Origin of the sequence: Pseudomonas sp. SCB32, assembly GCF_009189165.1 — a bacterium.
Lineage (GTDB): Bacteria > Pseudomonadota > Gammaproteobacteria > Pseudomonadales > Pseudomonadaceae > Pseudomonas.
Map to the genome: position 1 here is coordinate 1232192 of NZ_CP045118.1, position 56695 is coordinate 1288886.

Sequence of the window (56695 nt, forward strand, 5' to 3'; positions counted from 1 at the left end):
GCAGATTTCCGCCGATGCTCGTCCGGCGATTCGCCATCAGGCCGGTCGTCAGCACGACCAGGTCACTGCGGAGCGTTATCGCAGCGCCGGTGTCGAAGCCGACGTCGCTCCGTTCATTGCCGACATGGCGGCCGCCTATGCCTGGGCTGATCTGGTGATCTGCCGCGCCGGTGCGCTGACCGTCAGTGAACTGACCGCCGCCGGCCTGCCGTCCTTCCTGGTGCCGCTGCCCCACGCGATCGACGACCACCAGACCAAGAACGCCGAATTCCTGGTGCGGGAGGGCGCCGCCCACCTGCTGCCACAGAAATCTACCAGCGCCGCTGATCTGGCCGCGCAGTTGTCCGAGGTATTGATGCATCCCGATTCCCTGACCCGCATGGCCGGCCGCGCTCGCAGCCTGGCCAAGCCCGAGGCTACCCGTACGGTAGTCGATGCCTGCCTGGAGGTGGCCCGTGGTTAAAGAACCCACCGGCGTTACCCGCACCATGCGGCGTATCCGTCGTATCCACTTCGTCGGGATCGGCGGCGTGGGCATGTGCGGCATCGCGGAAGTACTGCTCAACCTCGGTTACGAAGTGTCCGGCTCCGATCTCAAGGCCTCGCCTGTGACCGAGCGCCTGGAGAATTTCGGCGCCGAGATCTTCATCGGCCACCGTGCGGAAAACTCCGACGGCGCCGATGTGCTGGTGGTGTCCAGCGCAGTGAACAAGGCCAACCCGGAAGTCGCTGCCGCGCTGGAGCGCCGCGTGCCGGTGGTACCGCGGGCCGAGATGCTCGCCGAGCTGATGCGCTACCGCCACGGCATTGCGGTGGCCGGCACCCACGGCAAGACCACCACCACCAGCTTGATCGCCTCGGTGTTCGCCGCGGGCGGCCTGGACCCGACCTTCGTCATCGGTGGCCGCCTGAACGCCGCCGGCACCAACGCGCAGCTGGGCACCAGCCGCTATCTGGTAGCTGAGGCCGATGAGAGCGACGCCAGCTTCCTGCACTTGCAGCCGATGGTCTCGGTGGTCACTAACATCGACGCCGACCACATGAGCACCTACGGCGGCGACTTCAACAAACTCAAGCGCACCTTCGTCGACTTCCTGCACAACCTGCCGTTCTACGGGCTGGCCGTGGTCTGCGTGGACGACCCGGTGGTACGCGAGATCCTGCCGCAGGTCGCCCGCCCGACCGTGACCTACGGCCTGAGCGAGGACGCCGACGTTCGCGCTATCAACATCCGCCAGGAAGGCATGCGCACCTACTTCACCGTGCTGCGCCCCGAGCGCGAGCCGCTGGATGTCTCGGTAAACATGCCTGGCCTGCACAACGTGTTGAACTCGCTGGCGACCATCGTGATCGCCACCGATGAAGGCATCTCCGACGAAGCCATCGTCCAGGGGCTGTCCGGCTTCCAGGGCGTAGGCCGGCGCTTCCAGGTCTACGGCGACCTGCAGGTCGAAGGCGGCAGCGTGATGCTGGTCGACGACTACGGCCACCATCCGCGCGAAGTCGCGGCGGTGATCAAGGCCGTGCGCGGCGGCTGGCCGGAGCGTCGTCTGGTGATGGTTTACCAGCCGCACCGTTTCACCCGCACCCGCGATCTGTACGACGACTTCGTGCAGGTGCTGGGCGAGGCCAATGTGCTGATGCTGATGGAGGTCTACCCGGCCGGCGAAGAGCCGATCCCCGGCGCGGACAGCCGCCACCTGTGCCACAGCATTCGCCAGCGCGGCCAGCTCGATCCGATCTATCTGGAGCGCGGCGGTGACCTTGCTTCGCTGCTGGGTCCGCTGCTGCGCCCTGGCGACATCCTGCTCTGCCAGGGCGCCGGTGATATCGGCGGTCTGGCGCCGCAACTGATCAAGAATCCGATGTTCGGCGCCGCCGATGCTGGCGCCGAGGGGAAGAAGCCATGAGTGACGTCCTCAAATCCACCCTCGACCCCCGCGCCTTTGGCCGCGTCGCCGTGCTGTACGGCGGCAAGAGTGCCGAGCGCGAAGTATCGCTGAAGTCCGGCGCCATGGTTCTGCAAGCGCTGCAGGCCGCAGGCGTGGATGCCTTCGGCATCGACGTGGGCGACGACCTGCTTCAGCGTCTGATCAGCGAGAAGATCGACCGCGCCTTCATCATCCTCCACGGCCGTGGCGGTGAAGACGGCAGCATGCAGGGCCTGCTGGAAGTCGCTGGCATTCCCTATACCGGTAGCGGCGTTCTGGCGTCCGCGCTGGCGATGGACAAGCTGCGCACCAAGCGCGTGTGGCTGAGCCTCGGCTTGCCGACGCCGAACTATGCCGTGCTGAGCAGCGAGGCCGATTGCCGTGCCGCCGCTGCGGAACTGGGCTTCCCGCTGATCGTCAAGCCGGCCCATGAAGGTTCCAGCATCGGCATGGCCAAGGTGGGCAGCGTGGAAGAGCTGATCACCGCCTGGCAGGGCGCTGCCCAGTACGATTCGCAGGTGCTGGTCGAGCAGTGGATCAGCGGTCCGGAATTCACCATCGCCGTCCTGCGTGGCCAGGTGCTGCCGCCCATTCGCCTGGGCACCCCGCACACCTTCTACGACTACGACGCCAAGTACCTCGCCAGCGATACCCAATACCAGATTCCTTGCGGCCTCGACGCCGCGAAGGAAGATGAACTGAAGGACCTGACCGCACGTGCCTGCGATGCCCTCGGCATCCAGGGCTGGGGTCGGGCCGACGTGATGCAGGACGCCGAAGGGCGTTTCTGGCTGCTGGAAGTGAACACCGCACCGGGCATGACCGACCACAGCCTGGTGCCCATGGCCGCACGCGCGGCCGGCCTGGATTTCCAGCAACTGGTGCTGGCCATTCTCGCCGACAGCGTCGAGGCAAGGGGGTAAGTCATGAACGGCGCGCAGCTTCGTCATCAGCAACCCGGTATCGGCCGTGTACCCGCACGCAAGCCGGCGGCCCGTGGCGCCAGTCGCCTGGTGGCCAAGGAGCCGCTGAGTGCGCGCATGCCCAAGCCGAGCTTCGGCTTCCTCAAGGTACTGCTGTGGCCGCTGGTGCTGGGTGTGCTCGGTGTCGGCACCTATTACGGCGCACAGTACGCGCTGCCCTATGCCGATCGTCCGATCGCCAAGGTCAGCGTGGAAGGTGACCTGAGCTACATCAGCCAGCAGGCGGTGCAGCAGCGGATCAGTTCCTACGTCTCCGCGAGCTTCTTCACCATCGACCTGGCCGGCATGCGCCAGGAACTGGAGCAGATGCCCTGGATCGCCCATGCGGAAGTCCGTCGCGTGTGGCCCGACCAGGTTGTGATTCGCCTGGACGAGCAACTGCCGATCGCCCGCTGGGGCAATGAAGCACTGCTGAATAACCAGGGCCAGGCCTTCGCCCCGCGCGAAGTGGCCAACTACGAGCACCTGCCGCGCCTGTCCGGCCCGCAGCGGGCTCAGCAACAAGTGATGCAGCAGTACCAGATTCTCAGCCAGATGCTCCGTCCACTGGGCTTCACCATTTCCAGCCTGGACATGAGTTCGCGTGGCGCCTGGACCCTGGGCACCGCGCAAGGCGTGGAGATCATGCTGGGCCGCGATCACGCGGTAGAACAGATTCGCCGGTTCGTGACCATCTACGACAAGGCGCTGAAAGATCAGATTTCGAAAATTGCGCGCATCGACATGCGCTACCCCAACGGCCTGGCCGTGGCGTGGCGCGACCCGATGCCGGAAACGACGGTGGCGCAGACCACCGCCGTGCGTTGAGTTGAGGAGACTTCGATAAACATGGCAAGCGTGCAGAGCGGCAAAATGGTCGTCGGCCTGGACATCGGCACCTCCAAGGTGGTGGCGTTGGTGGGCGAGGTAGCGGCCGACGGCAAGCTGGAAATCGTTGGCATCGGGACGCATCCGTCGCGTGGCCTGAAGAAGGGCGTGGTGGTGAACATCGAGTCCACCGTCCAATCGATCCAGCGCGCCATCGATGAGGCCCAGCAAATGGCGGGCTGCCGTATCCACTCGGCCTTCGTCGGCATCGCCGGCAACCATATCCGCAGCCTGAATTCCCACGGCATCGTGGCGATCCGCGACCGCGAAGTCAGCGGCGCGGACATCGAGCGCGTGCTGGACGCGGCCCAGGCCGTGGCCATCCCGGCTGACCAGCGTGTGCTGCACACCCTGGCCCAGGACTACGTGATCGACAACCAGGAAGGCGTACGTGAGCCCCTGGGCATGTCCGGCGTGCGCCTGGAAGCCAAGGTGCACGTGGTGACCTGCGCGGTGAACGCCGCACAGAACATCGAGAAGTGCGTGCGCCGCTGCGGCCTGGAAGTGGACGACATCATCCTCGAGCAGCTGGCTTCGGCCTACTCCGTGCTGACCGAGGACGAGAAGGAACTGGGCGTGTGCCTGGTGGACATCGGTGGCGGCACCACCGACATCGCCATCTTCACCGAAGGCGCCATCCGGCATACCGCGGTGATCCCGATCGCCGGCGATCAGGTCACCAACGACATCGCCATGGCGCTGCGCACCCCGACACAATATGCCGAAGAGATCAAGATTCGGTATGCTTGTGCCCTAGCCAAATTGGCCGGTGCGGGCGAAACCATCAAGGTGCCCAGCGTAGGGGACCGGCCGCCGCGGGAACTGTCGCGCCAAGCGCTTGCCGAAGTGGTCGAGCCTCGTTACGACGAGCTGTTCACTCTGGTTCAGGCGGAACTGCGCCGCAGTGGCTACGAGGACCTGATTCCTGCGGGGATCGTCCTGACCGGTGGCACTTCCAAGATGGAAGGCGCCGTCGAGCTGGCCGAAGAGATCTTTCACATGCCGGTGCGCCTGGGCGTACCTCACAGCGTCAAAGGACTGACCGACGTCGTGCGCAATCCAATCTACTCCACGGGTGTGGGCCTGCTCATGTACGGGCTGCAAAAGCAGTCCGACGGCATCTCCATGTCCAGCGGCAGCAGCAGCTTCAGCGACGAACCCAAGGCACCGGTACTGGAACGGCTCAAACGCTGGGTCCAGGGCAATTTCTGATTTACCACCGCGGTAAACGTAGGCGACACAACTAGAAAGGAAGGAGAGGGGAAATGTTTGAACTGGTAGATAACGTCCCGCAAACAGCAGTCATCAAGGTTATCGGCGTAGGTGGTGGCGGCGGCAACGCCGTGAACCACATGGCCAAGAACAACGTTGATGGCGTCGAATTCATTTGTGCCAACACCGATGCGCAGGCACTGAAGAACATCGCCGCGCGCACCGTGCTGCAGCTCGGCCCGGGTGTGACCAAGGGCCTGGGCGCTGGCGCCAACCCGGAAGTCGGCCGTCAGGCCGCGATCGAAGACCGCGAGCGTATCGCCGAGGTGCTGGAAGGCGCCGACATGGTCTTCATCACCACCGGCATGGGTGGCGGTACCGGTACCGGCGCTGCACCGATCATTGCCGAAGTGGCCAAGGAAATGGGCATCCTCACCGTGGCCGTGGTCACCCGCCCGTTCCCATTCGAAGGTCGCAAGCGCATGCAGATCGCCGACGAGGGCATCCGCTCGCTGGCTGAAAGCGTCGACTCGCTGATCACCATCCCGAACGAAAAACTGCTGACCATCCTGGGCAAGGACGCAAGCCTGCTGGCTGCCTTCGCCAAGGCTGACGACGTTCTGGCCGGTGCCGTTCGTGGTATCTCCGACATCATCAAGCGCCCGGGCATGATCAACGTCGACTTCGCCGACGTGAAGACCGTCATGAGCGAGATGGGCATGGCCATGATGGGCACCGGCTGCGCCAGCGGTCCGAACCGTGCTCGCGAGGCTACCGAAGCCGCGATCCGCAACCCGCTGCTGGAAGACGTCAACCTGCAGGGCGCCCGCGGCATCCTGGTGAACATCACCGCCGGTCCGGACCTGTCCCTGGGCGAGTACTCCGACGTGGGTAACATCATCGAGCAGTTCGCTTCCGAGCACGCCACCGTGAAAGTGGGCACCGTGATCGATCCGGACATGCGCGACGAGCTGCACGTCACCGTGGTCGCCACCGGTCTGGGTGCTCGCCTGGAGAAGCCGGTCAAGGTCGTCGACAACACCGTGCAAACCCAGGCCGTCAGCACCCAGGCTCCGGTACAGCGCGAGCATCAGTCGGTGAACTACCGTGACCTGGACCGTCCGACCGTCATGCGCAACCAGTCCCACGGCGGCGCAGCCACCGCGGCCAAGCTGAATCCGCAGGACGATCTGGACTACCTGGACATCCCGGCCTTCCTGCGTCGTCAGGCCGATTGAGTCGATTTATCAGGAGTATCAATGTGATTGGTGTTCAGCAAAGGGCGGTTCTGCTATCATCGCCGCCCATTGTTGAAAACAGTTCGCAACTTGCGCGAAAGCGGCCAAAGCCATGATCAGACAACGCACCTTGAAGAACATCATCCGGGCGACCGGTGTCGGCCTGCACTCCGGGGAAAAGGTTTACCTGACCCTGAAGCCGGCTCCCGTCGATACTGGCATCGTGTTCTGCCGGACCGATCTCGACCCGGTAGTGGAAATCCCCGCTCGAGCTTCGAACGTGGGTGAAACCACCATGTCGACCACCCTGATCAAGGGTGACGTCAAGGTGGATACCGTGGAGCATCTTCTGTCGGCCATGGCTGGCCTGGGTATCGACAACGCCTATGTCGAGCTGTCCGCATCGGAAGTACCGATCATGGACGGCAGCGCCGGTCCCTTTGTATTCCTGATTCAATCCGCTGGCCTGCAAGAGCAGGAAGCGGCGAAGAAGTTCATCCGCATCAAGCGCGAAGTGACGGTGGAAGAGGGCGACAAGCGTGCCACCTTCGTTCCGTTCGACGGCTTCAAGGTGAGCTTCGAGATCGACTTCGATCACCCGGTTTTCCGTGGTCGCACCCAGAAGGCCGTTGTGGACTTCTCCAGCACTTCCTTCGTCAAGGAAGTCAGCCGCGCTCGTACCTTCGGGTTCATGCGCGACATCGAGATGCTGCGTTCGCAGAACCTGGCGCTCGGTGGCAGTGTGGAGAACGCCATCGTGGTCGACGAGTATCGTGTGCTCAACGAAGATGGTCTTCGTTATGAGGACGAGTTCGTCAAGCACAAGATCCTGGACGCCATCGGAGACCTGTACCTGTTGGGTAATAGTCTCATCGGCGAGTTCATCGGCTACAAGTCCGGTCACGCCCTGAACAACCGTCTGCTGCGTACCCTCATCGCAGACAAGGACGCTTGGGAAGTGGTGACCTTCGAGGACGCCAAGACCGCGCCGATCTCCTATATGCGACCCGCTGCGGCCGTATAAAGGAACCTCCTTCCTTCAGTAATACATTCAAAGGCCACCCTCGGGTGGCCTTTTTTTATGCCTGACTCCTGCTCTGCCGGCTTATTCCGTTGGCTTGCGACTACGGCTGGCGAGGCGCTCCAGCGCTGCCTTGAGCTGTGGGTTGTCGATGCCTTCGGCGGCTTCGTGGAGTGTGGCGGCAGCGGATTCCGTCAGCGTGACACTGCGCACCGGTGCGCTGGCCTGATTGAGTGGCTGCACCTTGAACAGGATGCGCACCAGGCCCGCGAACTCCTGGTAGGTGGCGAGCTGGCGCAGCAGGCGATTCTGCTGATAGCGCAGTCGGGTGGCCCAGTGGCCGTCGGTAACGATCAGCAGCAGGCTGCCTTCACGCCAGGAAGCTATGCGGCAATAGGGGCGTGCGGCGGGTTGCAGCTGCGCGTCGAGTAACTCTTGCAGGCGCGAGAGGCGCTGCGCCTCGGCGAACAGCGATTGCAGGGGCTTGGCTTCGCGCAGCAGCTTGGTCGATGCCTGGGCGGGCAGGGGGCGGAAGGCCATGATGGAAAACCCCAGGGTGAATAAAGGGCGATGGTAGCAGATGGGGGAATCAACGGGGTGCAGGAGCCTTGCTCCAGCGCAGCCTTGAAGTTGTACGACTGCGCCACCATATCAACTAGGTGGATCGAAAGTTGTCCGTCCATGCATTGCTCGAAATGTCATGGAGTGCGAAGCTTCCAAGGATGACTTCGGCACTTTTTTCGTACACGTTTCCGGGTAGAATGCCCGCTTCGTTGCCGTTCCGCGCCGCGGCCAGCCAGTCGGGCAGCCCTCCAATTCTCCAGTTCGGATGACCCAGTCGATATGTTTGCGCCTTTGTTGAAAAAACTCTTTGGAAGCAAGAACGAGCGTGAAGTAAAGCGCATGGTCAAGCAGGTCCAGGCCATCAATGCGCTCGAGCCCCAGATGGTGGCGCTTTCCGATGAGCAACTGAAGGCCAAGACCGAGGAGTTCAAGGCGCGCGTCGCCAAGGGCGAAACCCTCGACCAGGTCCTGCCCGAAGCCTTCGCCGTGGCCCGTGAGGCCGGCAAGCGCGTGATGGGCATGCGCCACTTCGACGTCCAGCTGATCGGAGGCATGACCCTGCACGAAGGCAAGATCGCCGAGATGCGTACCGGTGAGGGCAAGACCCTCGTGGGTACCCTGGCCGTCTACCTGAACGCCCTGGCCGGCAAAGGCGTACACGTGGTCACCGTGAACGACTACCTGGCCCGCCGCGACGCTAACTGGATGCGTCCGCTGTACGAGTTCCTCGGCCTCTCCGTCGGCATCGTCAGCCCGTTCCAGCCGCCGGAAGAGAAGCGCGCCGCCTACGCCTCCGACATCACCTACGGCACCAACAACGAATTCGGTTTCGACTACCTGCGCGACAACATGGCGTTCAGCCTGGAAGACAAGTTCCAGCGCGAGCTGAACTTCGCCGTGGTCGACGAAGTGGACTCCATCCTCATCGACGAGGCGCGGACTCCGCTGATCATCTCCGGCCAGGCCGAAGACAGCTCCGAGCTGTACATCAAGATCAACAAGCTGATCCCGCGCCTGAAGCGTCATATCGAGGAAGTCGAAGGCCAGGTGACCCAGCAGGGCCACTACAGCATCGACGAGAAGACCCGCCAGGTCGAACTCAACGAGCAGGGCCACGCCTACGTCGAGGACCTGCTGACCCAGAACGGCCTGCTGGCCGAGGGCGAGAGCCTCTATTCGGCGCACAACCTGAGCCTGCTGACCCACGTCTACGCCGCACTGCGTGCCCACACGCTGTTCAACCGCAACGTGGAGTACATCGTCCAGGGCGACCAGGTTCTGCTGATCGACGAGCACACTGGCCGTACCATGCCGGGCCGCCGCCTCTCCGAGGGCCTGCACCAGGCTATCGAGGCGAAGGAAAACCTGCCGATCCAGGCCGAGAGCCAGACCCTGGCCTCGACCACCTTCCAGAACTACTTCCGCCTCTACACCAAGCTGGCCGGCATGACCGGTACCGCTGACACCGAGGCCTTCGAATTCCGCCAGACCTACGGCCTGGACGTGGTGGTGATCCCGACCCACCGTCCGGTCGCCCGTAAAGACTTCAACGACCTGGTCTACCTGACCCAGGACGAGAAGTACGCCGCCATCATCACCGACGTGCAGCAGTGCCAGGCGTTGGGCCGTCCGATCCTGGTCGGTACCGCTTCGGTCGAGACCTCCGAATACGTTTCGCAGCTGCTGCAGAAGGCCGGCATCGAGCACAAGGTACTGAACGCCAAGTACCACGAGAAGGAAGCCGAGATCATCGCCCAGGCCGGTCGTCCAGGCTCGGTCACCATCGCCACCAACATGGCCGGCCGTGGTACCGACATCCTGCTGGGCGGCAACTGGGAAGTGGAAGTCGCCGCACTGGAGACTCCTACCGACGAGCAGATTGCACAGATCAAGGGCGACTGGCAGAAGCGCCACCAGCAGGTCATCGAAGCTGGCGGCCTCCACGTGATCGCCTCCGAGCGCCACGAATCCCGCCGTATCGACAACCAGCTGCGCGGCCGTGCCGGCCGTCAGGGTGACCCGGGCTCCAGCCGCTTCTACCTGTCGCTGGAAGACCACCTGATGCGCATCTTCGCCTCCGACCGGGTGAAGAACTTCATGAAGGCCCTGGGCATGCAGCCGGGCGAGGCGATCGAGCACCGCATGGTGACCAACGCCATCGAAAAGGCCCAGCGCAAGGTCGAAGGCCGCAACTTCGATATCCGTAAGCAACTGCTGGAGTTCGACGACGTCGCCAACGAGCAGCGCAAGGTGATCTACCACATGCGCAACAGCCTGCTGGCAGCCGACAACATCGGCGACACCATCGTCGAGTTCCGCGAGGAAACCCTGGCCAACACCATCAGCCAGCACATTCCGCCGCAGTCGCTGCCCGAACAGTGGGACATCGCGGCTCTGGAAGCTGCGCTGTACAGCGATTTCGCCCTGAAGCTGCCGATCCAGCAGTGGCTGGACGACGACGAGAAGCTCTACGAGGAAACCCTGCGCGAGAAGATCCTCACCGAGCTGGTGGCTGCCTACAACGAGAAGGAAGACCTCGCTGGCGCCGAAGCCCTGCGTACCTTCGAGAAGCAGATGCTGCTGCGCGTGCTGGACGACCTGTGGAAGGACCACCTGTCCACCATGGATCACCTGCGCCACGGCATCCACCTGCGCGGCTATGCACAGAAGAACCCCAAGCAGGAATACAAGCGCGAGTCCTTCAACCTGTTCCAGGAACTGCTGGATTCGGTCAAGCGCGACACCATCCGCGTGCTGTCCTTCGTTCAGGTCCGCCGCGAAGACCCGGCCGAGGAAGAAGCCCGTCTGCGCCGCGAAGCAGAGGAAATGGCCAAGCGCATGCAGTTCCAGCATGCCGCCGCGCCGTCCATGGAGCAGGCCACTGCGACTGACGAAGACGACGAGCAGCCCGAAGGCGCCTCCAACGTGGTAGCGATGGAGCCGGTGCGCAACGAGCCGAAGATCGGCCGCAACGAGCCGTGCCCCTGCGGTTCGGGCAAGAAATACAAGCACTGCCACGGTCAGGTGGAATAACCCCTCCCGACCCTGATGCCAACGCCGCGACCGGCCCAGCCGCTCGCGGCGTTTTTCACATCTGATCCACTGACTTGATAGGAGCGCGTCACATGGCTGTTGGTCTCGGCCCCATGTCCACCCTGCACCCGGTCCCCGGTTTCGAACTCGGCATCGCCTCTGCCGGCATCAAGCGACCCGGTCGCAAGGACATCGTGGTGATGCGATGCGCCGAGGGTTCCACCGTGGCCGGTGTGTTCACCACCAACGCCTTCTGTGCCGCACCGGTAATCCTGTCTCGCAAACGCTTCCTCGGTCCGGTTCGCTACCTGCTGACCAACACCGGCAACGCCAACGCCGGCACCGGTGAGTCGGGCCTGGCCAACGCCACCCGCACCTGCGCCAAGTTGGCTGAACTTGCCGGCGTACCGGAAAGCGCCGTGCTGCCGTACTCCACCGGCGTGATCGGCGAGCCGCTGCCGGTCGAGAAGATCGAAGCCGCGCTGCCCGCCGCGCTGGCCAACCTGTCTGTGGATAACTGGGCCGATGCTGCCGCCGGCATCATGACCACCGATACCCTGCCCAAGGGCGCCAGCCGCCAGTTCCAGTATGACGGCGTGACCGTCACCGTCACCGGCATCAGCAAGGGTGCCGGCATGATCAAGCCGAACATGGCCACGATGCTCGGTTACATCGCCACCGACGCCAAGGTCGCCCAGGGCGTGCTGCAGGACTTGCTGCGCGACGCGTCGAACAAGTCCTTTAACCGCATCACCATCGATGGCGATACTTCGACCAACGACTGCTGCATGCTGGTCGCCACCGGCCAGGCTGCGCTGCCGGAAATCACCGCTGCCTCCGGCGCACTGTTCGCCGCGCTGAAGCAGGCCGTGCTGGACGTCTCCATGGAGCTGGCCCAGGCCATCGTCCGTGACGGCGAAGGCGCCACCAAGTTCGTCACCGTGCAGGTGAACGGCGGTGCGACTCACCAGGAGTGCCTGGACGTCGGCTACGCGGTTTCCCACTCGCCGCTGATCAAGACCGCGCTGTTCGCCTCCGACCCGAACTGGGGCCGCATCCTCGCTGCCGTCGGCCGTGCCGGCGTGCCGGACCTGGACGTGAGCCTGATCGACGTGTACCTGGATGACGTGGCCATCGCCAGCCGCGGCGGCCGCGCCGCCAACTACACCGAGGACCAGGGCGCGAAGGTGATGGCCCAGGAAGAGATCACCATCCGCATCGATCTCGGCCGCGGCACTTGCAGCGAGACCATCTGGACCACCGACCTGTCCCATGAGTACGTGAAGATCAACGCGGAATATCGCACCTGATCGCACTGAAAGGTCTTGGGATGCCGGCCTCGTGTCGGCGCCTTGCCCCGCTCGGATTCCCGATTTTCATCGAAGGATGAAAATCGGGAATTTGTTTTCATGGCTCCTGCGCTCTAAGGTCTTCTGACAGACCCTCAAGAGCATCGCGTCCATGTCCCTCTCCCTGGTTATCGGCAGCAAGAATTACTCCTCCTGGTCCCTGCGCGGCTGGCTGGCCATGGCGCTTACTGGCGTCGATTTTGAGGAGATCCTGATTCCCCTGGGCGGCCAGGACACCGCGCGGCGCATCCGTGAGCACTCGCCCAGCGGCAAGGTGCCGGCGCTCAAGTGCGAGCACGGGGTGATCTGGGATTCCCTGGCGATTGCTGAATACCTCGCCGAGCGCTTCCCCGAAGCCCATCTCTGGCCCCGCGGCGAAGCGGCCCGCGCTTTGGCGCGCTCGGTCTGCGCCGAAATGCACAGCGGCTTCATGGCACTGCGCTCGCACATGCCGATGGACATCCAGCGCAACCAGCCGCTGGCGCAAGTACCGGAAGCGGTGGAGGCGGACATTGCCCGCGTCGTCGAACTCTGGGCGCTGTGCCGCCAGCAGTTCGGCCAGGACGGCCCCTACCTGTTCGGGCACGCCAGCATCGCCGATGCCTTCTACGCGCCGGTGGCCACGCGCCTGCGCAGTTACTGTGTGATCCTGCCCATCGAGGCGCAGAACTATGTCGACGCAATCTACGCCTGGCCGGCCTTCCGTCCCTGGCTGGAAGCGGCGATGGTCGAAGGCGCCTGATCCCGGCCTCCAATGACGGTAGAATGCCCCTCTGCGTGGGCCCTGCCTGAATCGGACTGAGGAGTAGCACTGTGAAACGAGTACATGTCGCCGCCGCCGTGATTCGCGGACTCGATGGCCGGGTTCTGATCGCCCGCCGTCCGGACGACAAGCACCAGGGCGGTCTCTGGGAGTTTCCCGGTGGCAAGGTGGAAGAGGGCGAAGCGGTGCAGGTCGCCCTGGCCCGCGAGCTGAAGGAAGAGCTGGGCATTGAGGTCGAGCAGGCGCGCCCGCTGATCCGTGTGCAGCACGACTACAGCGACAAGCATGTGCTGCTGGATGTCTGGGAGGTTTCCGCCTTCTCCGGCGCGCCCCATGGCGCCGAAGGGCAGCCGCTGGCCTGGGTCGCCCCGCGCGACCTGCCGGACTACGAGTTCCCGGCGGCCAACGAGCCCATCGTGCAGGCCGCGCGCCTGCCGGATCGCTACCTGATCACGCCGGATGGCCTGGAAATCCCGCAGCTGGTACAGGGCGTGCGTGCCGCTGTCGCCAACGGCATCCGCCTGATCCAGCTGCGTGCACCGAACATGTACAGCCCCGAGTATCGCGACCTCGCGGTGGACATCCAGGGCCTGTGTGCCGCCAAGGCACAACTGATGCTCAAGGGGCCGCTGGAGTGGTTGGGCGACTTCCCGGCGGCCGGCTGGCACCTGACCTCCGAACAGCTGCGCAAGTACGCGCCCAATGGCCGCCCGTTCCCCCGCGAGCGCTTGCTGGCGGCTTCCTGTCACAGTGCCGAGGAGCTGGAGCTGGCGACCCGCATGGGGGTGGATTTCGTCACCCTGTCGCCGGTACAGCCGACCGAGAGCCATCCGGGTGAGCCGGCGCTGGGTTGGGAAGCGGCGGAGGAACTGATCGGCGGCTTCAATCAGCCGGTGTTCCTGCTGGGGGGCGTTGGTCCGCAGGATGTCGAACGTGCCTGGCAGGCCGGGGCACAGGGCGTGGCAGGCATCCGCGCGTTCTGGCCGAAAGCCGAGGGCTGATCGGGATTTGTGCGTGGGGCTGCGATGGGTGTCGCTTCGCTCCACGCCATCCTACGAAAGATATTGCTCAGCCAGCGTAGGAGCGGACTTTGTCCGCGCTAGGCCTCGCTGCGGAATCTATCGCGGACGGAGTCCGCTCTTATGGGCTGGCTTCGGCAATTTCCTTCACGTAGGAGCAACTGTCTTCTAGGCTCCCGCGTTCGCGGGAGTGACGATGTCATGCACTGTCCTCCGCGCACGTCATCCCCGCGAACGCGGGAATCTCGTGAACAGCGTAGGAGCGGACTGAACGCGCCAGCGTTTCCTTGTAGAGCGCGCCATGCCCGCGATCGCGCGCATGGCGCGCTCCTACAGGTCCGTTCCTGATCGATCAGGCGGGCTTTTCGGCGGCCTGCCAGAGAATCTCGTCCACACCCTGGCGCCGTGCGATGAAGCGCGCGGCGACGAACAGCAGGTCCGATAGCCGGTTCAGGTAGCGCAAGCCGGCACCTTCCAGCGGTTCCTCGGCATTCAGCTGTTGGCAGCGGCGTTCGGCGTTGCGCGCCTGGGCGCGACACAGGTGGGCGAGGGCGACCAAGCGCGAGCCACCAGGCAGGATGAAGTTCTTCAACGGTCCGAGTTCTTCGTTCCAGCGGTCGATGACCTGTTCCAGGCGCTCCACTTCGGCATCGTTCAAGGCGCGATATTCCGGCATCGCCAGTTCGCCACCCAGGTCGAACAGGCGGTGCTGGACCGGTGCCAGTACGCCGATCACTTCCTCCAGGGCACTGCTGCGGGCTTCGTGCAGCCCCGCCAGCAGCAGGCCGAGGTGGCTATTCAGCTCGTCCACCGCCCCCATGGCTTCCACCCGGGGATGGTGCTTGGGCACCCGGCGGCCATCGGCCAGGCCGGTTTCGCCGGTGTCGCCGGTGCGGGTGTAGATTTTCGAAAGCCGGTTGCCCATGACTCAGTGCTCCTTATCGCCGCCTTCCAGCAGGGGCGTGGGGGACGTGATTTCGGCGCCCAGGGGCAGCCGCAGGGTGAAGCAGGTGCCCAGGCCCAGTTCGGACTGCACCTCCATCTGCCCTTTGTGGTTGTTGGTGATGATGAAGTACGACACCGACAGGCCCAGCCCGGTGCCCTGGCCGACTTCCTTGGTGGTGAAGAATGGCTCGAAGATGCGTTTGCGCACCTTCTCTGGCATGCCGCAGCCGTTGTCTTCCACCTGGATTTCCGCCCACGGCGGATTCAGCCGGGTGCGCAGGATGATGCGGCCGAATTCGCCTTCCTCTTCGTCGTCGCGCTGGTGGATGGCCTGGGCGGCGTTCTTCAGCAGGTTGAGCAGGACTTGTTCCACCTCGTTGGCGATCACCGGCACCGGCCCCAGCCGTGCATCGAACTCGTTGACGATCTGCAGCGACTTGAAGTCGAAGCCGCCGGTGAGGTCGAAGTCGTTGCCGGCGATCTCCACGGCCTGCTCCAGTAGCGCCGGGAGTTCGCAGGCGGTCATCTGGCGGTGGCTGCGGCGGCTGAAGGAGAGCATGTGGCTGACGATCTTCGCCGCCCTGGAGCCGGCGTACTGGATGCCGTCCATCAGCTTGGGAATCTCCCGCGCTTCCAGGTAGTGGTTGAGGTCTTCCAGGTGCACGCCGACTTCCCCGGCGACCTCCAGGTTCTTCGGCAGCTCCGGCGACAGGCGGCGGCGGATGTTCTGCACGTTGTGCAGGATGGCTCCCAGCGGGTTGTTGATCTCATGGGCCATGCCGGCGGCAAGGCCGCCGACGGAGAGCATCTTCTCCGACTGCACCATCATTTCTTCCATGCCTAAGCGATCGGTGATGTCGTCGATGCGGATCACCGCGCCGCGCCCAGTGCCGCCCATCAGCGGGTAGAAGGTCAGCGCATAGTGGCGCGGAGCGTCGGTCAGCGCCCAGGTGACTCGCTCGACGCGCTCGACCTTGTGCTGCTCGGCGGCGCGGGTGAGCTGCGGCAGGAAGTGCTTGAGCGAGGGGAAGGCGAGGAACACCGGCTGGTTCACCGCGTCGTCCAGGCTGGTGCCCGAGAGCCGGCTGGCCTCCTGGTTCCACTGGGTGACGTAGAGCTGTTCGTCCACCGCGATCAGCGCCGAGGGCATCGAGTCGATGATGCTGTTGAGGTAGTGCTGGAAGCCGGTGAGCTTCTTCTCGATCTTGCTGCGGACCTGGACTTCCAGCTCCAGCTTGCGGTTCGAGCGGCGGGTTTCCTCGGCCAGCGACTGCGCCTGCTCCACTGCCTCCTGGGCGTCGTCACGGGCGCGCTTGAGCTGCTGCTCGCGGGCTTCGATGCGGGTCAGCATGGTGTTGAAGGCGTCGGCCAGGCGGCCGATCTCGTCTGCGTTGCCGCGTTCGGCGCGCAGGGCGTAGTTCTCCTCGCGGGTTACCTGGCGCGAGAGCTCCTCCAGGCTGCGGATCGGCCGGGTGATCAGGCGGCGGATCTGCTGGGCGATGAGTAGCCAGAGCAGCACGCTGACCGCGAGGATCACCAGGCTGGCAGTCAGGGTGCCGGTGTAGAACGCGCCGGGCAGCTCGCTGCTGGCGACCAGCAGCAGGTAGCCACTGGTGCGGCCGGGCTGGGGCAGTTCGAACAGGGCATTGAGGCGGTACTCGTGCTCCCGCCAGCGCTCCAGGTGGTCCAGTCGCTCGGGCAGGGCCATGGGGCCGTCAGCCGGAGTCTGGGCGATGCGCTCGCCATTGCTGTCGTAGAGCGCCGCGGCACGCAGCGGTTGGTAATCATCGAGCTGTTGCAGCAGCACCTGGGCCTGGGTAGGGGACGCCAGGGCGGGCTCGCTGAGCGCTGGATTGGCGATCAGCCGGCCGATGGTCTGCAGTGCCTGGGGTGCCACGCTGTCCTGGGAAATCCAGTAGGCCGCGCTGATGAACGCGAGGTTGGCCACCAGCATGACGGTGGCCAGCAGAACCAGCAGGGCGGCGAGAATCTTCTGGCCGACGGGCAGGTCTTCCAGGCGCTTGCGCAGGTTCAGGGGTGAAGGCATGGGCGGAACCGCAGGGAAACAGGGAGTCGGGCAGGGTAGCCCGCGATCAGGTGTCGGGCAATCCGCGCGCGCGCAGATACTCGCGCAGTCGCTCGTGCAGCGCCCGCAACTGCGGCAGGGCCAGGCGCAAGCGGTCACCCTCGCGGCAGGCGTGGCCGAGCAGGTAGGCGATTTCACTGCGCCGACCGTTGGCGACGTCCTGGTACATGGAGGAGAAGTTCGCGGCGGTGGCACCGATCACGCGCTCGACGTCACCCTGCAGTTCCCGGGCAGCGGTGTCGAAACCGCTGGCGTGGAGCAACTGCCCCAGTTCGTCGCAGAGCCCGGCAACCTCCGCTGGATGGCTCGCCAGCTCTCCATTGCGGCACTGGTGCAGGACGGTGAGCGGGTTGATCGCGCAGTTGAGCGCCAGCTTGCGCCACAGGCGTTCGAGGATATCCCCGCTCCATTGCGAGGGAATCTGCGCATCGCGCAACTCCGTCAGCCAGTCCGGCTCGGGGCCGCCGAGTTCGTCACCCAGCCAGGTCTGCCCAAGGCCGGCGAATACCACGCGGAAGTCCGCGGCGCGGAACGCGCCTTCGGTGCTGGAGGCGTACAGGCAGCGGGCGCGGGGCAGGTGGGCGGCGACCGCCTGCTGGCTGCCCAGGCCATTCTGCAGCAGGATCAGCTCGGCGCCCGGCGCCAGTCGGGCCGCGATGCTGGCGGCGGCCGGTTCGGCGTCGTAGGCCTTGCAGGCGACCAGCAGGCGCTGGATCGGCCCGCCCTGTGCGGCGGTTTCCGCCGGGATCGGATAGAGGCTTTCCCGCCCGTCCTCCACCAGGGTGACGCCGCCCAGGGCGCGGTAGGCGTTGAGGCGCTGGCGGTCACGCAGCAGCAGGCGCACCGGCAGGCCGGCGCGGGAAAGGCGGGCGGCCCACAGGCAACCGAGGCTGCCGGCGCCGAGGATGTACCAGGTCATGGGGAGGACTTCGCGAACGTCTAGGGCTTACTGCGAAGTTTAGCGCAGCCCGGTCAGGCGACTGGCGTTGATTCGTCCGCTGGCGTAGGCGTCAGGCAGCAGCGCGCGGGCCTGCTGCATCAGTTGCTCGGCATCGACCGGCAGCGCCTTGGCGTCCAGCCCCAGCAGGCCAATGCCAGCCTTGAGGGTGATGAAGCCTTCGCTGGTCTTGAACGCCTTGAGGTTGATGCCGTCGTGCAGGCGGCGGAAGCTGCTGGGCGAGCACTCCTGCAGGTCTTCGAGCAGGGTGATCAGGGCGAAATGCTGGTCGTCCAGCCGAGTCAGCACATCGAGCGGGCGCACCAGTTGCTGCAGACGGCGGGCGACGCCGTGCAGCAGTTCGCTGTGGAAGGACGGGCCGTGCTGCTGGCCCAGGGTAGCCAGCTCCGGAATGCCGATCAGCATGTAGCACACCGCGCCGCCGCGCGACTCCACCTGGCGGATGCTGTCGGCCAGCTTCTGCCGTAGGTAGCGCAGGTTGCCGAGGCCGGTGGCGCTGTCCACCAGGTTGCGCTCTTCCAGGCTGGTGATGTTTTCAGTCAGCAGGCGCTTTTCCATCAGCAGGCGCAACAGCGTGTTGCTCAGGCGATCGGCGGCCAGCACGCGAGGCACCAGCTGTTCGTTCATCGCGGATTTGCTGACAAAATCGTCGACGCCACGGTCGAAGGCCTCGGCCAGGGCGTTATCGCCTTCCTTGCCGGTGAGCAGGATGATGTAGGTGTAGTGGTCGCCGCTCTCGTCGAGCTGGCGTACCCGCGCGGTCAGCTCCAGGCCGTCCATTTCGGGCATCAGCCAGTCGGCGAGGAGGATGCTTACGGGTTCCTTTTCCAGCAATTGAAGCGCTTCGCTGGCGCTGCTGGCGAAGCGTACGTTCTGGTAGCCGGCCTGGCTCAGCGCGCGGCCGATCATGGCGCTGGAGAACTTGGCATCGTCGACCACCAGGATGCTGAGATGGTTGGTAGGCATGGAAAGGCTCGCAAACGGATGGGAAATGCCGGCTTTTGTTCGGCTCTTGCCCGGCTCTTGTTCGGATTGGTGCCGGGCGTAGTCTTGCTTGTCAGTTATAATGACCGCGCATTTTTATCGTCAAGCCAGGCGCGAGTCCGACTGTGAACCGGGTCGCGCCTTCCATCTGGAGAGATGTCATGCCTTCGTTCGACGTGGTGTCCGAACTGGACAAACACGAACTGACCAACGCCCTGGACAACGCTGCCAAGGAACTGGACCGCCGTTTCGACCTGAAGGGCAAGTGCAGCTTCGAGGCCAAGGACAAGTCCATCACCTTGACTGCCGAAGCGGACTTCATGCTCGAGCAGATGCTCGACATTCTTCGCGGCAGCCTGATCAAGCGCAAGATCGACAGCCAGTGCATGGAAATCAAGGATTCCTTCCCGTCCGGCAAGGTGGTCAAGCAGGAAGTGAACTTCCGCGAGGGCATCGACAAGGACCTGGCGAAGAAGATCGTCGCCCTGATCAAGGACAAGAAGCTCAAGGTCCAGGCCGCCATCCAGGGCGAGCAGGTGCGTGTTACCGGCAAGAAGCGCGACGACCTGCAGGAAGCCATCGCGCTGCTGCGCGGCGAGTCGCTAGGCATGCCGCTGCAGTTCAACAACTTCCGCGACTGATGCGAAGGGAACCTGACGCCGTACCGCACCGTCAGAGGTAACGGCTCAGTCCCGGTTCAAGCCGCCATGGTCCAGGCCATGGCGGTTTTGTTTCCGGTATTTGGAAATCGACCGGCGCGTTGCCGGCCGGCAGAATAAAGGGGAATGAATCCATGGATATCAATTACGACGCTCTGGTGAAGTCGGCCGAGGCCTGGCTGCCAGTAGTACTCGCCTACAGCGGACAGATCGTCCTCGCGCTCCTGACGCTGCTGATCGGCTGGTGGCTGATCAATACCCTCACCACCCGTGTCGGCGGCCTGCTCGCCACCCGTCACGTCGATCGCACGCTGCGTGGTTTCGTCGGCAGCCTGGTAAACATCATCCTGAAGGTCCTGCTGCTGGTCAGCGTGGCTTCGATGATCGGCATCCAGACCACCAGCTTCGTCGCCGCCATCGGTGCCGCAGGCCTGGCCATCGGCCTGGCGCTGCAGGGCAGCCTGTCGAACTTCGCCGGCGGGGTGCTGATCCTGCTGTTCCGCCCGTTCAAGGTGGGTGACACGATCGAGGCGCAGGGCGTGACCGGCACCGTCGATACCATCCTGATCTTCCACACCGTGCTGCGCACTGGCGACAACAAGCGGGTGATCGTGCCCAACGGCGCGCTCTCCAACGGCACTATCACCAACTACTCCGCCGAGCCTCAGCGCAAGGTGGTGTTCGATGTCACCGTCGACTATCAGGCGGACCTCAAGCGCGCCCAGGCCGTGCTCCTGGAGCTGGCAAATGACTCCCGTGTGCTGCGCGATCCGGCGCCGGTGGCGGTGGTCAGCAGCCTGGGCGAGAGCGCCATCACCCTGTCGCTGCGCGTGTGGGTGAAGAACGCCGACTATTGGGACGTGATGTTCCTGTTCAACGAGAAGGCCCGCGACGCGCTGGGCAAGCAGGGCATCGGCATCCCGTTCCAGCAACGCATGGTGCGCGTGGTGAGGGGCGAGATGGTCGAGGTCGACTGAGGCGTCCTGCGCTCCAGAAAAAAGGCCGGCATATGCCGGCCTTTTTCGTTGCGCTCAGTGCCGCTCGGCGCTGGGCTGCGCCTGGGCATCGGATGCCTCGTCCGGTGCGCCGTTGGGCATGCCGCCGCTGTTGCGCATCCAGAGCCAGCCGATCAGTACCAGGGTCGGCAGGCCCAGCAGGGCGGTGAAGAAGAAGAACCGCTCGTAACCCATGCTCTCGACCATGATTCCGGAGTAGCCGCCGATGAAGCGCGGCAGCAGCAGCATGGTGGAGCTGAGCATCGCGTACTGGGTGGCGGAGAACTTCAGGTTGGTCAGGCTCGACAGGTAGGCGACGAAGGCCGAGGTGGCCAGGCCGCCGCTGAAGTTGTCGAGCATGATGGTGACCACCAGCATGGTGACGTGCGGTTCGAGCATCTTCAGCAGGCTGAAGACGTTCTGGCTCATCAGCTGCGGGTCATCGATGGCGCCCATCTGCGCCAGCATGGCGAACAGAAGGTTGGTCGCCGCCGAGGCCGCGCCGCCGATGAACAGGATCGGCAGGATGCTGAAGCGGGCGATCAGCACACCGCCGGCGGCAGCGCCGATCAGCGTCATGATCACGCCGAACAGCTTGCTGACGGTGGCGATGGTGTCCTTGGTGAAACCCATGTCGATGTAGAACACGCTGGCCATGGTGCCCATGACGGTGTCCGACATCCGATAGGTGGAGATCAGGCCGAGCAGCAGCAGCGCCTGCCAGCGGTAGCGGCGGACGAACTCGGTGATCGGCGTGAGCACCGGGGCCATCAGCAGGCGGCCCGGCGCGGAAATGCAGCTCAGGGCGATCAGCAGGTACAGCGAGGCCAGCCACCACTTCGCGGTGCTGGCCATGTTGTAGAACGCCGTACCGGTCACCAGCAGGATGATCAGCACCATCACCGACACGGCCTGGTGGACGAAGTCGAACTGCGGCAGGCCCTTGCCGTGTACGGCGAGCAGCAGCGGACGGCGTACCTTCGACAGCAGCTCGCGCACCGGGCGGATCTGCCGGCGGCCGTGCGGGGTCATGCAGATGCCGATGAAGATGGCGTAGAGCGCGGCGCGCGGCCAGGCCTGGTTGGTCAGCGCGGTGAGCATGGCCGGCACCGAGATCAGCAGCACCAGCAATTGCAGCACCGAGAGCAGTTGGTGGTTGAAGGCGAACGCCGAGCTGCCGGCCTGCGGCTGTACGTTCACCGGCGGCTCGCTCATCAGCAGGGTGGTGATCAGGCCCGGCAGGATCAGCAGGGCGCACACCCCGTAGGTCATGCCCCAGGCCGTCTGGCTGTAGTGCAGCGCGCTGGAACCGCCCCATTCGGCGAGGAACAGAACGCCGGCGGTGGCCGTCAGCACGGCGACCCGGTAGCCGGTCATGTAGCAGGCGGCGAGGGCAGCCTGGCGGGTGTTCTCGGCGATTTCCAGGCGATAGGCGTCGATGGCGATGTCCTGGGTGGCGGAGGCGAACGCCACCACCATCGCCAGGGAGATCAGCCAGTTCAGGTGCGCTTGCGGGTTGCACAGGGCCATGCCGAGCAGGCCCAGGGCGATCAGCCCTTGGGAGAACAGCAGCCAGGAACGTCGGCGGCCAAGCCGGCCGATGACGGGGAGGCGCCACTGGTCGAGCATCGGTGACCACACCCATTTGAAGGCGTAGACCAGCCCGATCCAGCTGGCGAAACCGATGGTCTCCCGACCGACACCCGCTTCACGCAACCATACCGAGAGCGTGGAGAGCACCAGCATGTACGGCAGGCCAGCGGCGAATCCCAGCAGCAAAAGCGCGAGGCTGGCGGGAGATCTGTAGGCAATCCATGCCTCTCGCCAGGAATGCTCTTTCATGGGGGTTGTATTCCAGCAGATCGAAAATTACGCGAACTCTACTAGGACTGCTCGCTGCTAGGCCAGCCGTGCCGACGTATGTCCACCTTATCGTTATGGATTCTGACACCCTCCGCACGCAATCGTGCGCGCTGCTCATTACCCGACGGACTGCCTTGCGGCAGGCTGATGCGCCCGCCTGCGGCAATCACCCGGTGCCAGGGCAGGCGGGTGTCGGCCGGCAACTGGCCGAGGATGCGTCCGACCAGACGCGCCGCGCGACCCAGGCCGGCGAGGCGGGCCAGTTCGCCGTAGCTGACGACACAGCCCTCGGGCACCTGGGCGAGCACCAGGAAGATCGCCTCACGGCGTACCTGCAGGCTTTCCAGCCCGAGATCGGCGGCCGGTGCGGGGGATTCGGTCTTGCGCTTGGGCATGGCGTGGTCACGTGATGGAGCTTGCGGGGCAGCATATCGGGATGTCGGCGGCGGGAAAATCGTTGAGCCGATCGATGCCCCATCTGTCGGTACGGATGAACTCTCCGGACAAGGGGCCGGTCAGTCGTTGCTCAAGCGTCGGGCGTCTGGAGAATGCCCGGCTTTTTTGCCCACTGAGCCCGTTGAACCCGACTCATGCTGTCCAGAAACCTGCTGTTTGCTGTCCTTGCTACCTCTTCGCTCTCCGCCGTTGCCGACACCGTATGGCTGAAGAACGGTGACCGCCTCACCGGTATGATCAAGCTCTACGATGGCGGCAAATTGCTGCTGAGCACCAACTATGGCGGAGACATCACCCTGAAGGGCGACCAGATCGCCACCCTGGAGACCGACCAGAACCTGCTGGTGAAGTACGACGAGGAAAACGGCGAGCATTCCAAGGGCCTCAAGGCGGCGGAGCCGGGCAAGGTCACCCTGGTCAACGGTTCATCGCGCACGGTGGACGTGGCCAACATCGAGCAGATGATGCCGCCCAAGCCGATCCTCGAGGACTGGGTGTGGACCGGCAATGTGAATTTCTCCCTCGACCACAAGCAGGCCGAGAACGATGTCGAGGACTACGACATCGACTTCAAGACCAACGCCCGCCACGGCCGCTGGCGGCACAACCTGCAGGGTGCATACAACCGCGAGAAGAAGAACGACTCGGTCAGCACCAACAACTACTCGGCCGAGTACGCGCTGGACCGTTTCCTCGACGATCACTGGTTCTGGCAGGGCCAGGCACAGTACAAGCGCGATTGGGTCGAGGATCTGCAGAAGAAGCGCACGGTCGGTACCGGTCCCGGCTACCAGTTCTGGGATAACGAACTGGGCGCGTTCTCCCTGGCCACCCTGATCAACCGCAACGACTACGAGTTCACCGATAACGGGAAGGACCACTTCTACTCCAGCAGCGTGAAGTGGGACTACAACCGCTTCCTGCTCGCCAAGCAGTTCGAGCTGTTCACCAATGGCGAAGTCAGCAAGCCGCTGGACTCGAACGTGGAGTACGAGCTGAATAGCGAGGCGGGCGTTCGCTACAAGCTGACCTCCTGGGCGTCCCTGAGCCTCAAGGGCGAGTGGGACAAGCTCAGCGGTCATGACGGTAACGTCAACGAGCGGCGCTATACCCTGGGGCTGGGCGTGGGTTGGTAGCGCCTTCCATCCCCGGTTGGCTGGATGTGCTCCCGTAGGAGCGGATCTTATCCGCGATCCGGCCGCCAGGCCGGCCACAAGGGGGGGCGGCTTCGCCTGGATATTGTGGAGAAGCTCCGCTCCTGCATTGTTTCTGGATCCCCGCGTTCGCGGGGAAGACGATTGCGGAGGGCGGTGCATGACATCGTCACTCCCGCGAACGCGGGAGCCCCAAAGACAGTTGCTCCTGCAAGAGCGCCAATAAAAAGCCCCGCACATGGCGGGGCATTTTATTGGGCGGGCGGATTACAGGCGCAGGCCGCCGTCCAGCTCCAGCACGCGGCCGGTGTAGTAATCGTTCTCGAGGATATAGGCCACCGAGTGAGCGATCTCCAGCGGCTTGCCCAGGCGCTTGAGCGGAATGCCGGAGGTCATCTTCTCCAGGGCTTCGGGCTTCATGCTGGCGACCATGTCGGTCTCGATGAAACCGGGAGCAACGCCCGCCACGCGGATGCCGTAGCGTGCCAGTTCCTTCGCCCAGACCACGGTGTCGGCTGCGACGCCGGCCTTGGCCGCGGAGTAGTTGGCCTGGCCCATGTTGCCGGCGCGGGAGATGGAGGAGATGTTGACGATCGCGCCTTCGTTCTTCAGTTCGATCATCTTCGCGGCAACTTCGCGGGTGCAGAGGAACACGCCAGTCAGGTTCACGTCGATCACTGCCTGCCACTGGGCCAGGCTCATCTTGCTCAGTTCGCCGTCCTTGACCTTGATGGTCAGGCCGTCGCGCAGGATGCCGGCGTTGTTGACCAGGCCGTTGATGGCGCCGAAGTCGCTGGCGACCTGGGCCACCATGTGGGTAACCTGTTCCTCATTGGCGACGTTGCACAGATAGGCACGGGCGTCACCGCCGGCGGCCTTGCAGGCGGCCACGGCTTCGTCCAGTTTTTCGGCGTTGAGGTCAACCAGCGCCAGGCGGGCGCCCTTGGCGGCGAGGTACTCGCCCATGGCGCGCCCCAGGCCCTGGCAGCCGCCGGTGATGATGATGACCTTGTCTTTCAATTGCATCTGAAGAACCCCACGAGCAGTTTCTGGTGAGAGGCCTCGCCGGCAGCTGAGAACAGAGTCATCCTGCCCGTCCGTTTTACGACGGATTCTTTGCGAGGAGTCATAAAGGTGAGCGTGAAAGCCGCTAAGAATGCCCGAGAATTGCTGCTCAAGGAATACCGCGGGGTGCTCTCCACCCACTCGAAAAAGTGGCCGGGGTTCCCTTTCGGCTCGGTGGTGCCGTATTGCCTGGACCAGGCTGGCCGCCCTCTGATCCTGATCAGCCGTATCGCCCAGCACACCCACAACCTGCTGCAGGACGGCAAATGCTCGCTGCTGATCGGTGAGCGCAGCGCTGCCGACATCCAGGCCGCCGGCCGCCTGACCCTGCTGGCCGAGGCGCGGCAGATCGAGGACGTCGATGCCATCGCCGATGTCGCCGATCGTTATTACCGTTATTTCCCCGGTTCGCAGGACTACCACATCGTCCATGACTTCGATTTCTGGGTCCTGGAACCGGTGCAATGGCGCTACATCGGCGGTTTCGGCGACATCCACTGGCTGGGCGCCGAGAGCGTGCCGCTGGCCAATCCCTTCGTCGGCGAGGTGGAGCGGAGCATGGTCGGGCACATGAACAGTGACCATGCCACTGCCGTGGCGCACTATGTCCAACTGGCCGGGCTGCCGGGTGATGCGACGCCGGAACTGGCGGGAATTGATACAGAAGGTTTCCACCTGCGTATCGGCCAGGCCCTGCACTGGCTGCCGTTCCCCGCGCCGTGCGCGGATCCTGGCGAGGTGCGCCAGGCCCTGGTGCAACTGGCGCGGGCGGAAGTCTGGCCGGGCAATGAAGTGATCCAGGCCTGAGTCATCCCCTGAGCTAACCCTTGAAATCATGGCGGGGCGTCGCCACCTAGCCTTTACCCGGGCAATTACCCCGCCAAGGATTCATCGATGCGAGTTCCCCTGTTTCTGATTCTGTTGTTCCCGCTGATCGAGCTGGCCGTGATGATCAAGGTCGGTAGCGTGATCGGTGTGGGCTGGACCCTGTTGCTGATCATCGCTGGCGCCTTCATCGGCGCGGCGGTGCTGCGGGTCGCCGGTTTCGCCACCGCGATGCGCGCCCGTGAGCGCCTGAGTCGCGGCGAGTTGCCCGAGCAGGAAATGCTCGAGGGCCTGGTGATTGCCCTGGGCGGCGGCCTGCTGATGCTGCCCGGCTTCATCAGCGACATCATCGGCATCCTCTGCCTGATCCCCTTCACCCGGCACCTGATGCTCGGCCGCGTGCGCCAACGCATGCAGGCGCAGGCCGAGCGCCGGCGCGCCTTCGCTGACGATCCGGCTGCCCAGCAGCGCGGTGGCCCCAATGTGATCGAGGGCGAATACCAGCGCCGCGAGGAAGACCGCGACCGTCTGCGTTGAGCGTCGGGCCGCCCAGGCGGCTCTTCGCACCCGTCCGCGCAAAAATTTTTTCTTCACACACTTGAAATGCCTTGCAGTGACCTTATGTTCCGGACACCGCAAGGTCCCTGTCACACGGACAGGCTGCTCTTTACGCGATTCGCCATCCGGGTCGCAAACCGGCACCGCCGGATTCAATAAAACCTGCCGGGCATCGATCCGGCCGTTGGAAATCACTGTTTGGGAGAGTTACGACTATGAAGCTTCGTCCTCTGCATGACCGCGTCGTCATTCGTCGCAGCGAGGAAGAGACCAAGACCGCAGGCGGCATCGTGCTGCCGGGTTCCGCCGCCGAGAAGCCGAACCGCGGTGAAGTGGTCGCCGTCGGTGCCGGCCGCGTGCTGGACAACGGCGAAGTTCGCGCTCTGGCAGTGAAAGTGGGTGACAAGGTGGTCTTCGGCCCGTACTCGGGCAGCAACGCCATCAAGGTCGACGGTGAAGAGCTGCTGGTGATGGGCGAATCCGAGATCCTCGCCGTCCTGGAAGACTGATCCAGTCCGTCCCCCAACCCCACTGAATTCGATTTAGAGGAAACAGAACATGGCTGCTAAAGAAGTTAAGTTCGGCGATTCCGCTCGCAAGAAAATGCTGGTCGGCGTGAACGTCCTGGCCGACGCCGTCAAAGCTACCCTCGGCCCGAAAGGCCGTAACGTCATCCTGGACAAGAGCTTCGGCGCTCCGACCATCACCAAGGACGGCGTTTCCGTCGCCAAGGAAATCGAACTCAAAGACAAGTTCGAGAACATGGGCGCCCAGCTGGTGAAAGACGTTGCCTCCAAGGCCAACGACGCTGCCGGTGACGGCACCACCACCGCTACCGTTCTGGCTCAGGCCATCGTCAACGAAGGCCTGAAGGCCGTCGCTGCAGGCATGAACCCGATGGACCTCAAGCGCGGCATCGACAAGGCGACCATCGCTATCGTTGCCCAGCTCAAAGACCTGGCCAAGCCGTGCGCTGACACCAAGGCCATCGCCCAGGTTGGCACCATCTCCGCCAACTCCGACGAATCCATCGGCAACATCATTGCCGAAGCCATGGAAAAAGTCGGTAAGGAAGGCGTGATCACCGTTGAAGAAGGCTCGGGCCTGGAAAACGAACTGTCCGTCGTAGAAGGCATGCAGTTCGACCGTGGCTACCTGTCCCCCTACTTCATCAACAAGCCGGACACCATGGTTGCCGAGCTTGATGGCCCGCTGCTGCTGCTGGTCGACAAGAAGATCTCCAACATCCGCGAAATGCTGCCGGTGCTGGAAGCCGTTGCCAAAGCTGGCCGTCCGCTGCTGATCGTGGCTGAAGACGTCGAAGGCGAAGCCCTGGCTACCCTGGTCGTCAACAACATGCGTGGCATCGTCAAGGTCGCGGCCGTCAAGGCTCCGGGCTTCGGCGACCGCCGCAAGGCCATGCTGCAGGACATCGCTATCCTGACCGGCGGTACCGTCATCTCCGAAGAAGTCGGTCTGAGCCTGGAAGGCGCTACCCTGGAGCACCTGGGCAACGCCAAGCGCGTCGTCCTGAGCAAGGAAAACACCACCATCATCGACGGCGCTGGCGCTCAGGCTGACATCGAAGCCCGCGTTCTGCAGATCCGCAAGCAGGTCGAAGACACCTCCTCGGACTACGACCGTGAGAAGCTGCAAGAGCGTCTGGCCAAGCTGGCCGGCGGTGTTGCCGTGATCAAGGTCGGCGCTGCCACCGAAGTCGAGATGAAAGAGAAGAAAGCCCGCGTTGAAGACGCCCTGCACGCTACCCGTGCTGCGGTGGAAGAAGGCGTGGTTCCTGGCGGCGGCGTCGCTCTGGTGCGTGCTCTGCAAGCCATCGAAGGCCTGAAGGGCGATAACGAAGACCAGAACGTCGGTATCGCGCTGCTGCGTCGCGCCGTTGAAGCTCCGCTGCGCCAGATCGTTGCCAACTCCGGCGACGAGCCGAGCGTAGTGGTCGACAAGGTCAAGCAAGGTTCGGGCAACTTCGGCTACAACGCTGCTACCGGCGTGTACGGCGACATGATCGAGATGGGTATCCTCGATCCGGCCAAAGTCACCCGTTCGGCCCTGCAAGCTGCTGCTTCCATCGGCGGCCTGATGGTCACCACCGAGGCCATGGTTGCCGAAGTGGTCGACGACAAAGCTGCTCCGGCCATGCCGGACATGGGCGGCATGGGCGGCATGGGCGGCATGATGTAAGCCACCCGGCACCTGCTGTAAGAAGAAGCCCCGCTTAGGCGGGGCTTTTTCATGCGTGAGGGTTATGCCAGACTGCGCCGCAGGAGATGGCATTCCTCCTTCAACCGCCCTCGTGGCTGATGATGCCTACGCATAGACCTGGAAAGGCGCGTAGGCGCTCGCCTGCAGCCTGTCCAAACACCTTCCCCAGGACAGGATCATGTGGAAATCCATTCTCGCCGTATCCCTCGGAGCCGCCCTCGGCGCACTGCTGCGTTGGGTGCTCGGGCTCAAGCTCAACACGCTGCTGCCTTCCTTGCCGCCGGGTACGGTGGTTGCCAACCTTGTCGGCGGCTACATCATCGGCGCGGCCATCGCCTTCTTCGCCAATACCCCGGGCCTGGCGCCAGAATGGCGTTTACTGATCATTACCGGCTTCTGCGGTGGCCTGACCACCTTCTCGACCTTTTCCGCCGAGGTCGTGGTCCTGCTGCAGCAAGGCCGTCTGGTCTGGGCGCTGGGTGCGGTCGCCACGCATCTGGTGGGTTCGCTGCTGATGACCATGCTGGGCCTGCTGTCGGTCCACTGGCTGATGGGCCGCTGAGCGCGGGGAGGTAGACGTGAACGGTTTCCAGCTGAAGTTCTTCACCCAGCAGGATCGCAAGCATGCCGGCCTGCCGCTGGCCCAGTGGCTGCTGGAGGAAGCGCGGCGCCAAGGCGTGCGCGGTGCGACCTTGATGAGCGCGAGCGAAGGATTTGGCAAGACCGGGCGGATTCACTACGCGCATTTCTTCGAACTGGCCGACCAGCCGCAGGAAGTCACCATGGCGGTAACCGCCGAGGAGTCCGAGCGGATCTTCGCGGTGATCCGCCAGGCCGGGGTCAAGCTGTTCTACGTGAAGACGCCGATCGAGTTCGGCGTCGTTGGCGACGCCGACTGAGCCTCGCGCAGCGTTCAGTGTGGCGGGAGCTTGCACGCCAGCCTGCGTGATCGGCCGATAAAGCTGCAAGGCTGGAGGCCAGGGCGGAGCAGGGGGCGATGATCCTCTGCCTGACGTGGCCGTGCGGGCGTTTCTCGATGAGTCCCACCAAGGCCCCGAGGGCGTCCTGGCCCGCTTGAACACCGAAAGCGCGGCGACCAGCCACAGCATCATCAGAGGCAGTGGGCGAGAAAACGGGCGCGAATACTCCTCTCGCCGGCGTCGCTCAGCTGTCAATAGAATGTGAAATTTATGTCAAACCCGTTTAAGTTCCGTTTAAGGAAGATAGGCTAGTGTGCACTTCGGAGGAGAGTTCATGCGCATTCTGTTGGTTGAAGACAATCGGGACATTCTGGCGAATATGGCCGACTACCTCGGACTCAAGGGGTATACGGTGGATTGCGCGCAGGACGGGCTTTCCGGGCTGCACCTGGCGGCTACCTCCCATTACGACCTGATCGTGCTCGACGTCATGCTGCCGGGGCTGGACGGCTTCACGCTGTGCCGCCGGCTGCGCGAGGATGCCCGACGCGACACTCCGGTGATCATGCTCACCGCCCGTGATCAGCTGGACGACCGCCTGCAGGGCTTCCGCTCAGGCGCCGACGATTACCTGTTGAAACCGTTTGCCCTGTCGGAGCTGGCGGCCCGCATCGAGGCCGTGCTGCGCCGCAGCCAGGGCGGCGGACGCCGCGAGCTGCAGGTCGGCGAGCTGAGCTACAACCTCGATACGCTGGAAGTGAACCGCAGCGGCAAGCCGCTCAAGCTCAACCCCATCGGCCTGAAGCTGCTGGCCGTGCTGATGCAGAAAAGTCCCCACGTGGTACGCCGCGACGTTCTCGAAGAGGCCGTCTGGGGCGATGACTGCCCCGACAGCGACAGCTTGCGCAGCCATGTCCACCAACTCCGCCAGGTGATCGACAAGCCTTTCGCTTCGTCGCTGCTGCACACCGTGCACGGCGTCGGCTACCGCCTGGCGGAGGAAGCGAATGGAGTATAAGCAGAGCCTTTCCCGTCGGATTGTCTTTGCCTTCGTACTCATGACCGCCGCAGTCGGCGGACTCTTTTCGGTGGGGATCGTCGGGGTGGTCCACGTCGTCGAGGAGCGGCTCATCTCCCACGATCTGGGCGGTGAGCTCGATCGGATTCTCGAGGCGGACCTGGGAACCGGCCAGTCGCCGAAACTCGATCCCGGCATGCGCTTCTTCATCAGTGACGCCCAGGGCATATACGCCATGCCGCCGGCGCTGCGCCGTCTGGATGAAGGCTTCCACGAAGTCTTCGACGGCGAACTGTCCTTCCATGCGCTGGTGCGCGATCAAGGCGGCCGGCGCTTCGTGCTGCTGCAGGACCAGAGTGATTTCGAGGCGCGCGAGCAGGTGCTCTACGCGTCCGTGGTCACCGGCTATGTGCTCAGCCTGACGCTGGCTGGCCTGCTGGGCTGGCTGCTGTCGCGCAAGGTCATGGAGCCGGTGGCCCGCCTGGCGCGCCAGGTACGCCACCGCGACCAGCTGCTGGACCTGGCGCCGCCGATGGCGCCCGACTACGCCAACGACGAAGTGGGCGAGCTGGCCTCGGCCTTCGATTACGCCATGGGGCGCCTGCACGACGTGCTGACCCGGGAGAAACTCTTCACCAGTGACGTCAGCCACGAACTGCGTACGCCCTTGATGGTGATCGCCACCAGTTGCGAGTTGCTGGCCGAGGAGCCGGGGTTGAGCGCCAGGGCGCGAAGTCAGCTGGCGAGAATGACCAGCGCCACCGAGGAAATGCGCGACCTGGTACAGACATTCCTGCTGCTGGCGCGCGCACAACGCAAGGACATGGGCATCGTCCCGCAGGCGGGCCTGCGGCAGATTGCCGAGGAGCTGGTTACGCAATGGCGCGAACCGATCGAGGCGAAGGGGTTGCGGCTGGAGTTCGGTGGGGCGGATGCCATGCCTGGCCAGTTCAATGCACCCTTCCTGCGTTCGGTGATGGGCAACCTGCTGCGTAATGCCATGCATTACACCGAAACCGGCAGCATCCGTTTACAACTTTCCGCGACCGGGTTCTGGGTCGAGGATACCGGCGCGGGAATCCCCGAAGAGCAGCGCGAGCGCGTGTTCCAGCCATTCGTGCGGGGTGTGAACCCACGTGGTGAGGGGCTTGGGCTGGGGCTGTCGCTGGTCAAGCGCATCTGCGCCTCGGAGTGTTGGAACGTCAGCCTGCACCCCGTTGAACCGCATGGCTGTCGCTTCGAAGTTTGCCTAGTCGCGGCTTGACGAAAACTTCACAAGTGAGTGACCCGTCTGTGACAGGCTGGTTTGCATTGTTCGTCCTGAAATTGGGATAGGTAATCATCCGATGAGTGACAAATCTGTCGATCTGGAGTTTTCCCAGAAGTACGACCGCGAGCACGCCGAGCGCTATCTGCGTAAGCACCAGGCCGGGCTGTCGCGGAAACTTTCCCACTGGCGGGATGTCCAAGTAGCTCGTCAGGCACTCAAACTCGCCGGTCAGCCCAACCTGGTGCTCGACCTGCCGTGCGGCGCCGGGCGCTTCTGGCCGATGCTGGCCGAAAAGGAAAACCGCGTGATCATCGGCGCCGACAACTCGCCGGACATGATCGCGGTCGCCTGTGCCGGCCAGCCGGAAGAGGTTGTAAAACGCGTTCGACCTTTGCAGACTTCCGCGTTTTCCATCGATCTGCCGGACGGCGCCGTCGACAGCATCTTCTCGATGCGTCTGATGCACCACATCGGCGAAGTGGATGACCGCCTGACCATGTTGCGCGAGTTCCACCGCGTCACCCGTGACTCCGTGATCCTGTCGCTGTGGGTGGATGGCAACTTCAAGTCCTGGAAACGCAAGCGCGCCGAAGCATCTCGCGAGAAGCACGCCTACCAGAACCGTTTCGTGATTCCGACCAAGACCATCGAGGCGGAGTTCCGCCAAGCTGGCTTCAAGGTTCAGGACCACATTGATTTCGTCCCGTTCATCCACATGTGGCGGGTCTACATTCTGCGTAAGGAGTAACAATGGCCGCTGATCTGGCATCTCTGCAGCAAATTTCCGGTGAAAACGCTATCGATCGCTGGTTGCAGATTCCCGGCAAATGGGTAGAGGAACCGAATCGGCGGCGCGGCGGCGAAAGCGGTGTGCAGCGCGTGCTGACCGCCGATGGGCGCATGCTGTACCGCAAGCAGCAGATGGGGCACATCTATCGCGATCTGCTGCATCCCTTCGGTTACCCCACCGCCATTCGTGAGCGTGATGCACTGAAGGCCGCCGAGGCCCTGGGCGTCAAGGTGCCAACCCTGGTCTACGCCGGTTGCCGCAAGGTCAACGGCGAATGGCAGGCGCTGCTGGTCACCGAGTCCCTCGATGGTTTCTCCAGCCTGGAAGACTGCTACGCCCGTGGCGACCACGAACGTTGGGGCGAAGCGCTGCATCAACGCATTCTGCAACAATACGGTAGTACCCTTGCCAAACTTAACGCCGGTCATTGGCAGCATGGCTGCCTGTACCTCAAGCACGTATTCGTGCAGGTGGACGGCGACAAGATTGAAGTGGCGCTGATCGACATGGAGAAGGCCCGCCGACGTTTCAGCGCCCAGCGCGCCGCGCGTCATGACCTTCGCCAGGTGAAACGCCGTTCGTCGTGGACAGAGGCGCAGTGGCAGGCCTTTGTCTATGGTTACCAAGCGGCGTTTGGCAGCGCCATCAAAGGGTTGCAGACATGAAGTTAGAAGTTACGCGAAGTTTGCTCCTGATCGGCGCGCTCGGGGTGGCAACCCTGGCGGCAGCCGCCTGGCATGAACCTTCTCCCTCGGTCATTTCGAGCAGGGCAGATTCGGGGTCCTGTCCGGTACCGCCCAATGTGCGTCACAAGCAGGCGGTCAGTCCGGACCAGGACCTGCTGCTGTTCCTGTTCGGCATGTCCCAGGGCGCTGTCGCGCAGTCGCGCTGACTTCGCGTATCTCACGAGAACCCCGCTTAGGCGGGGTTTTTTGTGGGCGACGGGTTTAGACTGCCGGTTCGGAGCCTGCAACGAGACGAGCATGAGCGACAGCGTATTTTCCCGGCGGATCGTGCAGAACCTGCTGGATACCGACTTCTACAAGCTGAGCATGATGCAGGCGGTACTGCACAACTATCCCAACGCCGAGGTGGAGTGGGAGTTTCGCTGCCGCAACGAGGAAGACCTGCGCGCCTACCTCGACCCTGTTCGCGAGCAGGTGGAGTACCTGTCACAGCTGTCGTTCGCCCCTCAGGAGCTGACCTTTCTCGAACGCATTCCGTTCTTCAAGCCGGACTTCATCCGCTTCCTGGGGCTGTTCCGCTTCAATCCCTGCTATGTGGAGCTGGGCGTCGAGAACGGCGAGTTCTTCCTCCGCCTCAAGGGTCCCTGGCTGCATGTGATCCTCTTCGAGGTACCGCTGCTGGCGACCATCAGCGAAGTGCGCAACCGGCACCGCTATCCGGGGGCTTCGCTGACGGCGGTGCGCGATCGCCTGCAGGAGAAGCTCCACTGGCTGCGTGGCGAGGCCAGCGCCGAGGAGCTGGCCGGTTTCAAGATGGCCGACTTCGGCACTCGCCGGCGCTTCTCCTATCCGGTGCAGGAGGCGGTAGTGCGAGACCTGCGCGATGACTTCCCCGGCCACTTTGTCGGTACCAGCAACGTGCACCTGGCGCGGATGCTGGGGGTGAAGCCGCTGGGTACCATGGCCCATGAGTGGCTGATGGCGCACCAGCAGCTCGGCCCGCGCCTGATCGACAGCCAGGCCGCCGCCCTCGACTGCTGGGTTCGCGAGTACCGTGGCCAGCTGGGGATCGCCTTGACCGACTGCATCACCATGGATGCCTTCCTGGCCGATTTCGACCTGTATTTCGCCAAGCTCTTCGACGGCCTGCGCCATGACTCGGGGGACCCGCTGGCGTGGGCGGAAAAGGCTATCCGTCACTACGAGCGCCTGGGGATCGATCCGCGCAGCAAGACCCTGGTGTTCTCCGATGGCCTGAACCTGCCACGTGCCCTGGAAATCTACCGGGCACTGCGCGGTCGTATCGACGTCAGCTTCGGCATCGGCACCCAGTTCACCTGCGATGTGCCTGATGCAGCGCCGATGAACATCGTGCTGAAGATGACCGCCTGCAATGGTCACCCGGTGGCGAAGATTTCCGATACACCGGGCAAGACCCAGTGCAGGGACGAGAACTTCCTCCACTATCTCAAACACGTCTTCAAGGTCTGAGCACGCCGGTTTGCGCAGTGCAGCGTGACGCGCCAGTCTTAGCGGACAACCCATTGCGATCATCCATTGACGGGGAGTGACGGATGTCAGCCACGAACGAACTCATCATTGGCGCAGGTCCCGACGGCCAGCCGGTCGGCCAGGCCTGGAAGCTCGCCAACCGCCACGGCCTGATCGCCGGCGCCACCGGCACCGGCAAAACCGTCACCCTACAGCGCCTGGCCGAGTCCTTCAGCGATGCTGGCATCGCGGTCTTCGCCGCTGACATCAAGGGCGACCTGTGCGGCATCGCCGCCGCCGGCAACCCGCAGGGCAAGGTGGCCGAGCGCATCGCCAGCATGCCCTGGCTGAACTACACCGCCAAGGCGTATCCGGTGAGCCTGTGGGATGTCGCCGGCAAGTCCGGGCACCCGCTGCGCACCACCTTGTCGGAGATGGGGCCGCTGCTGCTGGCCAACTTGCTGGAGCTGACCGAGAGTCAGCAGGCCGCGCTGTTCGCCGCGTTCAAGGTGGCGGATCGTGAAGGCTTGCTGCTGCTCGACCTGAAGGACCTCAAGGCGCTGCTCAATCACTTCAAGGAGCACCCGGAAGTCCTCGGCGAGGACCGCGCGCTGTTCACCGCGGCTTCTTCCCAGGCCCTGCTGCGCCGCCTGGCGTTGCTGGAGCAGCAGGGCGCCGAGGCGTTCTTCGGCGAGCCGGCGCTGCAACTGGAGGACCTGCTGCACCCCGAGCCCGACGGGCGCGGGCGCATTCACCTGCTCGATGCCAGCAAGCTGGTGCATGACGCGCCGAAGGTCTACGCCACCTTCCTGCTCTGGCTGCTGGCTGAACTGTTCGAGCAGTTGCCGGAGCGCGGTGATGCCGACAAACCGATCCTCGCGCTGTTCTTCGACGAGGCGCACCTGTTGTTCAACGGTACGCCCAAGGCGCTGCAGGACCGCCTGGAACAGGTGGTGCGGCTGATCCGCTCCAAGGGCGTGGGTGTGTATTTCGTGACCCAATCGCCGAGCGACCTGCCCGATGACGTGCTGGCCCAGCTTGGCCTGCGTATCCAGCATGGCCTGCGTGCTTTCACCGCCAAGGAACAGAAGTCCCTGCGCGCGGTGGCCGATGGTTTCCGTCCCAACCCGGCGTTCGACAGTCTCAAGGTGCTCACCGAGCTGGGCATCGGCGAGGCGCTGGTGGGTACCCTGGAGGAGAAGGGCACCCCGGCCATGGTCCAGCGCGTCACCGTGGCGCCGCCGCAATCTCGCATCGGCCCGCTGACCGACGCCGAGCGCGCCGAGGTGATTCGCCGTTCGCCGCTGGCGGGGCGCTACGACCAGCCGATCGACCGCGAATCTGCCTACGAGAAGTTGACCGGGCGCGCCGATAACAAGATGGCGCCCACGGAAGAGAAGGGGATCGGCAGCGACCTGGGTGGGCTGGCCGGTGAGTTGCTCGGTACCCTGGCCAGCCAGACGGCGAAGTCCGTGGTCCGGCAGGCGGCCAACCAGATCGGCCGGGAATTGGTGCGAGGCCTGATGGGTGCCTTGCTGGGTGGAAGCAAGCGACGCTGACGGCGATGGGCGGGCCATGCCCGCCCATCGCGAATAAGGGCAAGACGCCCCCAGCGCTCCTACGGGTTTGCACTGGCGGGTAGGAAATAGAAAAAGGCGCCCAGAGGCGCCTTTTTCGTTTCCGCTGAGATCAGATGCGGAAGCTGTCCACCAACTGGCGCAGGCGCCCGGCCTGGTTCTCCAGGTCGGCGCAGGCGCGCAGGGTCGCCTGCAGGTTCTCCACGCCTTCCTGGTTCAGGGTGTTGATCTCGGTGATGTCCATGTTCAGCGAGTCGACCACGGCGGTCTGCTCCTCGGTGGCGGTGGCCACCGACTGGTTCATCGAGTCGATCTCGCCGATGCGGTGGGTGACGCTGGCCAGGCGCTCGCCGGCGCGGTTGGCGATCTCCACGCTTTCCAGGCTGTAGCGCTGGCTTTCGGTCATGGTGTCCACGGCTTCGCGGGCGCCGACCTGCAGCTCCTCGATCATCTTCTGGATCTGCTGCGCCGATTCCTGGGCGCGGTGCGCCAGGTTGCGCACCTCGTCGGCGACCACGGCGAAGCCACGGCCGGCTTCCCCGGCGCGGGCTGCTTCGATGGCGGCGTTCAGGGCCAGCAGGTTGGTCTGCTCGGAGATGCCCTTGATCACTTCGAGGATCTGCCCGATGTTCACCGTGCGGCTGTTCAGTGCCTCGATGTTGGCGCAGGCCGAGCTGATCTTGTCGGACAGCTGGTTCATCGCGCTGATGGTCTGCTCGACCACCTGGCGGCCATCGCCGGCCTGGTGCGAGGCGTCGGTGGCGTGGTGCGAGGCATCGGCGGCGTTGCGGGCGATTTCCTGGGCGGCGGCGCCCAGCTCGTTGATCGCGGCAGCCACGCTGTTGGTGCGGTTGGCCTGCTCGTCGGAGTTGCTCATGGACGAGTTGGAGGCGTTGACCACCAGCTGCGAAACGTCGTGCAGGCTGCGCGCGGTGGAGGCCACTTCGCGGATGGATTCGTGGATGCGCTCGACGAAGCGGTTGAAGGCGTTGGCCAGCACGCCGAACTCGTCGTTGCTGGCGACCTTCAGGCGCTGGGTGAGGTCGCCGTCGCCCTGGGCGATGTCCTGCATGGCGCGGCCCATGTCGGTCAGCGGGGCCATCAGCACGCGGATCAGCATGCCCAGCAGGAGCAGGATGGCGACGATGGCGATGGCTGCGGCAATGATGGCCGAGGCGCGGAACTTGCTCAGCATTGCGTAGGCCGCGTCCTTGTCGATGGACAGGCCGATGTACCAGTTCACCGAGGGCAGCCCCTGCACCTGGGTGAAGCTGAGGATGCGCGTATGGCCGTCCAGTTCGGCCTCGCTGAAGCCGGCGCCGATGCGCGGGGTGTTCTGCGGGTAGACCTCGGCCAGGGTCTTCATCACCAGGTTCTTGTCCGGGTGCACGAGGATCTTGCCGTCACCGCTGACCAGGAAGGCGTAGCCCATGCCGCTGAAGTCCAGCGAGTTGATGATCTGCACCAGGGTCTTCAGGCCGATGTCGCCACCGACTACGCCGATGGTCTTGCCGCCGGAGCGGGCCGGGGTGGCAACGGTGATGACCAGCTGCTGGGTCGACGCGTCGATGTACGGTTCGGTCAGCGTGGTGCCGCCGGCGGCCAGGGCGTCCTTGTACCAGGGGCGGGTGCGCGGGTCGTAGTCGGCGGGCAGGGAGTCCTTCGGACGCATGGTGAAGGTACCGTCCTGCTGGCCCAGGTAGGTGAACATGAAGGTATTGTGCAGGGTGTCCTGCTCCAGCTGCGCGGCGAGCTGCTCAGGGGCGCTGTCGCGGGCGAGGGTCTGCGCGGTGCTTTCGATCAGCAGCAGCCGGCCGCCCAGCCAGCTCTGGATATTGTTGGCGGTCACCGTGCCCATTTCTCGCAGGTAGCTTTCGAGATCATCGCGGATCGCGTTGCGCTGCAAGTAGTCGTTGTAGAGGGTGAAGAGGGCAAAGGCGGAGAAAACCACAAGCGAGGCGGCCAGGAGGATCTTATGGCTGAATTTCAGGCTCTTGATCATGCTGCGTCGAGTCCGGAAGTAGTGGGATGCCAGAACGGCGTGGGTCTGGGCGACAGATCCGATGTCGCCGCAGCGCGCCCGTCCGTGTGGTGACGGAGCGGACAGAGCCTGCGCGGCGGGTGACCGGGCGGGCGGGGCCGGCACTCCCATGTGCCGGTGGTGATATCGGGCCCGACTGGATTCATTGTTCTCGTGGACCTTCACTCTTGCTGTCGGCTCGCCGAGTGGAAGCTTGAGGCAGGCGGACGAACGGTCGGGGACGGCCTCGATATCCCCTGTAGGAGCGGGCCATGCCCGCGATTCGCGCGCATGGCGCGCTCCTATGGGTTTGCACTGGCGGGTAGGAAATAGAAAAAGGCGCCCAGAGGCGCCTTTTTCGTTTCCGCTGGGATCAGATGCGGAAGCTGTCCACCAACTGGCGCAGGCGCCCGGCCTGGTTCTCCAGGTCGGCGCAGGCACGCAGGGTCGCCTGCAGGTTCTCCACGCCTTCCTGGTTCAGGGTATTGATCTCGGTGATGTCCATGTTCAGCGAGTCGACCACGGCGGTCTGCTCCTCGGTGGCGGTGGCCACCGACTGGTTCATCGAGTCGATCTCGCCGATGCGGTGGGTGACGCTGGCCAGGCGCTCGCCGGCGCGGTTGGCGATCTCCACGCTTTCCAGGCTGTAGCGCTGGCTTTCGGTCATGGTGTCCACGGCTTCGCGGGCGCCGACTTGCAGTTCCTCGATCATCTTCTGGATCTGCTGCGCCGATTCCTGGGCGCGGTGCGCCAGGTTGCGCACCTCGTCGGCGACCACGGCGAAGCCACGGCCGGCTTCCCCGGCGCGGGCTGCTTCGATGGCGGCGTTCAGGGCCAGCAGGTTGGTCTGCTCGGAGATGCCCTTGATCACTTCGAGGATCTGCCCGATGTTCACCGTGCGGCTGTTCAGTGCCTCGATGTTGGCGCAGGCCGAGCTGATCTTGTCGGACAGCTGGTTCATCGCGCTGATGGTCTGCTCGACCACCTGGCGGCCATCGCCGGCCTGATGCGAGGCGTCGGTGGCGTGGTGCGAGGCATCGGCGGCGTTGCGGGCGATTTCCTGGGCGGCGGCGCCCAGCTCGTTGATCGCGGCAGCCACGCTGTTGGTGCGGTTGGCCTGCTCGTCGGAGTTGCTCATGGACGAGTTGGAGGCGTTGACCACCAGCTGCGAAACGTCGTGCAGGCTGCGCGCGGTGGAGGCCACTTCGCGGATGGATTCGTGGATGCGCTCGACGAAGCGGTTGAAGGCGTTGGCCAGCACGCCGAACTCGTCGTTGCTGGCGACCTTCAGGCGCTGGGTGAGGTCGCCGTCGCCCTGGGCGATGTCCTGCATGGCGCGGCCCATGTCGGTCAGCGGGGCCATCAGCACGCGGATCAGCATGCCCAGCAGGAGCAGGATGGCGACGATGGCGATGGCGGTGGCAATGATGGCCGAGGTGCGGAAGTCGCTGAGCATGGAGTAGGCCGCGCCCTTGTCCAGCACCAGGGCGACGTACCAGGTGACGCCCGGCAGGCCCTTCACCGGGGACATGGACACCAGCTGGTCCTCGCCGTTGAGGCTGACTTCCTGCACGCCGGCCTGCACTTTCGGGGCACCGTGCGGGTAGATGTCGGAGAGGTTCTTGAAGATCTGCTGGCTGTCCGGGTGCAGCAGGATCTTGCCGCTGTCGCTGACCAGGAAGGCGTAGCCGTTACCGTCGAACTTCAGCGAGTTGATGATGGCGGTGATGGTTTCCAGCTTCATGTCGCCGGCGGCGACACCGATCAGTTGGCCATTGCGCATCACCGGCATGGACATGGCGAGGATCTGCTCGTTGGTGCCGGCGTCCAGGAAGGGCTCGGTGACGATCAGGCGGCCAGCGGCCACGGCGTCCTTGTACCAGCCGCGCTGGCGCGGGTCGTAGCCATCGGGCATCGGCGCATAGGGGCGCATGGTGAACACGCCGCTGGCCGCTTCGCCGAGGTAGACCGATTCGAAGTTCTTCTGGAACACCTGCTGCTCCAGCACGTGCTGGATGCGCTCGGGCGTCGGCTCCTGCTCAGCCAGTTGCGCGGCTTCGCTTTCCACCAGGTGGATGCGGCCTTCCAGCCAGCTCTGGATGTTGCTGGCGGTCAGGCTGCCGACCTCGGTCAGTTTGGAGTCGGTGGCGGTGTGAATCGCCTCGCGTTGGCGGAAGTCGTTGAAGAGGATGAAGCAGGCGAAGGCGAAGATGACCACGAGGGAGGCCGCCAGAAGGATCTTCTTGGCGAAGGACAGCGAGCGAAGCATTGGAAAAGCATCCTGCAGGTGGAACAAGGGGTAGGCAGGATGTATCGGCTGGATGGCGGAAGACTTTAACCTGAATAGGGATATATACCCGGCCGCCATTCATGGCGGCCGGGGAGGAAGTTCTCTTGTCGTGCTGCGGAAGCGCGATTTCCGATTACGGTGCGGTTCCGGTTGGTAGCGAGCCGCCGATATTGGTGAACATGGTGCTGATATCAGTTCCGAGGATGCGTGCCCCGGCAATGATGACCACCCCGATCAACCCGGCGATAACCGCATATTCAATAGCAGTAGCGCCTTCCTTGTCGGCTGCGAATGCCTTGGCCTTGCAGTAGAGCTTCAGAGTCAGGTCTTTGATGTTCAGGTTCATCGCGGTTGCTCCTGGCGGCACCTCCGGGGCGGCGCCCCGACTTCACCGTCAGGCTAGGCTCGGTATGGCGGAATGCAATTGATCAAATAGCGCTAATACCAAAGTTATAGTCATGGCGAAGTAGAACTAACTGAGGATTGGAATTTCATCGCCGGCATTTGACGCTATATCCGCAGCAACTAAATTCTGCTTTGGAACAAGCAGTCTCTCGTTATGAGGAAGGGGTCTTATCGAACTTTCCTGTCGGGTCGAAAAAACTATAAGGGTCTGAAGGACGTATACCGGCGGCGCCGGTGTTGTGACTTCCGATCAGGCTGTGGACCGCCAGGTTCACCTTTCCCGATAACGCCAAGGAAGTGGACATGAATAGCAAGGTGCTGATGGTTTTCGCCGGGCTGTTGCTGTTGTGTGCTGGGGTTGTGGGATATCTGGGGTTATCCGTGGGAAAGCCGGCTGCGCCGGTCACCGGTGTGGTGCAGGAAGGGGCGCCGGTAGTGATGGCGGAAGCGGACAAGTTGCAGCGTACGCCTGTCGTGGTAGCGCGGCGTGACCTGTCCGCGCTGACGGTGATCGGCAAGGACGATCTGGCCATCGAACTGCTGCATACCGCACCGGCGGGCAGTTATCCCAAGCCGGACGCACTGATCGGGCAGCGTGTCTGGGTCGCTGTGCCGGCCGGAAGCATTCTTTCCGCAGCGCTGATGGAGCCCGGCGGCCCGCTGGCGCGGACCATCCGCCCGGACGAGCGGGCCATGGCCATCGCCGTGGACGAGGTGATCGGCGGCGGCGGGTTCGTGCTCCCCGGCGATTACGTCGACGTCATGCTTTTCGTCCAGGACCAGCAGAGCACCGACCGCGTCGTCAGCGCCCAGGTGGTGCTGCCCGGGGTGCGTGTCCTGACCTACGGCGAGCAGATCGCCGTCGCCAACGATGGCCAGGTTCGCAACGCTGGTGATCCCAAGGACAAGACCCCGCGCCCGCCACGCACCGCCGTGCTTGCCGTGCCGGCCGAGGCAGCGTCGCGGCTGATGCTGGCCAGTCAGGCCGGGTCGCTGCGCCTGGCGGTGCGCAGCAAGGACGAGAATCTCTATGAGAAAGAGCAGCAGGGGCGCTACCTCGAAGCGTCGCTGAATGCTGCCGGCAGCCCGCCGATCACCCTTGATCAACTCCTCGGCAAGGCCCACGCGGCGCCAGCCTCGCGCCAGGTGTCGGCGCCGCAGGTGAGTCCGGGCGTCGTGGTCTATCGCGGTACCACCGTCACCCGTGAAGCACATTGAGCAAGGAGTGCATTGATGTCCAAGCGCTTCATCCTGTCGTTGGCCGCGCTGCTGGCCTGTGCCGTCCATTCCGCCGCGCAGGCGATACCGAGCGCCTGCGCCGGCTTCGCCGGTCGGCAACTGAACCTCGATATCCAGCAGGGCGCCCAGGTCGACCAGCAGCTGCCGGTGCCGATCAAGCGACTGGCCATCGGCGACCCGAACATCGCCGACGTGCAGGTGGTCGACAAGCATGACTTTCTCGTCACCGGCAAAGCCGAGGGACTGACCAGCCTGCTGATCTGGACTCCTTGCAGCGACCAGCCGATGAGCAGTGTGGTGCGGGTCGGCTCGCGGGCGGTCGCCGACGCTGGCGGGGTGCCGGGCAGCCTGGCCGGGATGTCCAATCAGGTGCAGACCGACATCCGCTTCGTCGAAGTCAGCCGCAGCAAGCTCAAGCAGGCCAGCACTTCGCTGGTCCGCAAGGGCTCCAATACCTTCGTGCTGGGCTCTCCGGGCAGCCTGGGCGGTCTTGAGCTAGACAGCTCCGGCAACCTGGGCGGCAAGTTCGGTGCGGCCAACAGCGGCTTCAACGTCATCTGGGGGGGCGGCAGCAGCAAATGGCTGGGCTTCATCAATGCCCTGGAAGGCAGCGGCTTCGCCTACACCCTGGCGCGCCCGAGCCTGGTGGCGACCAGCGGGCAGAGCGCCTCGTTCCTTGCCGGCGGGGAGTTTCCGATCCCGGTGCCCAACGGCAATAACGACACCATCACCATCCAGTACAAGGAGTTCGGCGTGCGCCTGACCCTCACGCCCACGGTGATGAGCGACAAGCGCATCGCCCTGAAGGTGGCGCCGGAGGTCAGCGAGCTGGACTTCAGCAGCGGCATCCGCACCAACGACATCGCGGTGCCGGCCCTGACCGTGCGGCGCACCGACACCAGCGTGATGCTGGCCGATGGCGAGAGCTTCGTGATCAGCGGGCTGATCAGCAGCAGCACCATCAGCAACATCGACAAGTTCCCCTTCCTCGGCAGCCTCCCGGTGATCGGGGCGTTGTTCCGTGCCTCCAGCCTGGACAAGGACGACCGCGAACTGTTGATGATCGTCACCCCGCACCTGGTCCAGCCGCTGGCGGCCAATGCCGCATTGCCGACGCTGCCGGGCGAGGGGCTGCGCAAGTACGACCCCGGCTTTGGCGAGTTCTATTTCCTCGAGGACGGCCGTTTCGATCAGCGCAAGGCCAGCAGCGGGATGTCGCGCTGATGGATACCTATGATGCGGCATCCCGTCAGAAATCGGGCCGCAAGGAACGGGAAGGGAGCGGCAGCATGAGTCAGACATTCGTCGCACTGGTTCAGCACCCCGGCGAGCAGGAGTGGCTGCAGAACAGCCTGGCCAACTGCGGGCAGGTAGTGGTGGCCAACAGCGGAACCCTGGAGGAGGTGCTGGCGCTGCTCGATGTCACTGGCGCCAGCGTCCTGTTCACCAGCCTGAACAAGGCCAACCTGGTGGCGCAGAGTTCGCTGATCGAGGGGCTGGTGTCGGCCCGCCCGCTGCTCTCGGTGGTGGCCGTGGGCGATGGCCTGGACAACCAGCTGGTACTGGCGGCGATGCGCGCCGGCGCTCGCGATTTCGTCACCTACGGCGCCCGCGCCAGCGAACTGAACGGTCTGATCCGCCGCCTTGGCGGGCGCTTGCCCAGCGTGCCGGTGAGCGCCGCGCAGCAGGGCGAGCTGGTGAGCCTGGTGAGCGCCCGGCCGGATGCCGACGGAGCGTTCGTGGCGCTGCACCTGGCCCTGGCGCTGCAACGCCAGGCCGATCACCGGGTGCTGCTGGTGGACATCGGCCAACCCAGCGCCGAGGCGCTGGCGATTCTCGGCATGGACTCAGCCTTCAGCTTCGCCGATGCCATGCGCAACCTGCGGCGCCTCGACCAGACGCTGATCGACAGCGCCTTCACCCGCCACGACTCCGGGCTGCGCATCCTCAGCCTGTCGGACGAGCCCGGCATCCTGGAGCGGGTCACCACCGCCGAGCTCTATCTGCTGCTGGGCAACCTGCGCGGTGCCTTCACCCATGTGCTGGTCAACCTCACCGGTGTCGCCGAGGGCGAACTCAGCAGCCAGCTGCTGGCCCAGGCCAATCGCGTACTGTGGCTGGTGGACCAGAGCGTGCCGTCCTGCAAGAAGGGGCTGGAGCGCTTGCGCCGACTGCGCGAACGAAGCCCGTCGTTGCCACGTATCGAACTGCTGATCGAGCGCTACTGGCCGTCGGTGCCGCCGGATTCGTCGGCCCTGGGCAAGATGTTCGGCCTGGAACTGTTCGGCGTGCTGCCGGCCTCGCCGGAGGCGCGCCTGCGGGCGAAGAACATCGGCCAGAGTCTGTTCGACCTGTCGCCGCGCGACCCGCTGACGGTCAAGCTGCGCGACCTGGCGGACAACCTGGGAGCGAACGTCGGTGAACGGCCACGGCGCTTCGCCTGGTTCGGTTGGCCGAAGGCGGCACGCTCATGAGCTACGGCAGCGGCAACGGCTTCTCCGGCCGTCACGACCAGGACCTGCAGGCGCTGAAAATGCGCCTGCACCGCTACATCATCGACGAGATCGACGAAGACGGCATGAACCTGCTGGAGGGCGCCCGCCCTGCAGTGGCCCAGTACGTCTCGGAGAAGGTCAGCGAATACGCCGCGCGCCGCCAACTGGCGATCTCCCGTTACGAACTCGACCGTCTCGCCGAAGAAGTGGTGGATGAGCTGACCGGCTTCGGCCCACTGGAAATCCTGCTGCGCGACCCGGGAATCTCGGAAATCCTGGTCAACGGTCCCGACAGGGTGTTCGTCGAGCACGAAGGCCGGTTGTATCAGAGCGACCTGCGCTTCATCGACGATCACCACGTGCAGCGGGTGATCCAGCGCATCCTCGCGCCGCTGGGCCGGCGTCTGGACGAGTCCAGTCCGATGGTCGATGCGCGCCTGCCCGACGGCAGCCGGGTCAATGCAATCATTCCGCCGGTGGCACTGGACGGGCCCTGCCTGTCGATCCGCAAATTCAGCAAGGAGCTGCTCAAGAGCGCCGACCTGCTGGGTTACCAGAGTGTCGACGAGCCGATGCTGGCATTCATCCGCCAGGCGGTGGAGAGCCGCTGCAACATCCTCATCAGTGGCGGCACCGGCACTGGCAAGACCACCTTGCTCAATGTGATGAGCAGCTTCATCGACGAGCGCGAACGCATCGTCACCATCGAGGACACCGCCGAACTGCAACTGGGCCACAACCATGTGGTGCGCCTGGAAACCCGGCCGCCGAATGCCGAGGGCTTCGGCGAGGTCACCGCCCGCGAGCTGATCCGCAACGCCCTGCGGATGCGCCCGGACCGCATCATCCTCGGCGAGATCCGTGGTGTGGAGGTGCTCGACGTACTGCAGGCGATGAACACCGGTCACGATGGCTCGATGAGCACCGTGCACGCCAACTCCGCTATGGACTCGCTGCTACGCCTGGAGATGCTGGTCGGCCTCACCGGCCAGCGGGTACCGGAGCAGACCCTGCGGCAGATGCTCTGCTCGGCGCTGGACATCATCGTGCAGATCACCCGCCTGGCCAGCGGCCGTCGCTGCATCAGCGAGATCATCGAAGTGCTGGAGGTGCGTGACGGCGTGTATGTCACCAACTCGCTGTTCAGCCTCGATCGCCGTGGCAGTGGGCAGTTCGTCCGCACCGCCCAGCCGAGCGGGCTGAAATTCCGCCAGGTAGTGCAATGAGCGGTGCGCTGCTGCTCGGCGCGGTCAGCCTGGTGCTGGGCCTGTTCGGTGTGCTGATCGGGCTCATGGCCTGGCGTACCCGGCACAACGAGCAGGTATTGCGGCGCCTGAGTGGCAGCGCTGCGCTGTCAGCGGAGACGGCGCGCGGGCGCAGCAGCCACTGGCTGGCGCGGCGCATGCGTCGCGCGGGCGTCACCGACATGCGTCGCTGGCTGCTGTGCTTCGGCGTGGCGGCGCTGGTGATGGGGCTGCTTGGCGCACGCCTGGAGGGCGTGCCAGGCGCCCTCGCCGCAGCGGCACTGGCGTTGGCGGGCGGGCATGTGCTGCTCAACGTGCTGTACCGGCGGCGCCTGCAGCGGATGATCCGGCAGATGCCCAACTTCCTCGACCAGGTCGTGCGCAGCCTGCACTCCGGACGCACCCTGGGCGATGCCATCGCCCAGTCGGTGAACGCCTCGGACGACCCGCTGCGGGAAGTCTTCAGCCTGGCAAACAATCATGTACAGCTCGGCATCAGCCTGCCCGAGTCACTGCAGGAAGTCGCGGAGCTGTACGACGTGGAGGAGCTTCACGTGTTCTCCCTCGGCGTGGCGGTGAATCATCGCTACGGCGGCAACACCACGGATCTGCTGGAGAACATCATCAAGGTCATCCACGAGCGGGAAAAACTCAGCCGACAGTTGCGCGCGATGACCGGCGAGACCCGCCTCAGCGCCCTGGTATTGGCGGTCCTGCCGGTGAGCCTGGGGGCCTACATCCTGTTCACCAATCCCGGCTACCTGATGAATATGTGGCTCGATAGCAGCGGTCGTTGGCTGCTGCTGACTTCCCTCGGATTGCAGGTGCTGGGGTGCTACACGCTCTGGCGCATGCTCAAGAGCGTCTAGGAGAGCTGGGATGCCGATGATCTACGGTTTGCTGGTGGGGATTCTGGTGCTGGCCGCCGTGCTCCTGGGGTTGTCGCAGAGCCGCGCCGCCGGGCGCGAGCAGCGCCTGATCGAACAACGCCTGGGCGGCGGACCTTTGCCGCGCTCCGGTGGTCGGCGCCTGGCAGGCCTGCTGGAGCAGATGGGCGGCAGCGGGCTGGCCAGGCGCCTGCAATTGCGCGATGACGAAGTGCGCCTGCTGCTGGAGCAGGCTGGCTGGGGCGGAACTACCCCGCGCAATATCTACTCGCTGTCGGTGCTGCTGTGCCCACTGCTGCTGGCAGGGCTGGCCCTGGGGGACAGCCTGGCGCCCAAGCCGTTGTTCGACTCGTTGCTGCTGCCGGTGGCGTTTGCCGCCGGGGTCGGATTCCTCCTGCCCAAGCGCGTGTTGGCGCATTTCGCCGGCAAGCGCCGCGAGCGTCTGGCGGGTGAAATCATCGTGTTCATCCAGTTGATCCGCATCCTGTTCGACTCCGGCCTGACCGTGGAGCAGAGCTTGCGGGTGGTGCGCCAGGAAGGGCAGAACATCGTCCCGGTGCTGGCCGAGGAGTTGGAAACCGTCCTGGCGCACATCGACAGCGGCCTGGATCTGGCCGAGGAGCTTGAGCTGCTCCACAAGCGCCTGGCCGTGAGCGAGCTCAGCGACTGCTGCAACGTCCTGCGCCAGATGGTGCGCCAGGGCGGCAGTGCGCGCACCTCGCTGCAGACACTCAAGCAATTGTTCGAGGACCGTCGGCTGACGGCACTGCAGGAGAAGGTCAGCAAGCTGTCGGCGAAGATGAGCCTGGTGATGATGCTGCTGCTGTTCCCGGCGTTGCTGATCATTCTTGCCGGGCCCGGTTTCCTCGCGATTACCAAGGCGTTGGGGGGAATGAGATGAGAAACGCGATTGCGCTGGGCCTGCTGAGTCTGACGCTCGGCGGCTGCGCCAACTTCGACACGCTGGGCGGCAGCCCGGTCGGCCAGGCTTGCAGCAGCGAGCACCTGGGGCAGGCCGTGGAGCTGCAGCTCAACCTGGCGCGGGAAATGCTCGACCAGGGCCGTGCCCACGCCGCCCTGGCGAATCTGGAGACCCTGCCGCAAGGCTCGCTGGATGTGCGCGAGAGCAAGGCGCTGGCTCTGCGTCGCATCGGCAGCCCGCTGGCACGGACCGAGTACCAGGCGCTGTTGAACACCTGCAAGGCCGGCGAGGCGCACCATGGCTTGGGCCTGATCGCCATGCGCAACAGCAATCGGATCGAGGCCGAGCGTGAGCTGCGCGAGGCAGCGCGGCTGCAGCCGACCGACAGTGCCTTCCGCAATGACCTGGGGGTCGTGTTGCTGGACCGTGGCGACCGCAGCAGCGCGCGCTTCGAGTTCATTACCGCGCTGGAGCTCAGCGAGGGCGACAAGTTGCCGGCCACCAATCTGCTCAGCCTGATGTACCTGGAAGGCGATAACACCCAGGCCGAGGGGCTGATCCAGCGCATCGGCCTGTCCGCCGAGGAGGTGCGCGAGGCGCATGAGCGCGCCGACGCTTTGCGTACGACAGGCTCCAGCGCGCCGGCGGAGAACCTCAGCCGCCAACAGCCGGCGCCCGTGCCCGAGCAGGTCGATGCCGTAGTGCAGCAACGCCGCCCGGCCAGCCCGGTTGACGCTGTGGCGCAGGAACGCACCTCTGCCGCGGCGCGCGACGCCGGGCTATTGGTCAAGACCCGCTGAGACGGGTGAGGAGGACAACGATGAAAGCATGGATCTTCGCCGCCGCGCTCCTGGCCAGCCCGTTGCTGGCGCAGGCCCTGGAGACTCCCGCCGCGCAGCCCGGCACCGTCGAGCGCGATCAGCAGGAAGTGCAGGCCTGGCTTGACCTGCAACGCAGCGGGCGGGTCGCCTCGCCTTCGCCGCAAACTGCCACGGCGGCTGAGCGGGACCGGGCCTACCAGCGCTACCTGAAGAGCTACACCCGCGAAATTCCTGAATACCTGCTCAACGACAACAGCGATTTCAGCACCGGGAAGAACTGAGTCCTCGGGGGCGGCCAATGGGACGCGAACGGCAACAGGGGGCAGTGGGTGTCATGGCGGCGGGAACCTTGCTGCTGGCGCTGATCTGTCTGGCACTGGTGGTGGATACCGGACGGCTTTACCTGGAACAGCGCAAGCTGCAACGGGTGGTTGATGACGCGGCGCTGGAAACCGCGAGCCAGAGCGGCATGTGTGGCAGCCAGTCGGCGGGGCAGATCCAGGCCTATGCCGCCAGCAGCGCGACCAGCAACGGCTTCACGCCCGGCAGTGGTGATTCGCTGGTCGCTACCCTGGGCACTGTCCAGTTCGACAGCGGCTACGCGGGAGCGCGGTCGCGCCGGGTCTTCAGCGCAGGCGGCGATCTTGCCGACTCGGTGCAGGTGCAGGCCACCCATACTGTTCCGTCGAGCCTGATTCTCAACGTCGCCAGCCTGTTTACCGGTGCTTCCGCCAATACCACGCTCAGCGCCCACGCGGTCGCGCGGCGTACGGCGATGGCCGAGCTGTCCGCGGGCAGTGGGGTGCTGTCGCTGGATACCAGCAATTCAGCTTTGCTCAATGGCCTGCTGGGTGGTCTGCTGGGCACCACGCTCAATCTCGACGTGGTGACCTACCAGGGCATCGCCGGTGCCAATGTGTCGTTGCTCGCACTCAGCCAGCAGCTCAAGGCGGCCGGGGTCAACCTTGATGTGGGCAAGGTCGACAGCCTGCTGGGCGCCAACGTGAGCGCCGCGCAGTTGCTGCAGGCAATGGTCAGCGCCGCCGATGCCTCGCAGGTTGCCAATGTGAACACCGCACTGCTGCGTACCGCGCTGGCCAGCATCAATGTGCCGACGGCGCAGCTCACCCTTGGCCAGATTCTCAGCGTGGTGGCGCCCGACAGCGTGCGCGATACGGCGCTCAGCGCCGGGGTGAACCTGTTTGATCTGCTGATGGCCACCGCACTGGTGGCGAACAAGAACCATGCCGTGACGGTGCCGGCCCAGGCCCTGTCGATCCCGGGGCTGGCGACGCAGAAGCTGAGCCTTACGGTGATCTCGCCACCGCAGATCGCCATCGGTTATCCGGGCAAGAACAGTGATGGCAGCTGGCGCACCCAGGCAACGTCGACCCAGGTAAGCCTGGATGCGCATGTCACCGTCGATCTGCTGAACCTGAAGCTGGTGACGGCGGATGTCGATCTCAAGGTCGACATCGCCAAGGGCACCGCGGCGCTGGAGAGCATCAAGTGCGGCGGGGTAGGGAAACCGGTGGAGGTGGATATCGAGGCCAAGCCGGGTATTGCCAATCTCACCTTGAAAGCCGGTGTGGGGCTGCTTCCCGGGGCAAGCGGATACCTGGTGAAGGTGGACGTTAGCAATGGCAGCCAAGCCACCTCCATTGCCGCTGGCGGCGAGCAGTTGCTGGTCTTCAACGTGGCGTCGCCAGCGGATCTTCCCAGTCCTGTGCAACGGGTGACGAGCCCCTTGGGGGCCTCTCTGGCGGCGGGGCTGGCCGATCTTTCGAAGAATCTGGCCGTCACGGTCAAGCTGGCGCCGAACAATTGCGATCTCCCCTTGATCGGCTGGCTGCTGTGCCCGATCGGGGCGCTGGTCAATAGCGTGTCCAGCACGCTGATCAATTCGGAGCAGGGGGTCGGCAAGCTACTGACAGGGGCGCTGAGCAACCTTGTCGGCGTTCTGGGCAGTATGCTCATCGACCCGCTGCTGAAGCTGCTCGGCGTTCAGACCGGGATTCTTGACGTGCGCCTGATCGACCTCCAGACCAGCGGTGCGACGATGCTGATCTGAGGGCCGCGCAGCGCTCAGTGCACCACGCTGCTGGGCGAGGCGCTGGGGGAGAGCGCCAGGGCCAGCTGGGTACGATTGTGCATGTGCATCAGCCGCAGAACCTGGGAGACGTAGAGCTTCACGGTGTTTTCGGTGATGCCCAGGTCGTAGGCGATCTGGTAGTTGGTCAGGCCCTTGCTGACCAGTCGCGCCACGGCCTGCTGGCGCGGCGAGAGCTTGTTGAACAGCGGGTTGTTCACTACCGGGGCAATCCGTTCGGCGGCGTTCGACGCACTTTCCGCCGCGTCCGGCTGCTCCTGCTTGAGCGCGCTGGACTGCCCGCCGCCGTGCACCTCGTACTTGATCTTGTGGATGTCCCGCGAGATCGAGTTGAGCGACTCGGCCAGGTACTCCAGGCGCTGGTTCACATGGCTCAGGCTGAGCTGGCTGCGGATGCGCTCGTGCAGGCGCGCCTCCAGGCGCTCCAGGCCATTGAGCAGGTCCAGCGGCGCGACCGGTTTCTGGTAGTAGTCGGCGACGCCGACGCGCATCGCTTCGATAACTTCCTGGCTGCCCTGCTGGCCGGTGAGGATGATGGTTTCGAAGAAGCGTCCGCTGCCGGCGATGTCCTTGAGCGCCTCGACGACACGAATACCATTGTCCCGTCCCAGGCCCAGATCGCAGATCACCAGGCCGATCGAGCTGTCGTCACGGAATTTCTGCAGGGCGCTGTCCTTGCTGTCGCTGACGACGCAGCGGTAACCACTGTTCTCCAGAAGTTCGGAAAGTTCGGCGGTGACCTGGGGTTCATCGTCGATGATCAGCACGCTGAAGCGCCGATTGGCCGGTTTTTCCATGACTGCACGCTCCTTGCAAAGGCAAAACGCATTGTTCTTGTCGTCCGGCTTTCGGGTTTCCGCAGCCAGCTTCTACGGCAGGTGACGGAGGGTATTAACCCATAGCATATAGTCGTTAAGTTTGAGGTTCGCCATGTGAGGAATTTGTTCAGTGGAAAAATGAGATATACGCCAGAAGTCCGGCGAAAAGGGAAAATATAAAGGGGAATGACTTCAGTCTTGACGGCAACAGTCTCGCTAATTGCGTTTGGAAATTAGCCTTGAGCCAATCCGACCCCATCAAAAGTTTGCTGGCGAACATCAGTAGCAGGCTGATCAGGCTCGCCAGCGCCCATACATGGAGCAGCAGCTGCGCATTGCTGGCCAGGGCGAGGGCGACCAGTGCCTTGACGTCGGCAGCGCCCAGTTTGCCCAGCAGGTAGCCCGGCACGCTCAGCACTAGCGCCAGAAGGGTTGCAACCAGGGCAGCCATTGGTGGGTGCCCGGTCAGCGTATGGCCTGTGACCAGCAGGAAGGCCGCCGCGATCAACGCGCCGCCCAGGGTCAGCAGGTTGCTCACGCGCAGGCGTGTCAGATCCTGGTAGCCACACACCGCGAACCAGCCCAGCAGCAGGAAGTCGACCAGCATCAGGGGCGTCCCTGTTCACACGGAGGAATTAATACTTTATACCGGGAATGTCTCTTCGCCAGCAGCATCTAGTATTAATCAGCAAGTGCCTGGGTTCGCCATAAGTTTCTTAAGGATTCTTTCGTCCAACCGACAAACTGAACGATCAATCAACAATTGAAATCCTGAGCGATCAATCAATTATTGAAGTTATTCGAGGAGTGCCGCGTATGAAAGGAATCTGCAGTTTCCGAATGCAGCGCGGAGCGGTGGCAATCGAGTTCGCCGGGGTTTTCATACTGTTCTTTGCCGTGCTCTACGGATTGCTCGGCTATTGCGTACCGTTGCTGATGTTGCAGTCCTTCAATGACGCCGCTGCGGCTGGCGCGCGCATCGCCGTTTCGGTCAATCCGCAGACGGCCGACTACACCGCCGCACTGCGCACTGCGGTGGATAGCGCGGTGAATGGCCGCCTGAGCTGGATGCCGGCCGCCTGGCGCAATGGTTGCTACAACGGCGCCTATATGGACCAGCCGGTCACCGAGCGGGTGAATGGGCGCGACTTCACCCGTATCCGCGTGTGTGTCAACTACCCCTATGCGGCTTCGCCCATCGTGCCGCTGCTCACCTTGCCGGGTATCGGCACCGTCCCGCGTCTGCCGGCCGTCCTGACCGGTCAGGCAAGCCTGCTGCTCTGAGGAACGCGATGTTCGATTTTTTCCGCTCGCTGATGGGCACGCAGGATGACGAACCTTCGGCACCCGCGCCCAGCCGTCCGCTGGCCGCGCGGCAGCGTCCGGCGTTGACGGCCGAGGCGGTAGAGCCGCCGACCGCCGCGGCGCACTGGGACATCTGGCTGGAACTGGACGGTCGCGACCGCGTGGTGGCCCACGGTGGCCGGCAGGTGCACCGGCTGTTGTCGCCCTCCGCCAGTTCCGCGGAGCTGCCCGCATTGGGTGACTACCTGGAGCGCCGGGTACCCGGCAGCATGCCGCTGACCGGCTTGCGGGGCGGCGAGCGGGTCGACCTGGCGCTGCGCAGTAGCGGTGACATGCCGCTGGTGTGCCGCTTCCAGGCGGTGCTGCAAACCGATGAACACTGCCTGTTGCTGGGCACCGATATCTCCGACCTGAACTGGCAGTCCGACAGCCAGCAGCACAAGCTGCAATGCCTGAACCTCAGCAAGCTGCTGCTGGCGCGTCTGCGCCACAGTTCGCAGCGGCGCCTGGGTGACGCAGTAGGCGAGGTGCTGGAGTCATTCTGTGGCGCATTCCAGATGCGCTCGATGGCGCTGCTGCTGGAGTCTGCGGATAACCTGCTGAAAGTCTTCGCCTGCCACGTCCAGCCTGGCTTCGACAGCCTGCTGCGCGAGGGCCTGACGCTGCCCGATGGCGAGCTGCGCGGGGCTACCGGCGCCTACCTGCTGGAGACCGGTGCGAGTCACTCCGAGCTGTTGCGGGTGCTCTGCTGCGATTGCCTGTACCTGGTGCCGGCACCGGTGCGTGGCGGACGCCTGGCCGGGCTGCTGGCCGAGCCCGCGGCGCCGGGCCGCAGCGGCCAGGGGCCGACGCCCAGCGACTGGCAGTACCTCGCGGAAATCCTCGCCAACCTGGTGCATGAGCGATCCGAGCTGCACAGCCTGCGCGACAGCAGCCGGCGCCTGAGTCTGCTGCAGGACATGGTCGGCGGCGGCTGGTGGCGGATGCGCCTGGAAGAGGAAGTGTTCGAGCTGTCGCCGGCCGTGGCGGCCTGCCTCGGGCTCGCCGCCGGGCAGGGCGAGCTGGCCCTGGCTGATCTTCTACTGATGCTGCATCCGGCCGACGCGGATGAACTGCGCCTGCGTCTGCGCAACCTCCAGCCCGGTGCGCGCCTGGTGCAGGATATGCGCCTGCGCGGACAGGCCCCCACGCAGATGCGCCGCTGGCTGCGTCTGCAGGGCCGGATGCAGGCACGGGCTGGCGACCGGATGATGGATGGCGTGCTGTTGGATATCAGCGAGGGCAAGCTGCAGGAGGAACAGGCCCTGTCGGCCCACGCCCGGTTGCGCAACCTGATCGATAGCGCGCCAGTGGTGATCTACGTGCAGCGGGTGGAAGAAGGACACCTGATTCCCGAGTTCTACAGCGAGAGCGCCGGCAACCTGCTGGGGCTCGACCTGCAGGGGCAGAACTGGCAGGCGCTGGCCGAGCGCGTGCACCCGGAGGACCTGGAGATCTTCCTCGCCCGTGGCCGCGAGCTGCTGCGCGAGGGTCGGGTACGCACCGAGTATCGCCTTCGCGATGCCACCGGTGAATGGCACTGGTTGTATGACGAGGCCAAGCTGCTGCGCGATATCCAGGGCATCCCGCAGGAGGCGGTCGGCCTCTGGCTGGATGTCACCGAGCAGCACCTGGCGGCGTTGCAGATCGCCGAAAGCGAAGAGCGTTACCGGGTGCTGGTAGAGGATTCGCCGGCACTGATCTGTCGCTACGACCCGGATCTCACCCTGACCTTCATCAACCACACCTTTGCCCAGGTGCTGGGCGAACCGGTGGAAGCGCTGCTCGGACGGCGCCTGGACGAATGGTTGTCCGCCCAGGATTGCAGCGCCTTGCGTGCTCGCCTGGTGGGAGGCGCGCAGTCGGCCGGGGATGACTCCTGGGAGCTGCGCTTTTCGCTGGCCGGACAGCGCAACCTCTGGTTGGTCTGGGCGGACCGCCCCTTGCTGGACGCCGACGGGCGCCTGCTGGAAGTCCAGGCGGTCGGGCGCGACAACACGGCCGTGCGCCGTGCCCAGCAGCAGTTGGCGCAGGGCGCGAAGATGGCCACCCTGGGCGAGATGGTCAGCGGCATGACCCATGAGATGAAGCAGCCGCTGCACGTGATGCGCATGGCCCTGTACAACGCCCGCCAGCGCCTTGCCGATGCTGACTACCTGAAGGAGAAGATCGAGCGTGCGGATGCGCAGATCGACCGCCTGTCCCGGGTTGTCGGCCACATGGGGGTGTTCAGCCGCACCTCCGAGCTGGAGATGTCGCCCTTCGATCCCTTTGCGGCCTGCGAAGGTGCGCTGGAGCTGCTGGGCGAGAGCCTGACGCAGCAAGGCATCCTGCTGGAATGCCGACCACCGCCGCAGCGGGTGGCGGTGCACGGTTTCGCCGATCAGCTGGAGCAGGTGCTGATCAACCTGCTGGCCAACGCCCGCGATGCGTTGCTCGGGCGGGAAGGCGCGGGCGCGCGCTGGATCGGCCTGTCGCAGGAGCCTTGCGCCGATGCAGGTTGGGTCGAACTGCACGTGCGGGATAACGCCGGCGGCATCGACGCGGCGCTGATGGAGCGGATCTTCGAGCCGTTCTTCACCACCAAACCCATCGGCAAGGGCACGGGGCTTGGGCTGTCGGTGAGCCATGACCTGATCCGCAACATGGGCGGCAGCCTGTCGGTGGACAACCACAAGGGCGGGGCACGCTTCCGGGTACGCTTGCCGCTGCGGCCGGCGGCCGGCTGAAGGACAAAAAAAACGCCTGCGGATGCAGGCGTTTTTCGTGGGGCGGGGGCTGGCTCAGACGAATTTCGAAGCGAGCCAGAACAGGCCGGCGGCCAGGCCCATCGACGCGGGCAGGGTCAGTACCCAGGCCATGATGATGTTGCGCACCGTGCTGCCTTGCAGGCCGCTGCGGTTAGCCACCATGGAGCCGGCCACGCCCGAGGACAGCACGTGGGTAGTGGACACCGGCAGGCTGTAGATGTTGGCCAGGCCGATGGCGGCGGTAGCGGTTAGCTGGGCGCTGATGCCCTGGGCATAGGTCATGCCCTGCTTGCCGATCTTCTCGCCGACGGTGAGTACGACGCGCTTCCAGCCGACCATGGTGCCGATGCCCAGTGCCAGGGCGACCGCGATGATCACCCAGAACGGTGCGTATTCGGTGGTGGTGGTCAGGTCCTTGCGCAGCTTCTCCAGGTCCGCTTTCTCGCGGGCCGGCAGCTCGGACAGCTTGCCAACTTTCTTCGCGGTGTCATCCAGGCACAGCAGATAGCGGCGCACTTGAACGCGGGCGTCGTTGTTCAGGTCGGCGTAGCTGGAGATGCCGCGCAGGTCGGCCAGCAGGCCGTTGAGGGTGGCCTCGGTCTGCTTCGCATCGCAGCGATAGCGGTCCGGCATGTCGGAGCCGTTGGCCTTGCCCAGGGCCAGCATCTCGCCGAGGGTGTCGGAGTGGCGCTGGTAGAACTGCTGCAGGTGGGTGGCGGCGTCACGGGTACGCTCGATCTGGTAGGTGGTGCTGTTCAGGTCGAGGACGAACTGGGCCGGGACGATGCCGATCAGCACCAGCATGATCAGGCCGATGCCCTTCTGGCCGTCGTTGGAGCCGTGCACGAAG

The 56695-nt window shown here is 64.5% G+C and carries 51 protein-coding genes, 1 pseudogene and 1 riboswitch (2 of these 53 cut by a window edge); of the genes and pseudogenes, 38 read left to right on the plus strand and 14 right to left on the minus strand.

The window, feature by feature from the left end; genetic code table 11:
- The 7 genes from murG to lpxC form a co-directional block, all read left to right on the plus strand.
- A protein-coding gene (gene murG / locus GA645_RS05755) for an undecaprenyldiphospho-muramoylpentapeptide beta-N-acetylglucosaminyltransferase (RefSeq protein WP_152220760.1) crosses the window boundary here: on the plus strand, nt 1–463 show its 3' portion. The gene continues 611 nt to the left of window position 1, outside the view; only the last 463 of its 1074 coding nucleotides appear in the window; its start codon lies beyond the left edge, outside the window; its stop codon occupies nt 461–463.
- Nucleotides 456–1910, plus strand: a complete 1455-nt coding sequence (gene murC / locus GA645_RS05760) for a UDP-N-acetylmuramate--L-alanine ligase (RefSeq protein WP_152220762.1) — start codon at nt 456–458, stop codon at nt 1908–1910. Before murG ends, murC begins: the two co-directional genes overlap by 8 nt.
- Nucleotides 1907–2854, plus strand: a complete 948-nt coding sequence (locus tag GA645_RS05765) for a D-alanine--D-alanine ligase (protein ID WP_152220764.1) — start codon at nt 1907–1909, stop codon at nt 2852–2854. Before murC ends, GA645_RS05765 begins: the two co-directional genes overlap by 4 nt.
- A gap of 3 nt (nt 2855–2857) precedes the next feature.
- Entirely contained in the window at nt 2858–3721 is an 864-nt protein-coding gene (locus tag GA645_RS05770) for a cell division protein FtsQ/DivIB (RefSeq protein ID WP_152220766.1), read from the plus strand.
- 21 nt (nt 3722–3742) lie between these two features.
- Nucleotides 3743–4993, plus strand: coding sequence for a cell division protein FtsA (gene ftsA / locus GA645_RS05775; protein WP_152220768.1), 1251 nt, complete (start codon nt 3743–3745; stop codon nt 4991–4993).
- 53 nt (nt 4994–5046) lie between these two features.
- Complete coding sequence (ftsZ, locus tag GA645_RS05780; RefSeq protein ID WP_152220770.1) at nt 5047–6231, plus strand: cell division protein FtsZ; 1185 nt, start codon at nt 5047–5049, stop codon at nt 6229–6231.
- Between the two features lie 112 nt (nt 6232–6343).
- Nucleotides 6344–7255, plus strand: coding sequence for a UDP-3-O-acyl-N-acetylglucosamine deacetylase (gene lpxC / locus GA645_RS05785; protein WP_152220772.1), 912 nt, complete (start codon nt 6344–6346; stop codon nt 7253–7255).
- Nucleotides 7256–7336: 81 nt separating this feature from the next.
- Here lpxC and GA645_RS05790 read toward each other — a convergent pair whose 3' ends face one another.
- Complete coding sequence (locus GA645_RS05790) at nt 7337–7792, minus strand: DUF721 domain-containing protein (protein ID WP_152220774.1); 456 nt, start codon at nt 7790–7792, stop codon at nt 7337–7339.
- A gap of 303 nt (nt 7793–8095) precedes the next feature.
- Between GA645_RS05790 and secA the strand changes: the two genes are divergently transcribed.
- The 4 genes from secA to GA645_RS05810 all read left to right on the plus strand — a co-directional run bounded on the left by secA (nt 8096) and on the right by GA645_RS05810 (nt 13962).
- Entirely contained in the window at nt 8096–10849 is a 2754-nt protein-coding gene (gene secA, locus GA645_RS05795; protein ID WP_152220776.1) for a preprotein translocase subunit SecA, read from the plus strand.
- 92 nt (nt 10850–10941) lie between these two features.
- Entirely contained in the window at nt 10942–12159 is a 1218-nt protein-coding gene (argJ, locus tag GA645_RS05800; protein ID WP_152220779.1) for a bifunctional glutamate N-acetyltransferase/amino-acid acetyltransferase ArgJ, read from the plus strand.
- Between the two features lie 151 nt (nt 12160–12310).
- Nucleotides 12311–12940, plus strand: coding sequence for a glutathione S-transferase family protein (locus tag GA645_RS05805; protein ID WP_152220781.1), 630 nt, complete (start codon nt 12311–12313; stop codon nt 12938–12940).
- Between the two features lie 71 nt (nt 12941–13011).
- The gene (locus GA645_RS05810; protein ID WP_152220782.1) at nt 13012–13962 is read left to right on the plus strand and encodes a Nudix family hydrolase; all 951 of its coding nucleotides are present in this window, start codon (nt 13012–13014) and stop codon (nt 13960–13962) included.
- 370 nt (nt 13963–14332) lie between these two features.
- Here GA645_RS05810 and GA645_RS05815 read toward each other — a convergent pair whose 3' ends face one another.
- The 4 genes and pseudogenes from GA645_RS05815 to GA645_RS05830 form a co-directional block, all read right to left on the minus strand.
- Entirely contained in the window at nt 14333–14905 is a 573-nt protein-coding gene (locus GA645_RS05815; RefSeq protein WP_152220784.1) for a cob(I)yrinic acid a,c-diamide adenosyltransferase, read from the minus strand.
- Between the two features lie 3 nt (nt 14906–14908).
- The gene (locus GA645_RS05820; RefSeq protein WP_152227939.1) at nt 14909–16960 is read right to left on the minus strand and encodes an ATP-binding protein; all 2052 of its coding nucleotides are present in this window, start codon (nt 16958–16960) and stop codon (nt 14909–14911) included.
- Between the two features lie 58 nt (nt 16961–17018).
- Nucleotides 17019–17930 (minus strand): putative 2-dehydropantoate 2-reductase, encoded by a 912-nt coding sequence (locus tag GA645_RS05825; RefSeq protein WP_152220786.1) that lies wholly within the window; start codon nt 17928–17930, stop codon nt 17019–17021.
- 39 nt (nt 17931–17969) lie between these two features.
- A pseudogene (locus GA645_RS05830) lies at nt 17970–18989 on the minus strand (response regulator); the annotation flags it as partial.
- A 125-nt stretch (nt 18990–19114) separates the two neighbouring features.
- Here GA645_RS05830 and GA645_RS05835 point away from each other — a divergent pair.
- Together GA645_RS05835 and GA645_RS05840 are read left to right on the plus strand one after the other, a co-directional pair.
- On the plus strand, nt 19115–19594 hold the full coding sequence (locus GA645_RS05835) for a YajQ family cyclic di-GMP-binding protein (RefSeq protein WP_152220791.1): 480 nt from the start codon (nt 19115–19117) through the stop codon (nt 19592–19594).
- A 152-nt stretch (nt 19595–19746) separates the two neighbouring features.
- Nucleotides 19747–20589 (plus strand): mechanosensitive ion channel family protein, encoded by an 843-nt coding sequence (locus tag GA645_RS05840; RefSeq protein WP_152220793.1) that lies wholly within the window; start codon nt 19747–19749, stop codon nt 20587–20589.
- Nucleotides 20590–20643: 54 nt separating this feature from the next.
- On the opposite strand, the gene GA645_RS05845 is transcribed toward GA645_RS05840, so the two are convergent.
- Together GA645_RS05845 and GA645_RS05850 are read right to left on the minus strand one after the other, a co-directional pair.
- The gene (locus tag GA645_RS05845; protein ID WP_152220795.1) at nt 20644–22449 is read right to left on the minus strand and encodes an AmpG family muropeptide MFS transporter; all 1806 of its coding nucleotides are present in this window, start codon (nt 22447–22449) and stop codon (nt 20644–20646) included.
- Nucleotides 22450–22490: 41 nt separating this feature from the next.
- Nucleotides 22491–22865 (minus strand): MGMT family protein, encoded by a 375-nt coding sequence (locus tag GA645_RS05850; RefSeq protein ID WP_152220797.1) that lies wholly within the window; start codon nt 22863–22865, stop codon nt 22491–22493.
- 195 nt (nt 22866–23060) lie between these two features.
- Here GA645_RS05850 and GA645_RS05855 point away from each other — a divergent pair, with 195 nt between their 5' ends.
- Nucleotides 23061–24062, plus strand: coding sequence for a DUF481 domain-containing protein (locus tag GA645_RS05855; RefSeq protein ID WP_152220799.1), 1002 nt, complete (start codon nt 23061–23063; stop codon nt 24060–24062).
- A 285-nt stretch (nt 24063–24347) separates the two neighbouring features.
- Here GA645_RS05855 and GA645_RS05860 read toward each other — a convergent pair whose 3' ends face one another.
- Complete coding sequence (locus GA645_RS05860; protein WP_152220801.1) at nt 24348–25106, minus strand: SDR family oxidoreductase; 759 nt, start codon at nt 25104–25106, stop codon at nt 24348–24350.
- Between the two features lie 108 nt (nt 25107–25214).
- On the opposite strand from GA645_RS05860, the gene GA645_RS05865 reads away from it, so the two are divergent.
- The 13 genes from GA645_RS05865 (at nt 25215) to GA645_RS05925 (ending at nt 36482) form a co-directional block, all read left to right on the plus strand.
- Entirely contained in the window at nt 25215–25952 is a 738-nt protein-coding gene (locus tag GA645_RS05865) for a HugZ family protein (RefSeq protein WP_152220803.1), read from the plus strand.
- A gap of 87 nt (nt 25953–26039) precedes the next feature.
- On the plus strand, nt 26040–26507 hold the full coding sequence (locus tag GA645_RS05870) for an FxsA family protein (protein ID WP_152220805.1): 468 nt from the start codon (nt 26040–26042) through the stop codon (nt 26505–26507).
- A 236-nt stretch (nt 26508–26743) separates the two neighbouring features.
- A complete protein-coding gene (locus tag GA645_RS05875; RefSeq protein ID WP_009617968.1) occupies nt 26744–27037 on the plus strand; it encodes a co-chaperone GroES in 294 nt (97 codons plus the stop codon).
- Between the two features lie 49 nt (nt 27038–27086).
- Nucleotides 27087–28727 carry a chaperonin GroEL gene (groL, locus tag GA645_RS05880; RefSeq protein ID WP_152220807.1) on the plus strand — a complete coding sequence of 547 codons (1641 nt, stop codon included), beginning with the start codon at nt 27087–27089 and terminating at the stop codon, nt 28725–28727.
- A gap of 73 nt (nt 28728–28800) precedes the next feature.
- A riboswitch (Fluoride riboswitch) is annotated at nt 28801–28863 on the plus strand.
- 63 nt (nt 28864–28926) lie between these two features.
- Entirely contained in the window at nt 28927–29310 is a 384-nt protein-coding gene (gene crcB / locus GA645_RS05885) for a fluoride efflux transporter CrcB (RefSeq protein ID WP_152220809.1), read from the plus strand.
- Between the two features lie 16 nt (nt 29311–29326).
- On the plus strand, nt 29327–29647 hold the full coding sequence (locus tag GA645_RS05890; protein ID WP_152220811.1) for a DUF190 domain-containing protein: 321 nt from the start codon (nt 29327–29329) through the stop codon (nt 29645–29647).
- Nucleotides 29648–30002: 355 nt separating this feature from the next.
- Nucleotides 30003–30686 (plus strand): response regulator transcription factor, encoded by a 684-nt coding sequence (locus GA645_RS05895; protein WP_152220813.1) that lies wholly within the window; start codon nt 30003–30005, stop codon nt 30684–30686.
- Nucleotides 30676–31950, plus strand: a complete 1275-nt coding sequence (locus GA645_RS05900; protein ID WP_152220815.1) for a HAMP domain-containing sensor histidine kinase — start codon at nt 30676–30678, stop codon at nt 31948–31950. The genes GA645_RS05895 and GA645_RS05900 overlap by 11 nt, the downstream gene beginning before the upstream one ends.
- Nucleotides 31951–32032: 82 nt before the next feature.
- The gene (locus tag GA645_RS05905; protein WP_152220817.1) at nt 32033–32704 is read left to right on the plus strand and encodes a class I SAM-dependent methyltransferase; all 672 of its coding nucleotides are present in this window, start codon (nt 32033–32035) and stop codon (nt 32702–32704) included.
- A gap of 2 nt (nt 32705–32706) precedes the next feature.
- Nucleotides 32707–33411 (plus strand): lipopolysaccharide kinase InaA family protein, encoded by a 705-nt coding sequence (locus GA645_RS05910; RefSeq protein ID WP_152220819.1) that lies wholly within the window; start codon nt 32707–32709, stop codon nt 33409–33411.
- Nucleotides 33408–33638, plus strand: coding sequence for a hypothetical protein (locus GA645_RS05915; protein WP_152220821.1), 231 nt, complete (start codon nt 33408–33410; stop codon nt 33636–33638). The genes GA645_RS05910 and GA645_RS05915 overlap by 4 nt, the downstream gene beginning before the upstream one ends.
- Before the next feature lie 91 nt (nt 33639–33729).
- The gene (pncB, locus tag GA645_RS05920) at nt 33730–34923 is read left to right on the plus strand and encodes a nicotinate phosphoribosyltransferase (protein ID WP_152220823.1); all 1194 of its coding nucleotides are present in this window, start codon (nt 33730–33732) and stop codon (nt 34921–34923) included.
- 83 nt (nt 34924–35006) lie between these two features.
- Nucleotides 35007–36482 (plus strand): helicase HerA-like domain-containing protein, encoded by a 1476-nt coding sequence (locus GA645_RS05925; protein ID WP_152220825.1) that lies wholly within the window; start codon nt 35007–35009, stop codon nt 36480–36482.
- A gap of 130 nt (nt 36483–36612) precedes the next feature.
- Here GA645_RS05925 and GA645_RS05930 read toward each other — a convergent pair whose 3' ends face one another.
- The 3 genes from GA645_RS05930 to GA645_RS05940 form a co-directional block, all read right to left on the minus strand.
- Entirely contained in the window at nt 36613–38502 is a 1890-nt protein-coding gene (locus GA645_RS05930; RefSeq protein ID WP_152220826.1) for a methyl-accepting chemotaxis protein, read from the minus strand.
- A gap of 391 nt (nt 38503–38893) precedes the next feature.
- The gene (locus GA645_RS05935) at nt 38894–40789 is read right to left on the minus strand and encodes a methyl-accepting chemotaxis protein (protein WP_152220828.1); all 1896 of its coding nucleotides are present in this window, start codon (nt 40787–40789) and stop codon (nt 38894–38896) included.
- A 154-nt stretch (nt 40790–40943) separates the two neighbouring features.
- Nucleotides 40944–41144, minus strand: coding sequence for a Flp family type IVb pilin (locus GA645_RS05940; RefSeq protein WP_152227941.1), 201 nt, complete (start codon nt 41142–41144; stop codon nt 40944–40946).
- Nucleotides 41145–41518: 374 nt separating this feature from the next.
- On the opposite strand from GA645_RS05940, the gene cpaB reads away from it, so the two are divergent.
- The 9 genes from cpaB (at nt 41519) to GA645_RS05985 (ending at nt 50894) form a co-directional block, all read left to right on the plus strand.
- On the plus strand, nt 41519–42433 hold the full coding sequence (gene cpaB, locus GA645_RS05945; RefSeq protein ID WP_152220830.1) for a Flp pilus assembly protein CpaB: 915 nt from the start codon (nt 41519–41521) through the stop codon (nt 42431–42433).
- Between the two features lie 15 nt (nt 42434–42448).
- Entirely contained in the window at nt 42449–43678 is a 1230-nt protein-coding gene (locus GA645_RS05950) for a type II and III secretion system protein family protein (RefSeq protein ID WP_152220832.1), read from the plus strand.
- A gap of 65 nt (nt 43679–43743) precedes the next feature.
- On the plus strand, nt 43744–44928 hold the full coding sequence (gene tadZ / locus GA645_RS05955) for a type 4b pilus Flp biogenesis protein TadZ (RefSeq protein ID WP_152220834.1): 1185 nt from the start codon (nt 43744–43746) through the stop codon (nt 44926–44928).
- Nucleotides 44925–46175 (plus strand): type 4b pilus Flp biogenesis ATPase TadA, encoded by a 1251-nt coding sequence (tadA, locus tag GA645_RS05960; RefSeq protein WP_152220837.1) that lies wholly within the window; start codon nt 44925–44927, stop codon nt 46173–46175. The genes tadZ and tadA overlap by 4 nt, the downstream gene beginning before the upstream one ends.
- A complete protein-coding gene (locus GA645_RS05965) occupies nt 46172–47062 on the plus strand; it encodes a type II secretion system F family protein (protein WP_152220839.1) in 891 nt (296 codons plus the stop codon). Before tadA ends, GA645_RS05965 begins: the two co-directional genes overlap by 4 nt.
- 10 nt (nt 47063–47072) lie before the next feature.
- On the plus strand, nt 47073–47981 hold the full coding sequence (locus GA645_RS05970) for a type II secretion system F family protein (protein WP_152220841.1): 909 nt from the start codon (nt 47073–47075) through the stop codon (nt 47979–47981).
- Nucleotides 47978–48802 carry a hypothetical protein gene (locus tag GA645_RS05975; RefSeq protein WP_152220843.1) on the plus strand — a complete coding sequence of 275 codons (825 nt, stop codon included), beginning with the start codon at nt 47978–47980 and terminating at the stop codon, nt 48800–48802. The genes GA645_RS05970 and GA645_RS05975 overlap by 4 nt, the downstream gene beginning before the upstream one ends.
- 20 nt (nt 48803–48822) lie before the next feature.
- Complete coding sequence (locus tag GA645_RS05980; protein WP_152220845.1) at nt 48823–49104, plus strand: DUF3613 domain-containing protein; 282 nt, start codon at nt 48823–48825, stop codon at nt 49102–49104.
- Between the two features lie 17 nt (nt 49105–49121).
- Nucleotides 49122–50894 carry a pilus assembly protein TadG-related protein gene (locus GA645_RS05985; protein ID WP_152220847.1) on the plus strand — a complete coding sequence of 591 codons (1773 nt, stop codon included), beginning with the start codon at nt 49122–49124 and terminating at the stop codon, nt 50892–50894.
- Between the two features lie 14 nt (nt 50895–50908).
- Here GA645_RS05985 and GA645_RS05990 read toward each other — a convergent pair whose 3' ends face one another.
- Nucleotides 50909–51730: a response regulator transcription factor gene (locus GA645_RS05990; protein WP_152220849.1), complete on the minus strand. Its 822-nt coding sequence runs from the start codon at nt 51728–51730 to the stop codon at nt 50909–50911.
- 148 nt (nt 51731–51878) lie between these two features.
- The gene (locus tag GA645_RS05995) at nt 51879–52358 is read right to left on the minus strand and encodes a prepilin peptidase (RefSeq protein ID WP_152220851.1); all 480 of its coding nucleotides are present in this window, start codon (nt 52356–52358) and stop codon (nt 51879–51881) included.
- A 209-nt stretch (nt 52359–52567) separates the two neighbouring features.
- Here GA645_RS05995 and GA645_RS06000 point away from each other — a divergent pair, with 209 nt between their 5' ends.
- Together GA645_RS06000 and GA645_RS06005 are read left to right on the plus strand one after the other, a co-directional pair.
- Nucleotides 52568–53035 (plus strand): TadE/TadG family type IV pilus assembly protein, encoded by a 468-nt coding sequence (locus GA645_RS06000; RefSeq protein ID WP_152220853.1) that lies wholly within the window; start codon nt 52568–52570, stop codon nt 53033–53035.
- 8 nt (nt 53036–53043) lie between these two features.
- Nucleotides 53044–55824 carry a PAS domain-containing sensor histidine kinase gene (locus GA645_RS06005; RefSeq protein ID WP_152220855.1) on the plus strand — a complete coding sequence of 927 codons (2781 nt, stop codon included), beginning with the start codon at nt 53044–53046 and terminating at the stop codon, nt 55822–55824.
- A 54-nt stretch (nt 55825–55878) separates the two neighbouring features.
- On the opposite strand, the gene GA645_RS06010 is transcribed toward GA645_RS06005, so the two are convergent.
- Nucleotides 55879–56695: the 3' portion of an inorganic phosphate transporter gene (locus tag GA645_RS06010; protein WP_152220857.1), read on the minus strand. Its footprint extends 653 nt past the window's final position; the window shows 817 of its 1470 coding nt (coding positions 654–1470); its start codon lies off the right edge, out of view — the gene reads right to left on this strand; the stop codon is at nt 55879–55881.

Excerpts from the sequence above, each read along its gene's own strand:
- GA645_RS05765 (WP_152220764.1), top strand. The coding sequence starts at position 1,907 with ATGAGTGACGTCCTCAAATCCACCCTCGACCCCCGCGCCTTTGGCCGC.
- GA645_RS05770 (WP_152220766.1), top strand. The coding sequence starts at position 2,858 with ATGAACGGCGCGCAGCTTCGTCATCAGCAACCCGGTATCGGCCGTGTA.
- ftsA (WP_152220768.1), top strand. The coding sequence starts at position 3,743 with ATGGCAAGCGTGCAGAGCGGCAAAATGGTCGTCGGCCTGGACATCGGC.
- ftsZ (WP_152220770.1), top strand. The coding sequence starts at position 5,047 with ATGTTTGAACTGGTAGATAACGTCCCGCAAACAGCAGTCATCAAGGTT.
- lpxC (WP_152220772.1), top strand. The coding sequence starts at position 6,344 with ATGATCAGACAACGCACCTTGAAGAACATCATCCGGGCGACCGGTGTC.
- GA645_RS05790 (WP_152220774.1), bottom strand. The coding sequence starts at position 7,792 with ATGGCCTTCCGCCCCCTGCCCGCCCAGGCATCGACCAAGCTGCTGCGC.
- secA (WP_152220776.1), top strand. The coding sequence starts at position 8,096 with ATGTTTGCGCCTTTGTTGAAAAAACTCTTTGGAAGCAAGAACGAGCGT.
- argJ (WP_152220779.1), top strand. The coding sequence starts at position 10,942 with ATGGCTGTTGGTCTCGGCCCCATGTCCACCCTGCACCCGGTCCCCGGT.
- GA645_RS05805 (WP_152220781.1), top strand. The coding sequence starts at position 12,311 with ATGTCCCTCTCCCTGGTTATCGGCAGCAAGAATTACTCCTCCTGGTCC.
- GA645_RS05815 (WP_152220784.1), bottom strand. The coding sequence starts at position 14,905 with ATGGGCAACCGGCTTTCGAAAATCTACACCCGCACCGGCGACACCGGC.
- GA645_RS05825 (WP_152220786.1), bottom strand. The coding sequence starts at position 17,930 with ATGACCTGGTACATCCTCGGCGCCGGCAGCCTCGGTTGCCTGTGGGCC.
- GA645_RS05835 (WP_152220791.1), top strand. The coding sequence starts at position 19,115 with ATGCCTTCGTTCGACGTGGTGTCCGAACTGGACAAACACGAACTGACC.
- GA645_RS05840 (WP_152220793.1), top strand. The coding sequence starts at position 19,747 with ATGGATATCAATTACGACGCTCTGGTGAAGTCGGCCGAGGCCTGGCTG.
- GA645_RS05845 (WP_152220795.1), bottom strand. The coding sequence starts at position 22,449 with ATGAAAGAGCATTCCTGGCGAGAGGCATGGATTGCCTACAGATCTCCC.
- GA645_RS05850 (WP_152220797.1), bottom strand. The coding sequence starts at position 22,865 with ATGCCCAAGCGCAAGACCGAATCCCCCGCACCGGCCGCCGATCTCGGG.
- GA645_RS05855 (WP_152220799.1), top strand. The coding sequence starts at position 23,061 with ATGCTGTCCAGAAACCTGCTGTTTGCTGTCCTTGCTACCTCTTCGCTC.
- GA645_RS05860 (WP_152220801.1), bottom strand. The coding sequence starts at position 25,106 with ATGCAATTGAAAGACAAGGTCATCATCATCACCGGCGGCTGCCAGGGC.
- GA645_RS05870 (WP_152220805.1), top strand. The coding sequence starts at position 26,040 with ATGCGAGTTCCCCTGTTTCTGATTCTGTTGTTCCCGCTGATCGAGCTG.
- GA645_RS05875 (WP_009617968.1), top strand. The coding sequence starts at position 26,744 with ATGAAGCTTCGTCCTCTGCATGACCGCGTCGTCATTCGTCGCAGCGAG.
- groL (WP_152220807.1), top strand. The coding sequence starts at position 27,087 with ATGGCTGCTAAAGAAGTTAAGTTCGGCGATTCCGCTCGCAAGAAAATG.
- crcB (WP_152220809.1), top strand. The coding sequence starts at position 28,927 with ATGTGGAAATCCATTCTCGCCGTATCCCTCGGAGCCGCCCTCGGCGCA.
- GA645_RS05895 (WP_152220813.1), top strand. The coding sequence starts at position 30,003 with ATGCGCATTCTGTTGGTTGAAGACAATCGGGACATTCTGGCGAATATG.
- GA645_RS05900 (WP_152220815.1), top strand. The coding sequence starts at position 30,676 with ATGGAGTATAAGCAGAGCCTTTCCCGTCGGATTGTCTTTGCCTTCGTA.
- GA645_RS05905 (WP_152220817.1), top strand. The coding sequence starts at position 32,033 with ATGAGTGACAAATCTGTCGATCTGGAGTTTTCCCAGAAGTACGACCGC.
- GA645_RS05910 (WP_152220819.1), top strand. The coding sequence starts at position 32,707 with ATGGCCGCTGATCTGGCATCTCTGCAGCAAATTTCCGGTGAAAACGCT.
- GA645_RS05915 (WP_152220821.1), top strand. The coding sequence starts at position 33,408 with ATGAAGTTAGAAGTTACGCGAAGTTTGCTCCTGATCGGCGCGCTCGGG.
- pncB (WP_152220823.1), top strand. The coding sequence starts at position 33,730 with ATGAGCGACAGCGTATTTTCCCGGCGGATCGTGCAGAACCTGCTGGAT.
- GA645_RS05925 (WP_152220825.1), top strand. The coding sequence starts at position 35,007 with ATGTCAGCCACGAACGAACTCATCATTGGCGCAGGTCCCGACGGCCAG.
- GA645_RS05930 (WP_152220826.1), bottom strand. The coding sequence starts at position 38,502 with ATGATCAAGAGCCTGAAATTCAGCCATAAGATCCTCCTGGCCGCCTCG.
- GA645_RS05935 (WP_152220828.1), bottom strand. The coding sequence starts at position 40,789 with ATGCTTCGCTCGCTGTCCTTCGCCAAGAAGATCCTTCTGGCGGCCTCC.
- cpaB (WP_152220830.1), top strand. The coding sequence starts at position 41,519 with ATGAATAGCAAGGTGCTGATGGTTTTCGCCGGGCTGTTGCTGTTGTGT.
- GA645_RS05950 (WP_152220832.1), top strand. The coding sequence starts at position 42,449 with ATGTCCAAGCGCTTCATCCTGTCGTTGGCCGCGCTGCTGGCCTGTGCC.
- tadZ (WP_152220834.1), top strand. The coding sequence starts at position 43,744 with ATGAGTCAGACATTCGTCGCACTGGTTCAGCACCCCGGCGAGCAGGAG.
- tadA (WP_152220837.1), top strand. The coding sequence starts at position 44,925 with ATGAGCTACGGCAGCGGCAACGGCTTCTCCGGCCGTCACGACCAGGAC.
- GA645_RS05965 (WP_152220839.1), top strand. The coding sequence starts at position 46,172 with ATGAGCGGTGCGCTGCTGCTCGGCGCGGTCAGCCTGGTGCTGGGCCTG.
- GA645_RS05970 (WP_152220841.1), top strand. The coding sequence starts at position 47,073 with ATGCCGATGATCTACGGTTTGCTGGTGGGGATTCTGGTGCTGGCCGCC.
- GA645_RS05975 (WP_152220843.1), top strand. The coding sequence starts at position 47,978 with ATGAGAAACGCGATTGCGCTGGGCCTGCTGAGTCTGACGCTCGGCGGC.
- GA645_RS05980 (WP_152220845.1), top strand. The coding sequence starts at position 48,823 with ATGAAAGCATGGATCTTCGCCGCCGCGCTCCTGGCCAGCCCGTTGCTG.
- GA645_RS05985 (WP_152220847.1), top strand. The coding sequence starts at position 49,122 with ATGGGACGCGAACGGCAACAGGGGGCAGTGGGTGTCATGGCGGCGGGA.
- GA645_RS05990 (WP_152220849.1), bottom strand. The coding sequence starts at position 51,730 with ATGGAAAAACCGGCCAATCGGCGCTTCAGCGTGCTGATCATCGACGAT.
- GA645_RS05995 (WP_152220851.1), bottom strand. The coding sequence starts at position 52,358 with ATGCTGGTCGACTTCCTGCTGCTGGGCTGGTTCGCGGTGTGTGGCTAC.
- GA645_RS06000 (WP_152220853.1), top strand. The coding sequence starts at position 52,568 with ATGAAAGGAATCTGCAGTTTCCGAATGCAGCGCGGAGCGGTGGCAATC.
- GA645_RS06005 (WP_152220855.1), top strand. The coding sequence starts at position 53,044 with ATGTTCGATTTTTTCCGCTCGCTGATGGGCACGCAGGATGACGAACCT.